General features: G+C 66.6%; 55 protein-coding genes, 1 tRNA gene and 1 pseudogene (2 of these 57 cut by a window edge). 40 read left to right on the top strand and 17 right to left on the bottom strand.

The window, feature by feature from the left end:
• The 4 genes in view from E0H50_RS14750 to glsA are tightly spaced (at most 9 nt apart) and all read left to right on the top strand, a layout consistent with a single transcriptional unit that may run on beyond the window.
• A protein-coding gene (locus E0H50_RS14750) for a leucyl aminopeptidase family protein (protein ID WP_202868137.1) crosses the window boundary here: on the top strand, positions 1–1175 show its 3' portion. Its footprint begins 334 nt before the window's first position; 1175 of the gene's 1509 nt are visible here — the last part of the coding sequence; the start codon falls outside the window, past its left edge; it ends in the stop codon at positions 1173–1175.
• Complete coding sequence (locus E0H50_RS14745) at positions 1172–2839, top strand: AbgT family transporter (protein WP_131288371.1); 1668 nt, start codon at positions 1172–1174, stop codon at positions 2837–2839. Before E0H50_RS14750 ends, E0H50_RS14745 begins: the two co-directional genes overlap by 4 nt.
• A gap of 9 nt (positions 2840–2848) precedes the next feature.
• Positions 2849–4645, top strand: coding sequence for an SLC13 family permease (locus E0H50_RS14740; RefSeq protein ID WP_131288368.1), 1797 nt, complete (start codon positions 2849–2851; stop codon positions 4643–4645).
• Between the two features lies 1 nt (position 4646).
• A complete protein-coding gene (gene glsA / locus E0H50_RS14735) occupies positions 4647–5663 on the top strand; it encodes a glutaminase A (protein WP_131288365.1) in 1017 nt (338 codons plus the stop codon).
• Here glsA and E0H50_RS14730 read toward each other — a convergent pair.
• Genes E0H50_RS14730 through E0H50_RS14720 form a run of 3 tightly spaced genes read right to left on the bottom strand, consistent with a single transcriptional unit; the run spans position 5628 to position 9721 of the window.
• The gene (locus E0H50_RS14730; protein WP_202868136.1) at positions 5628–6746 is read right to left on the bottom strand and encodes a S1C family serine protease; all 1119 of its coding nucleotides are present in this window, start codon (positions 6744–6746) and stop codon (positions 5628–5630) included. The genes glsA and E0H50_RS14730 overlap by 36 nt on opposite strands.
• Before the next feature lie 34 nt (positions 6747–6780).
• Positions 6781–8682 (bottom strand): hypothetical protein, encoded by a 1902-nt coding sequence (locus E0H50_RS14725; protein ID WP_131288363.1) that lies wholly within the window; start codon positions 8680–8682, stop codon positions 6781–6783.
• Between the two features lie 7 nt (positions 8683–8689).
• Complete coding sequence (locus E0H50_RS14720; RefSeq protein WP_165547136.1) at positions 8690–9721, bottom strand: lysylphosphatidylglycerol synthase domain-containing protein; 1032 nt, start codon at positions 9719–9721, stop codon at positions 8690–8692.
• Between the two features lie 100 nt (positions 9722–9821).
• Here E0H50_RS14720 and E0H50_RS14715 point away from each other — a divergent pair, with 100 nt between their 5' ends.
• Positions 9822–10037 (top strand): hypothetical protein, encoded by a 216-nt coding sequence (locus tag E0H50_RS14715; protein WP_131288358.1) that lies wholly within the window; start codon positions 9822–9824, stop codon positions 10035–10037.
• A gap of 3 nt (positions 10038–10040) precedes the next feature.
• Positions 10041–10718, top strand: a complete 678-nt coding sequence (locus E0H50_RS14710) for a GAP family protein (protein ID WP_131288355.1) — start codon at positions 10041–10043, stop codon at positions 10716–10718.
• On the opposite strand, the gene E0H50_RS14705 is transcribed toward E0H50_RS14710, so the two are convergent.
• From E0H50_RS14705 to E0H50_RS14695, 4 genes are all read right to left on the bottom strand, one after another.
• Positions 10719–11489 (bottom strand): hypothetical protein, encoded by a 771-nt coding sequence (locus E0H50_RS14705; RefSeq protein ID WP_131288352.1) that lies wholly within the window; start codon positions 11487–11489, stop codon positions 10719–10721.
• Positions 11486–12022, bottom strand: coding sequence for an RNA polymerase sigma factor (locus E0H50_RS14700; RefSeq protein WP_131288349.1), 537 nt, complete (start codon positions 12020–12022; stop codon positions 11486–11488). The genes E0H50_RS14705 and E0H50_RS14700 overlap by 4 nt, the downstream gene beginning before the upstream one ends.
• 65 nt (positions 12023–12087) lie before the next feature.
• Positions 12088–12174 (bottom strand) — tRNA-Arg (locus E0H50_RS42935).
• Between the two features lie 111 nt (positions 12175–12285).
• Entirely contained in the window at positions 12286–12816 is a 531-nt protein-coding gene (locus E0H50_RS14695) for a hypothetical protein (protein WP_131288346.1), read from the bottom strand.
• A gap of 854 nt (positions 12817–13670) precedes the next feature.
• Between E0H50_RS14695 and E0H50_RS42930 the strand changes: the two genes are divergently transcribed.
• From E0H50_RS42930 to E0H50_RS14685, 3 genes and pseudogenes are all read left to right on the top strand, one after another.
• On the top strand, positions 13671–13844 hold the full coding sequence (locus E0H50_RS42930) for a hypothetical protein (protein ID WP_165547135.1): 174 nt from the start codon (positions 13671–13673) through the stop codon (positions 13842–13844).
• A gap of 439 nt (positions 13845–14283) precedes the next feature.
• Entirely contained in the window at positions 14284–14577 is a 294-nt protein-coding gene (locus E0H50_RS14690; protein ID WP_131288343.1) for a hypothetical protein, read from the top strand.
• Positions 14577–15434 (top strand): annotated as a pseudogene (locus tag E0H50_RS14685) (protein kinase domain-containing protein); the annotation flags it as partial. The gene E0H50_RS14690 and the pseudogene E0H50_RS14685, both read left to right, overlap by 1 nt.
• A 1350-nt stretch (positions 15435–16784) precedes the next feature.
• Here the strand turns inward: E0H50_RS14685 and E0H50_RS14680 are convergent.
• Entirely contained in the window at positions 16785–20879 is a 4095-nt protein-coding gene (locus E0H50_RS14680; protein ID WP_131288337.1) for a hypothetical protein, read from the bottom strand.
• 290 nt (positions 20880–21169) lie between these two features.
• On the opposite strand from E0H50_RS14680, the gene E0H50_RS14675 reads away from it, so the two are divergent.
• The gene (locus E0H50_RS14675; protein ID WP_131288334.1) at positions 21170–21820 is read left to right on the top strand and encodes a hypothetical protein; all 651 of its coding nucleotides are present in this window, start codon (positions 21170–21172) and stop codon (positions 21818–21820) included.
• A gap of 324 nt (positions 21821–22144) precedes the next feature.
• Here the strand turns inward: E0H50_RS14675 and E0H50_RS14670 are convergent, their stop codons facing one another.
• The 5 genes from E0H50_RS14670 to E0H50_RS14650 form a co-directional block, all read right to left on the bottom strand.
• Positions 22145–22399 carry a hypothetical protein gene (locus tag E0H50_RS14670; protein ID WP_131288331.1) on the bottom strand — a complete coding sequence of 85 codons (255 nt, stop codon included), beginning with the start codon at positions 22397–22399 and terminating at the stop codon, positions 22145–22147.
• Between the two features lie 149 nt (positions 22400–22548).
• Positions 22549–23172 (bottom strand): hypothetical protein, encoded by a 624-nt coding sequence (locus E0H50_RS14665; RefSeq protein ID WP_131288328.1) that lies wholly within the window; start codon positions 23170–23172, stop codon positions 22549–22551.
• Between the two features lie 253 nt (positions 23173–23425).
• A complete protein-coding gene (locus tag E0H50_RS14660; RefSeq protein ID WP_131288324.1) occupies positions 23426–24247 on the bottom strand; it encodes an integrase in 822 nt (273 codons plus the stop codon).
• Positions 24248–25543 carry an NsdA family TPR-like regulatory protein gene (locus E0H50_RS14655; RefSeq protein WP_131288321.1) on the bottom strand — a complete coding sequence of 432 codons (1296 nt, stop codon included), beginning with the start codon at positions 25541–25543 and terminating at the stop codon, positions 24248–24250.
• 143 nt (positions 25544–25686) lie between these two features.
• The gene (locus E0H50_RS14650; RefSeq protein ID WP_131288318.1) at positions 25687–26031 is read right to left on the bottom strand and encodes a GntR family transcriptional regulator; all 345 of its coding nucleotides are present in this window, start codon (positions 26029–26031) and stop codon (positions 25687–25689) included.
• 116 nt (positions 26032–26147) lie between these two features.
• On the opposite strand from E0H50_RS14650, the gene E0H50_RS14645 reads away from it, so the two are divergent.
• From E0H50_RS14645 to E0H50_RS14575, 17 genes are all read left to right on the top strand, one after another.
• Positions 26148–26396, top strand: coding sequence for a helix-turn-helix domain-containing protein (locus tag E0H50_RS14645; RefSeq protein ID WP_202868135.1), 249 nt, complete (start codon positions 26148–26150; stop codon positions 26394–26396).
• A 155-nt stretch (positions 26397–26551) separates the two neighbouring features.
• Positions 26552–26950, top strand: coding sequence for a hypothetical protein (locus E0H50_RS14640; protein ID WP_131288315.1), 399 nt, complete (start codon positions 26552–26554; stop codon positions 26948–26950).
• The gene (locus E0H50_RS14635) at positions 26947–27465 is read left to right on the top strand and encodes a Pycsar system effector family protein (protein ID WP_131288312.1); all 519 of its coding nucleotides are present in this window, start codon (positions 26947–26949) and stop codon (positions 27463–27465) included. Before E0H50_RS14640 ends, E0H50_RS14635 begins: the two co-directional genes overlap by 4 nt.
• A complete protein-coding gene (locus tag E0H50_RS14630) occupies positions 27462–27704 on the top strand; it encodes a hypothetical protein (protein ID WP_131288309.1) in 243 nt (80 codons plus the stop codon). Before E0H50_RS14635 ends, E0H50_RS14630 begins: the two co-directional genes overlap by 4 nt.
• A complete protein-coding gene (locus tag E0H50_RS14625) occupies positions 27704–30094 on the top strand; it encodes a type IV secretory system conjugative DNA transfer family protein (protein WP_131288306.1) in 2391 nt (796 codons plus the stop codon). Before E0H50_RS14630 ends, E0H50_RS14625 begins: the two co-directional genes overlap by 1 nt.
• A complete protein-coding gene (locus E0H50_RS14620; protein ID WP_131288305.1) occupies positions 30094–30321 on the top strand; it encodes a hypothetical protein in 228 nt (75 codons plus the stop codon). The genes E0H50_RS14625 and E0H50_RS14620 overlap by 1 nt, the downstream gene beginning before the upstream one ends.
• On the top strand, positions 30318–31013 hold the full coding sequence (locus E0H50_RS43415; RefSeq protein ID WP_202868134.1) for an RRQRL motif-containing zinc-binding protein: 696 nt from the start codon (positions 30318–30320) through the stop codon (positions 31011–31013). The genes E0H50_RS14620 and E0H50_RS43415 overlap by 4 nt, the downstream gene beginning before the upstream one ends.
• Positions 31010–31225 carry a hypothetical protein gene (locus E0H50_RS14610; RefSeq protein WP_131288302.1) on the top strand — a complete coding sequence of 72 codons (216 nt, stop codon included), beginning with the start codon at positions 31010–31012 and terminating at the stop codon, positions 31223–31225. The genes E0H50_RS43415 and E0H50_RS14610 overlap by 4 nt, the downstream gene beginning before the upstream one ends.
• Entirely contained in the window at positions 31222–31941 is a 720-nt protein-coding gene (locus tag E0H50_RS14605) for a hypothetical protein (RefSeq protein ID WP_131288299.1), read from the top strand. The genes E0H50_RS14610 and E0H50_RS14605 overlap by 4 nt, the downstream gene beginning before the upstream one ends.
• Complete coding sequence (locus E0H50_RS14600; protein WP_131288296.1) at positions 31941–33707, top strand: DUF2637 domain-containing protein; 1767 nt, start codon at positions 31941–31943, stop codon at positions 33705–33707. The genes E0H50_RS14605 and E0H50_RS14600 overlap by 1 nt, the downstream gene beginning before the upstream one ends.
• Before the next feature lie 307 nt (positions 33708–34014).
• Positions 34015–38703, top strand: a complete 4689-nt coding sequence (gene mobF / locus E0H50_RS14595; protein ID WP_131288293.1) for a MobF family relaxase — start codon at positions 34015–34017, stop codon at positions 38701–38703.
• A gap of 25 nt (positions 38704–38728) precedes the next feature.
• Positions 38729–40195, top strand: a complete 1467-nt coding sequence (locus tag E0H50_RS14590) for a hypothetical protein (RefSeq protein WP_131288290.1) — start codon at positions 38729–38731, stop codon at positions 40193–40195.
• A gap of 481 nt (positions 40196–40676) precedes the next feature.
• Positions 40677–42404 (top strand): DNA cytosine methyltransferase, encoded by a 1728-nt coding sequence (locus E0H50_RS14585; protein WP_238150971.1) that lies wholly within the window; start codon positions 40677–40679, stop codon positions 42402–42404.
• Positions 42404–42571 carry a hypothetical protein gene (locus tag E0H50_RS42925; protein ID WP_165547134.1) on the top strand — a complete coding sequence of 56 codons (168 nt, stop codon included), beginning with the start codon at positions 42404–42406 and terminating at the stop codon, positions 42569–42571. Before E0H50_RS14585 ends, E0H50_RS42925 begins: the two co-directional genes overlap by 1 nt.
• 1 nt (position 42572) lies before the next feature.
• Positions 42573–43445 carry a hypothetical protein gene (locus E0H50_RS14580; protein ID WP_131288286.1) on the top strand — a complete coding sequence of 291 codons (873 nt, stop codon included), beginning with the start codon at positions 42573–42575 and terminating at the stop codon, positions 43443–43445.
• Positions 43442–43672: a DUF3970 family protein gene (locus tag E0H50_RS42920; protein WP_165547133.1), complete on the top strand. Its 231-nt coding sequence runs from the start codon at positions 43442–43444 to the stop codon at positions 43670–43672. The genes E0H50_RS14580 and E0H50_RS42920 overlap by 4 nt, the downstream gene beginning before the upstream one ends.
• Positions 43669–44589 (top strand): bifunctional DNA primase/polymerase, encoded by a 921-nt coding sequence (locus E0H50_RS14575; protein WP_165547132.1) that lies wholly within the window; start codon positions 43669–43671, stop codon positions 44587–44589. Before E0H50_RS42920 ends, E0H50_RS14575 begins: the two co-directional genes overlap by 4 nt.
• 37 nt (positions 44590–44626) lie before the next feature.
• Here the strand turns inward: E0H50_RS14575 and E0H50_RS14570 are convergent, their stop codons facing one another.
• Entirely contained in the window at positions 44627–44914 is a 288-nt protein-coding gene (locus E0H50_RS14570; RefSeq protein ID WP_131288280.1) for a helix-turn-helix transcriptional regulator, read from the bottom strand.
• A 250-nt stretch (positions 44915–45164) separates the two neighbouring features.
• Between E0H50_RS14570 and E0H50_RS44200 the strand changes: the two genes are divergently transcribed.
• A complete protein-coding gene (locus E0H50_RS44200; RefSeq protein ID WP_272948497.1) occupies positions 45165–45293 on the top strand; it encodes a hypothetical protein in 129 nt (42 codons plus the stop codon).
• Positions 45290–45616, top strand: a complete 327-nt coding sequence (locus tag E0H50_RS14565; RefSeq protein WP_131288277.1) for a hypothetical protein — start codon at positions 45290–45292, stop codon at positions 45614–45616. Before E0H50_RS44200 ends, E0H50_RS14565 begins: the two co-directional genes overlap by 4 nt.
• 11 nt (positions 45617–45627) lie before the next feature.
• Here the strand turns inward: E0H50_RS14565 and E0H50_RS14560 are convergent, their stop codons facing one another.
• The gene (locus tag E0H50_RS14560) at positions 45628–46062 is read right to left on the bottom strand and encodes a hypothetical protein (protein ID WP_131288274.1); all 435 of its coding nucleotides are present in this window, start codon (positions 46060–46062) and stop codon (positions 45628–45630) included.
• A gap of 77 nt (positions 46063–46139) precedes the next feature.
• On the opposite strand from E0H50_RS14560, the gene E0H50_RS14555 reads away from it, so the two are divergent.
• The 11 genes from E0H50_RS14555 to E0H50_RS14505 all read left to right on the top strand — a co-directional run bounded on the left by E0H50_RS14555 (position 46140) and on the right by E0H50_RS14505 (position 55760).
• Positions 46140–46394, top strand: coding sequence for a type II toxin-antitoxin system Phd/YefM family antitoxin (locus tag E0H50_RS14555; protein WP_131288271.1), 255 nt, complete (start codon positions 46140–46142; stop codon positions 46392–46394).
• On the top strand, positions 46391–46642 hold the full coding sequence (locus E0H50_RS14550; protein WP_131288269.1) for a type II toxin-antitoxin system RelE family toxin: 252 nt from the start codon (positions 46391–46393) through the stop codon (positions 46640–46642). The genes E0H50_RS14555 and E0H50_RS14550 overlap by 4 nt, the downstream gene beginning before the upstream one ends.
• Before the next feature lie 292 nt (positions 46643–46934).
• Positions 46935–47168, top strand: coding sequence for a hypothetical protein (locus tag E0H50_RS14545; RefSeq protein WP_131288267.1), 234 nt, complete (start codon positions 46935–46937; stop codon positions 47166–47168).
• Positions 47169–47200: 32 nt separating this feature from the next.
• Complete coding sequence (locus tag E0H50_RS14540) at positions 47201–47584, top strand: hypothetical protein (RefSeq protein WP_131288264.1); 384 nt, start codon at positions 47201–47203, stop codon at positions 47582–47584.
• A gap of 77 nt (positions 47585–47661) precedes the next feature.
• Entirely contained in the window at positions 47662–48585 is a 924-nt protein-coding gene (locus E0H50_RS14535; RefSeq protein ID WP_131288261.1) for a hypothetical protein, read from the top strand.
• Positions 48586–48779: 194 nt separating this feature from the next.
• On the top strand, positions 48780–50312 hold the full coding sequence (locus E0H50_RS14530) for a tetratricopeptide repeat protein (protein WP_131288259.1): 1533 nt from the start codon (positions 48780–48782) through the stop codon (positions 50310–50312).
• A gap of 2 nt (positions 50313–50314) precedes the next feature.
• Positions 50315–50935: a tetratricopeptide repeat protein gene (locus E0H50_RS14525; RefSeq protein WP_165547131.1), complete on the top strand. Its 621-nt coding sequence runs from the start codon at positions 50315–50317 to the stop codon at positions 50933–50935.
• A complete protein-coding gene (locus E0H50_RS14520) occupies positions 50932–51390 on the top strand; it encodes a hypothetical protein (RefSeq protein ID WP_131288254.1) in 459 nt (152 codons plus the stop codon). Before E0H50_RS14525 ends, E0H50_RS14520 begins: the two co-directional genes overlap by 4 nt.
• Positions 51387–52970 carry a tetratricopeptide repeat protein gene (locus E0H50_RS14515; protein ID WP_131288251.1) on the top strand — a complete coding sequence of 528 codons (1584 nt, stop codon included), beginning with the start codon at positions 51387–51389 and terminating at the stop codon, positions 52968–52970. Before E0H50_RS14520 ends, E0H50_RS14515 begins: the two co-directional genes overlap by 4 nt.
• Positions 52971–53578: 608 nt before the next feature.
• Positions 53579–54952: an AAA family ATPase gene (locus E0H50_RS14510; RefSeq protein WP_131288248.1), complete on the top strand. Its 1374-nt coding sequence runs from the start codon at positions 53579–53581 to the stop codon at positions 54950–54952.
• 133 nt (positions 54953–55085) lie between these two features.
• Positions 55086–55760, top strand: a complete 675-nt coding sequence (locus E0H50_RS14505; RefSeq protein ID WP_131288245.1) for a hypothetical protein — start codon at positions 55086–55088, stop codon at positions 55758–55760.
• A 193-nt stretch (positions 55761–55953) separates the two neighbouring features.
• Here E0H50_RS14505 and E0H50_RS14500 read toward each other — a convergent pair whose 3' ends face one another.
• Positions 55954–56514: a hypothetical protein gene (locus E0H50_RS14500; protein WP_131288242.1), complete on the bottom strand. Its 561-nt coding sequence runs from the start codon at positions 56512–56514 to the stop codon at positions 55954–55956.
• 11 nt (positions 56515–56525) lie between these two features.
• Positions 56526–57239 carry the 3' portion of an ATP-binding protein gene (locus tag E0H50_RS14495; protein ID WP_131288239.1) on the bottom strand. It continues 573 nt past the right edge of the window, so the window shows 714 of its 1287 coding nt (coding positions 574–1287); its start codon lies beyond the right edge, outside the window — the gene reads right to left on this strand; the stop codon is at positions 56526–56528.

Genomic DNA, 57239 nt, shown 5'->3' with positions numbered 1-57239 from the left:
TGGCCGTCGAGGTGCCGTCAGAGGCGTCGTCCGGGATCGCGGTCGCCGACTTCGCCCAGGCTGCCACCGAAGGTGTGCTGCTGGCGCGCTGGCGCTACTTCGTCGGCCGGGACGCGGATCAGCCCACGCTGGAATCGCTGCAGATCGTGGCCGCCGACGAGGACGCCGCGGCGGCGGAGACGGGCGTCGAGCGCGGCCGGATCGTCGCGGCGGCGTGCAGTCTCGGCCGTGACTTGGCGAACTGCCCGGCGACGACGCTGTCCGCGGTCCGGATGGCCGAGGTCGCGGTCGAGGTCGGTACGGCGGCGGGTCTGGAGGTGGAGGTCTTCGACAAGGACCAGCTGATCGAGCTGGGCTGTGGTGGCCTGCTCGGGGTCAATCGGGGCAGTGTGGAACCGCCCCGGATGATCCGCCTGAGGTATCAACCCGCGGAGCCGACCGGCCGGATTGCCCTGGTGGGTAAGGGAATCATGTACGACTCCGGCGGTATCAGCCTGAAGCCGAGCGACGAGTCGCACGCCCAGATGAAGAACGACATGACCGGCGCCGCCGCCGTACTCGCAGGCATGACGGCGCTGCGGGACCTGGGCTGTACGTCGGCCGTGACCGGCTACCTGATGTGTACCGACAACATGCCGTCGGGATCGGCGATGAAGCTCGGTGACGTCCTGACGATGCGCAACGGGACGACGGTCGAGGTGCTCAACACCGACGCCGAGGGGCGTCTGGTGATGGCCGACGCACTCGCTCTGGCGACCGAGGAGCCGGTCGACGCGATCGTCGACATCGCGACGCTGACCGGTGCGTGCCTGCGGACGTTCGGTGTCGAGGTCGCCGGTGTGATGGGCAACGACCCGGCCGTGGTCGAGCAGCTGCGGCGGGCGGGTGACGTGGTGGACGAGCCGGTGTGGGAGTTGCCGCTGCACAAGTCGTACCGCTCCCAGCTCGATTCGACGATCGCCGACCTGACGAACATGGGCGGGATCAACGCCGGGTCGATCACCGCCGGCCTGTTCCTGCAGGAGTTCGTCGACGGCAAGCCGTGGGGCCACGTCGACATCGCGGGTACGGCGCAACTGCCGGCGCCGCGGACGTGGCGGAACAAGGGCGCGACCGGCTTCGGGACCAAGCTGCTGATCGAGTTCGCCCTCCGGTTCGTCCCGCCGGGCTCATGAACGCGAAAACGGTCGGGGACAAGCCCGCCAAGAAGAGCGGGATGCAGCGCGTCCTGGACGGTATCGAGCGGGTCGGCAACAAGGTCCCGCATCCGGCGCTGATCTTCCTCGCGCTGATCGTGATCGTCATCGGCCTGTCCCAGATCCTTTCCTGGGCAGGGACGAGCGTGACCACCGAGGTCGCCGAACCGGCCACGGTCCAGGTCGCACCCGAGTATCCCCAGGGCAGCAGCGTGCCGGGGAACGACGCCCCGCCGGCACCGGTGATCCCGGACTACGAGCTCAAGCACGAGACGATCACCGCCGAGAGCCTGCTCACCGGCGACGGGATCCGCTTCATCTTCACCACCGCCGTGCAGAACTTCAACGACTTCGGTGTGGTCGCGGTGATCCTGGTCGCGATGATCGGGGTCGGGGTCGCCGAGGAGGCAGGGCTGATCGCGGCGCTGATCCGGAAGATGGTGAAGGTCGCCCCGAAAGCGGCGATCACGTTCATCATCGTGCTGCTCGGCGGCATCTCGAGCGTGGCCTCGGATGCCGGCTACCTGGTGCTGATCCCGCTCGGAGCGGCGGCGTTCGCGTCGCTCGGGCGGCACCCGCTGGCCGGTATCGCGGCGGCGTACGCCGGGGTCAGCGCGGCGTTCTTCGTGAACGTGCTGATCACGCCCGCCGACGGCATCATCACCGAGGTCACCAACGAGACGATCGGCCTGGTCGCTCCCGACGTCAGCCTGAACGTCACGCACAACTTCTACTTCAGCATCGCGGCGACGCTGTTCTGCGCCCTGGTGATGACGGTGATCACCGAGCGGCTGCTGGAGCCCCGGCTCGGCAGGTACGACCCGTCCGAGGCGCCGTCCGACGCACCGGTCGACCATCAGCCCACCGACGAGGAGATGCGGCTGGAGTCCCGCGGGCTGCGCTGGTCGGTGTACTACCTGCTGGTGGCGGTCGCGATCGTGTCCGCGCTGACGTTCATCCCCAAGGCGCCGCTGCGCAACCCGGACACCGGTGAGATCTTCGGGTCGTCGCCGTTCATGAGCAGTCTGCTCTTCATCATCTCGATGCTGTTCCTCGCCGCCGGCCTCGGCTACGGCCGCGGCGCGAAGTCCCTGACCGGCAGTACGAACGTGATCAACGCGATCGTGAAGACCTTCAACGGGCTCGGCGGCCTGATCTTCCTGATGCTGCTGATCGCGCAGTTCATCGCCTACTTCAACTACACGAACATGTCGACACTGGCCGCGACCGGCCTGGCCGACCTGCTCGAGCGGGCCGACATCGGAGCGCTGCCGTTGCTGATCGGCTTCATCCTGCTGGTCTTCGTCATCGACCTGATCATGCCGGGCGTGATCCCGAAGTGGGCGATCCTGGCGCCGATCTTCATCCCGCTGTTCTACCGGTTGGGCATCGCGCCGCAGACGGTCGTCGCGGCGTACCGCGTCGGCGACGGCCCGGCGAACGTGATCACGCCGCTGATGGTGTACCTGCCGTTCATCGTGCTCGTCAGCCAGCGGTACCGGAAGAAGGCGGGCATGGGCACCGTGGTGTCGATGATGCTGCCCTACACCGGCATCGTGCTGATCGCGTGGACGCTCTTCTACATCGCCTGGTACCTGATCGGCATCCCGTGGGGCCCGTCCGCCCCGGTCCATCTCGGCTAGGCAACCCTCATGGATGAAGGCACGCTGAGCCTGCTGATTCTCGGGCTGGCCGTGGTGCTGTTCGTCTGGAACCGGCTGCCCGTCGACGTCGTCGCGGTCCTTGTTGTGCTGGCGCTCTGGGCGACCGGTGTCCTGAGTTTCACCGAGGTACTCGCGGGCTTCGGCGATCCGGTGGTGATCTTCATCGCCGCGTTGTTCGTCGTCAGTGAGGGGATCGACTCCACCGGAGTGACCGCCTGGGCGGGGCAGGCGATCGTCAGGTACGCCGGAACCACCCGAAGCCGCCTGCTGATCGCCGTCACCGCTCTCTGTGCCGTGGTGTCGGCATTGATCACGCTGAACGGAGCCGTCGCGGCGCTGCTGCCCCTGGTGGTCATGCTAGCTGTGCGCATCGGGCAACCGCCCTCGCGGATGCTGATGCCGCTGTCGTTCGCGGGCAGTGCCGGGTCGTTGCTGATGCTCACCGGGACCCCGGTCAACATCATCGTCTCTGACGCGGCGAACGATGCCGGCGCGGGCGCGTTCCCGTTCTTCTCCTTCGCGATCGTCGGCCTGCCGCTCGTCGTCGGCACCATCGCCCTCTCGGTCCTCCTCGGCCCTCGGCTGCTCCCTGCCACCCGGCCGGCCCATCCCGCTGCCGACCTGGCCGTCCACGCCCGCACCCTCGACGTGCACTACGACGTGCGGGGTGGCTTCTACCGGCTGCGAGTGCTCGAGTTCTCGCCGTTGCTCGGGCAGAGCGTCCGCGATGTCGACCTCACGTCGTACCCCGATGTCACGCTCGTCGGCGTCGAGGACGGGCACGGCCGGGCCCGCAAGGACGCCGCTTTCGCCGTCGGCGACGTCCTGGTCGTGACGGGACCGTCCGACCAGATCGACAGCCTGACCGCGGACTCTCTGCTCGCGGTCAGCATGGCGCCGACGCCGGTCGTGGACCTGATGACCCGCGACACCGGGCTCGTCGAGGCCGTGATCCCGCCGCGATCGGCACTCGTCGGCGAGACCGTCTTCCCGGGGATGCATCGCGGGCGCGACCTGGTGATCGTGGCCGTCCAGCGGATGGGGAAGGACCGCGGTCACCGGCACACGCAGCTCGCCGAGGGCGATGCGATCCTCGTACACGGTCCGTGGGCGGTCCTCGACGAGCTCGGCGCGGACCGGGACGTCCTGCTCGTCGACTCTCCCGAACTCGTCCGCCGCCAGGCCGTTCCGTGGGGGCCGAAGGCATCGGTCGCCGTCGCCGTTCTCGTGGGGATGGTCGTGCTGCTCGCGACCGGCGCCGTACCGCCCGCGATGGCCGGTCTGCTGGCGGCGACGGCGATGGTGCTGACCAGGGTGGTCGGTCCGCGGCAGGCGTACCGCGCCGTGTCGTGGCAGATCATCGTCCTGATCGGCAGCCTGATCCCGTTGTCCGGGGCGATCCAGGCCAGTGGCGGCGCGGACCGGATCGCCGACCTGATCATCGACACGGTCGGAACCGGCCGGCCGTACTTGTTGCTGCTGGCACTCTTCCTGCTCACCGCCGCGCTGGGGCAGATGGTCAGCAACACCGCCACCGTGCTGATCGTCGCGCCGATCGCGGTGGCAGCGGCCGAGGGCACCGGTACGTCGGTCAAGCCGGTGCTGATGCTGATCGCGGTCGCCGGCGCGGCCTCGCTGCTGACGCCGATCTCGACCCCCGCGAACATGATGATCATGAGCCCGGCGGGCTACCGGTTCGGGGACTACTGGAAGCTCGGCCTCGTGGTGATGGCGTGGTGGTTGCTGACGGCACTCGTCATCGTCCCGCTGGTCTGGCCGTTCTGAGATGTCCGTAGCCAGGTACGTCTCGACCGGTGGCCTGCCCGACGGATCGACCGTCGCCGACCTGGTCCAGGAGACGTACGAGCGTTTTCGCGGCGTCGGTGACGGCGGCGTCTCGGAGGTGTATCCCGCCTTGGCCGGTGTCGATCCGGATGACTTCGGGGTCTGCGTCGCGACGACCGACGGCCGGTTGTACGAGGCGGGGGACGCGCACCGGCCGTTCACGATCATGAGCGTCGCCAAGCCGTTCGTCTTCGCCCTCATGTGCCAGGCGGTCGGCGTCGACGCCCTCCGCGAACTCGTCGGAGTCAACGCGACCGGCCTGCCCTTCAACTCCGTCCAGGCGGTCGAACAGTCGCCGGCCGGCCGAACCAATCCGATGGTGAACCCGGGCGCGATCGCGACGACCAGCCTCACGCCGGGCAGGTCTCTCGACGACCGCTGGCAGTTCATCGTCGACGGTCTGTCCCGTTTCGCGGGTCGTGAACTCGTTCTGGATCAGGACGTGCTGGCGTCGGCCTTGGCCACGAACCATCGCAACCGTGCGCTCGCGGCGCTCCTGAAGAGTGTCGGCGCTCTCGACGGGGATCCGTCCGAGGCGACCGAGCTCTACACCAGGCAGAGCTGCTTGAGCATCGCCGCCGCGGACCTGGCGGTGATGGGTGCGACGCTGGCCGACGGCGGCGTCTGTCCGGTGACTCAGGAACGGGTGATCGACGCCGATGTCGCTCGGGTGACGCTGGTGGTGATGGCGATCGCGGGCCTGTACGAGACGTCGGGTGACTGGCTGCTCGACGTCGGGGTGCCGGGAAAGAGCGGGATCGGCGGCGGCATCGTGACGGTCTCACCCGGCAAGGGCGGACTGGGAACCTTCGGTCCGCGGCTGGACCGGGCCGGGAACAGCGTGCAGGGCCAGTTGGCGGCACGGTTCCTGGCCCGGCGGCTCGGTCTGGATCTGCTCGCCTCGCAGCCGGTCGCGCCGGCCTCAGGGGGCGGCGAGCGTGAGCGAGGTGGTGGCTGAGGTTCCGGCGCGCACGTACGTCAGCTCGAGGGTGTCGCCGGCCTTGCGGGTCAGTGTCGCGACCACGATCTGTTCGCTGCTGACGGCCGGAGCGCCGTCGACCGCGGTGATCACGTCGCCGGCCTTCAAGCCGGCCTTCGCGCCTGGTCCGGTCGCGGCGAGAACGAAGAGCCCGCTCGGGGCGCCGGACGCCTTGGCGAGTGCCGGTGGGATCTCCTGCAGCTGCAGGCCGGTCGTCGGGTGCCCGGGCTTACCGGTCCGGATGAGCTCGTCGGCGATCGGGTTCGCGAGATCGATCGGGATCGCGAAGCCCAGACCGACGCTCCCGCCGCCGCCGACGCCGGCCTCGTTCGGGACGGTGGCGATCGCGGCGTTGACACCGACCAGTTTTCCGGCGCAGTCGACCAGGGCGCCGCCGCTGTTGCCGGGGTTGATCGCCGCATCGGTCTGGATGGCGCCGATCAGGTGATGGGTGACGCCGTCGCCGGGCACCGGCACGTAGCGGTCGAGCGCGCTGACGATCCCCGACGTGACCGTGCTCGCCAGCCCGAGCGGAGCGCCGAGGGCGACCACCGGCTGCCCGACCTGCAGCCCGGCCGAGGAGCCGAGACCGATCACGGGATACCCCTTCGCCTCGTCGGAGGCCTTCAGCACCGCGAGATCGGTGCTGGGATCGCGGCCGACGAGAACGGCGGCCGCGTTGTGTCCGTCGCTGTACTGGACCGATATCGTGCCGCCGACGCCCGGTGAGACGACGTGGTCGTTGGTCAGGATGTAGCCGCCGTCGCGGAACACCTGCCCCGAGCCGGTACCGCTCTGGACGCCACGGCTCGCCGAGATCGTGACGATCGACGGCAGGATCTGGTTCGCGACCGGGATCGCCGGGCACATCGCCGTACCGGCATCGGCCGGACCCGCGGCCGGCGAGGCGTCCGCCGTACCTCCGCCGCGCCGGACGCTGACCACGATCAGCGCGATCACGAGCGCCGCAACGATCACGCCCTCCGCGATCGCGACGATCAGCAGCCGGGCCGGTCCGGTCCTGGCTGCGGGTTGCGGCGGTCCGCCGTCGGCCTGGGACACATCCCGACAATAGGTACGGCGTCCGCCGGCCAGGTCACCCGATCTGGGCGACCTCGTCCGGCTGTTCTCGCACGGCGGCGGCGCGGTCGAAGTACAGGTAGCCGACGGCGGCCGCGACGAGCGGCATCACGAGGGCGAACAACAGCGACGACACCACGTTGATCAGCGTGGGCTGCAGATCTGTTGCGAGCAGGAGCACGATCCCGGCGATCGGCCCGACGGCGAGACCGAGCCCGACGACGATCGTGAGCCGGCCGGCGGTTCGCCACCAGCGGCCCTTCACCAGGAGCCGGCTGCGTTTCAGCGCCGTAGTCGCGGATACCTGCTCCGCGATCACGGCAGGTAGGGCGAAGGCCCTGCTCACCGCGTAGTACACGGCCAGCGGGATCGTCGCCACGACTACGGTCAGCACGGCGATGACCACGAAGTACCGGACGGCGACCGCGGCCAGTGGCCGAGCGCGCGATCGCACGTCGTGCCAGTTGAACGCGGTCGTCACTGGCACGTTGCGGTCCAGCCGGTCGAGCGTCGAGGTGACCGCGGCGAGCAGTGCGACGTACGTCGCGGCTGTGAGCGCGGTGACGGCGAGAGCGAGTAGTGACGCCCAGAAACCTGTCGCGTTCTCGGTCGGAGCGCCGAGGTCGGCGGGCGCGTCGTGCCGGGCGGCCTGGAGTTCGGCGAGGCCGAGCGTCGCGAGGCTCAGGACGACGAATGCGACGGCGAATCCGCCGAACAGGCCGGGTCTCTGCCGGAACAACTGGAACGCGGCTGCGACAGTCTGGCCCCACGCGCGCCGCGTCCTCGCCGGTAGTGGCGTGCTGGGACTCCAGCGGGTCCGGCTCGCTGCGAGCCAGATCAGGATGACGACCACGGTCAGCAGGAGGCCCAACAACCACGTGCGATCGAGGGTCTCGCGGAGCAGGTTCGATCCGGTGGCAACCGCCGTACAGAAGGCGCCGGTGCTGCTCGGGCCGAGGAGACGGCCGGCCGGTACGGTCGTGCTGTCGTCCCGCCAGGTCGCCTCGGCGTCCTGGACCGGTTGCACCCAGGAGGCCTTCTGATTGGGTCCGGTCGGTCCGTCGAAGAACGACCGCTGCCGCTCACCCCAGCGGCCCTCGAAGGCCAGCCACGGGTACTGCTTCAGATAGTCCGCTCGCGCCATCGGGACGTAGGCGACCTTGGGCCGGAGCTCGATCCCGGGCCGCGTCGTGTCGTCACAGCCGAGGCCCTCGGAGCCGCGGCCGAGATACAGCCGGCGGCCGAACTTGTTGGCGTGCGAGCCGGCCGCCGGGTACACGACCGGATGCGTGCCGTCGACGATCTCGAGCTTCGCGTCACCCCACCGCGCCCGCTCGGCGCCCCCGTGCTGGCTGAACCCGACGGCCGTCGGATCGGTACGCAACGCGGCCGTCGGCGTCGTCGCATCGAAGATCAGCTGCACGGACTCCCAGTCGCCTTCATGCGTGTTGTTGTAGTCGTTGAAGACGTAGAAGAACCAGTACTCCAAGGAGAGCAGGCCCGAGTCCGCGACCACGTGGGCGTACACGGTCGCCGGATGCACGCGGTTGATGCGCGCCGACCATTCGGCGTAGTCGCAGCCGGGGCGCAACGGGTCGCCCGGGAAGTCCAGGAAATGGCCCGGATACGCACGGCCGAGGTCGGTGCCTTCCGGCTGGGTCTTGACCAGGTCGGGCGGTCGCCAGGGCCCGCGGAGGGCGACCTGCTGATCACCGAGGACCGCCTCGACATCGGTCGGCTGGAACTGTTCGCCGTACTCGCAGTTCGCGCCGCCGTCCTGAAGCCTGACGATCGGCGCGTAGCGATCCGCGAGTACGTGAGCAGCCGTGTCTTCCGGCGACTCCGCGGCTGCGACCGGTTCGTGCAGTACGACGAACAGCAACACCGTCAGAGCGAACACCAGCGGTCTCGCGCCCATGTGGAGATCACCTGTTCCAGGTGAGCCGCCGCCACACCAGCACCGTCGCCAGTCCGACGATGACGGGTACGAGCTGGACGGCGACGCGCCAGACGAGCAGTCCCGCCACCAGGTCGGTGGCCTCGATCGCACTGTGGTCGGACACGAAGGCGGCGTACGTCGCGTCCAGGACCCCGGCCCCCATGAGCGGCAGCCCGGTCAGTGGATAGACGACCATGAAGCTGCAGATCATCAGGATCACGGCGGTACTGTCCAGCTGTACGCCGACGAAGCCCACGCACAGCACGAGAACGCCGGCTTCGACGAGGATCAGGATCAGCTGGCTGAGTACGGTGAGCGACCCGCGCTGGCTCATCCGGCCCGCGCTGTGCGACTGGAACGAGACGAGCCGCTCTTCCCAGGCATCCGGTCCGGCGCTGGACGGCCGCGCTCGCTGGAAGAGTCGTCCGAGCAGCCTCCCGATCGTCGCCGCCGTACGTTCCGCGCGGAGCGCGTAGAGCAGACCACCGAGCAGTACGGCGGAACCCGCGCCGAAGATCAGCGCCGACCAGGCGAACGGGCCGTAGAAGTCGCGCGCAGCCCAGAAGATCAGGAAACCGAAAACCGGAGCGGCGAGGCGCGCGACGTAGAACAAGGTCGTGGCGAGGGTCAGGCCCGACGCCGCGTCGGTGGCGTTGATGCCCCACGAGCGCAGCATGGCGAGCCGCAGGACGACATCGCCGGGGGAGGGCGCGATCGTGGCGACAGCCGCCGCCGCGACGTCGCTCACCATCGCCCGCAGGTAGCTGAGGCCCGCGATCAGGAGCGCCAGCGGAGCCGCGAGGACGGACCGCCGGATCACCATGGCGACCAGCAGCACCGCGATCTGCCACCAGCTGAGATGGGTGAGCGCGTAGCCCACTTCGCCCCAGTCCACACCGCGCAGCAATCGCAGGAGCAACCACGCCGTGACGGCGACGAGGACGAGCCGGAGCAGCCGCACCAGGGGCTTCGGGATCTTCCGCCGAGCAGCTCGGTGTGTTGGCAACGACTCGGCCACGGTCCCAGCCTGCTGGTCGCCGCTACGACTCGGCTCCCCCGATCCGGGGGAGCCGGGCCGGCTACCGCGGCAGCAGAGTCGTGCGTGAAAGGGGCCTCCCATGCGTCACTACGTCATCCGGGTCCAGGGAACGTTGTCGCGAGACCTGACCGACGCGTTCCCGTCACTGACGGCGGACTCGGAGCCCGCGCAAACCGTTCTCCACGGCTACCTCGCCGACCAGGCGGCGCTGGCCGGCATCCTGAACCACCTGGACATGCTCGGGATCAGCATCCTCGAAGTCCTGCAGGTCCCGCCGCCGCCGAACGGTCACTGAGTCGTGTGGCCTGTCGCCGGCGCCGTCCTTCCGCAGGCGATGGCGATCGCCCTGAGCCCGGTGCCGATGGTCTGCATCGTGCTGGTCCTGCTGTCCGCACGTCCGGTCCGGGCCGGGCTGTACTTCACCGCCGGATGGATCGGGGCGCTGACGGCCGCCGTCGGCCTCGTCGCCTGGCTCACGGACACGGTCGCCGAGGGCCACGAGGAGAGCACTCGTGACGGCGTCGACGTACTGCAGCTGGCGGTCGGCGTACTGTTCGCTGTCCTCGCCGTCCGCTACTGGCGCAAACGCCCCGACCCCGGAACACCTCCACCGCGCCCCGCCATCGTCGACCGCATCGCCCTGCTGTCCGCGGGCGGTCTGCTTTTGGCTGGGGCCGCTGCAGCGCTGGCAAACCTCAAGAACCTCCCACTAGTCCTGAGCGCCGGCACCTACCTAGGCGGAGCCGCCCTCCCCACCTCTCAACTGATAGCCGCAACGGCCGTCTTCATCGCCACAGCGTCCTTAACGGTCGTAGGCCCATTGCTAGCCGTCGTACTAACCGGCCCAACGCGATCCGCCCGCACCCTCCGAGCCCTGGAGACCTGGCTACTCACCAACCTGAACACCATCACCGTCATCCTCCTGCTGGTGCTGGCCACAGTCCTCATCGGCCAAGGCCTCGACCTCTTCCGCTGATCAGAGGCGCAGGGTGACCGTGCTAGTTGTGCCGTCGCGGTGGGTGACCTGAACCGGCGTTCCGGTGCGGTTGGCGTTCATCAGTTCGCCGCCGGGGAGCCAGAGCGCGAACTGGCCGCCGTTGACGGTTGCGTTGACTTTGCCCCGGGTCGGGCTGGTGTAGGTCACGGCGGTGACGTCTGCGCCAGCAAGGCCTGCAGCGACCGAAACGTCGTGGTCGGAGATCGAACCGGTGCCGAGGCTGGTCGCGGTCAAGGCCCGCGGACCGGGGCGATCCGCGGCCGGTGTCGTTCCGACCGAGCCGATGAAGCTGCGGAACAGGTGCCGCGAATCGTCGGTGATGCAGAGTGCGCTGAACCCGTTCTGGTCGGCGAGTACGACGAGCGTCCACGTGCCACGGCGTTCCGCGATCGCGGTGGTGGCTTTGGCGAGTTGATCGCGGTACTCGCGGCCCGCCGACCGCTGATGATCGCGGCAGGAGTCGGCGGCGTCGGCGCCTTGACTGGTGGACATGCCGGTCGGGGTCGCGGTCCACGTCGCGAAGGCGCGATCGCCTCCCAGCGCTGACGGCAGTACGAGTACGCCGACAGCCGCTGCGGCGACCAGGCCTGTGGTCACGGCGACTCGCGGTGCCCACCGCCTTCGCGCACGCACCGGCGCGGTCTCGCTCATGAGGATCCGCCGCAGGTCCTTCTGAGCGCGCGGGCTGTGCGCGTCGGCGTCGCTGGTCGCAGGGTCGAGGGTCTTGATGAGTTCGTCGATGCTTGTCATGAGAGGTGCCTTTCGGGAACTTGGGCCGGGCTGTGGTCGAGGAACGCACGCAACGTTCGACGAGCCCGGCTGAGCCGCAAGCGGAACGCAACAGGGGAGATGCCGAGGACAGCCGCGGCTTGTGGCGCGGTGAGGCCGTCGAGCACAGCCAGCGCCAGCGCCTCCTGGTGAACGGCGGACAACCTGTCCCACGCACGAGCGAGATCGATCTGCCTGACCACGAGATCCGTGTCGTCGAGCGGAACAGCCGTCGTCTCCGCAAGCCGAACGGCAAGAGCGGTCCGCCGCCGTACCCCGCGATGAACGTTCAGAATCACATTCCGCGCGATCCCGAACAACCAGGCCCGCGCATCCGTCAGCTCCGCCGGCACATCATCAGTCCGCCGCCACGCAACCAGAAACGCCTCAGCAACAACATCCTCAGCCTGCGCCCCCACCACCCGACGCTGCGCGAACCGAACCAGGTCGCGGTACGTCGCCTCGAACAACGCGACGAACCGCGCCTCCCGCCCCGGCGGTGAATGCTCACTCATGCCCCGAACCTGTCCACCACACCCAACACTGTGTCGCGGCCAACCCCGAACAGATCAGAACTAGGTGCCCCCGGCAGGATTCGAACCTGCGACGCACGGTTTAGGAAACCGAGCGACTCCGTAGACACCACCCTCAGCGAGCCTCAAGAGGCATCACCAGTTTGGGCGCCGTCGACTCCAACCAACTGGGTTCGACACCTCTTCGTTCCCCAGCTGTTCCCCGCTGAGCTGGTCGATCGATCCGGCCTGCCGGCGGCAGCTAACTATGCCGCCGCGCCCGGCGGGAACCCGAGAGCGCGCAGCAGTTGCCGTGCGCAGGCGTTCTCAAGAGCCGGGTGCTTGGAACTGTCCGGGCAGAACATCACAGCCACGACACGTACCTTCATCGACAACACTGCCACCGGCGCGAGCGACGGGGTCAACGTCAACCGGGCGAGGTGCCCGACCGCGAGGCCGGCCGCCTTACTCCGCAAAGCGCCCCATCCAGCCGTCCTGCACTCAGCGCGGACATCGTCCCCGATGGTGCCAGGGATGTCCGCCAACTGATCCAGCATCTCGGCTGCCTCCGCGAGCATCTGACACAACCAATGCTTGCGCCCCACACGTCTGTTGCGGGGCTTCTTGTCGAACAGCAGGCCCCAAGCGTTCTCGCTCACCACCTGCTGCACGGCTTCGTAAAGCTGATCAGCGTCACGAGGAGACCGTTGAATGACCTCAGCTAGTACGTCGACAGCAGTGTCGGCGTACTTGCCCGTTGGAACGAATCGCGTGCTCGACCGATAGCTCGCGGCCATGGACCGATACAACGGCGCACCGACCGTTCCGTGACCTCGCGTGTCGCATGAGCATCGGCACCGCGTAGACGTCGATTCCTCGCAAGGCCGACCGTGGGACATGACGCCTCCTGTGTTGGCGTGGCGGACCTTCCATTACGCACAGGGGGGTTGTAACTACGGTAAGTCATTTGCCGCTGCGCCGACGGTCTTGGCGATTCGCCGACACAATCCGCTGTAGGCGGGCTCGGACGTTGACCGGTCGGTGTTAGCATCCGATCTGCAAGGCCAAATGCACGTGCATATGCCAAGGACGTACGGAAGGTTTGGACATGTCCGGTATTTGGCTCATCTTGTTGCTGTTCGCCAGCACAGTCCGGCCGGTCTGTGGCCTCATCGCCTGGCGATGGTGGTTGAACTTCACCCGAGACCTGTTGGACCAGGAGGTGGACGCAGCAGACTTCGCCCGCACAGCGAAGGTGGCCGAATCTTTCCTCCGTCCGTTGGGCGAGACGCTTGGCATGCGTCTAACGGCTCGATGGACCCCGATGCGCAAGGAGGTTGAATCCCCGGAACCGCTTGAATAGCGAGTCCGGACGCCGCACCATCCACAGGGCGACACAGAAGCGGGGCCGTTGGGGCCAGGCGAGTGACTCCAGCGGCCTTTCCTCATGTTTTGGAGGGCGGCAGCCTCTCCCAAACCCGTCGTACCGCCTGCCGGCTAGGTCGCTTGCCAAGCAGTTACCGTGGGTGTACGTCCCGGATTCCGCCGACGCGAGGTGGCCGCGGCTGACATCCTCTTCAACGATCGAGCTGGCCGGGCTTGGTGTCGAAACGAATATGGGAAACTCCGTCGCCGCCGGAAGTATGACGAGATGACCGAATACCTGAAGGTGATTGGTGAAGCGCTGGAGTACGACCCAGCGAATGAGTGGACCCGGGACCACGAGCGCTGCAAGGCGGATGTCGTCGGCATGCCTGCCGCGTTCCCAGCATGCTCCACATTGCCCGATTGGCACCTGCCCGCTCAGTCGGCATCCGACGCATGAGGAGTTCACAGTCAGCATGGCGACTCTGGTGCGTCGGCTTCTGGCGCCGAGTCGAGCACCTGATCATCGGTTTAGGATACCGACGCATTCAGCCGACCTGCTCCCCCCTTCAGGCGTAACCAGTCCTCACTAGTTCGACTGGTTTCCACTCTAGTTGGCTCGCACCAACATCCCCTCGGTCCATAGCGTTCCCACGCAGAACTCATCGGAGAGGGCAACGGGCGTCTTCCGCCGGAAAGCTCGTGTGTCGCGCTGCGCGCCCTTGTCACCGACGAGGGCGAGCGCCGCGCCAGCATGCGGCCGCAGCGATCCCGCACCACGCTCCGGCAGCAGAACTCGTTCTGTTCCCCATAGCGCTGCAACGAGGGAGCATCCGACACTCTGCTGTAGGACGGACCGATCAACGGCGTCCGTGGCTTGCGGGGTCAAGGAGCTGGGCATGAGCATCGCTGCTGAAGGCATCTCGTGGACCGAGATCGTCGGCGAGCTGGGAAGGGTCCATGGTTCGCCATGGGCTGTTCTGGCACTCGCAGCCGCATGGATGGTTTACCGATTGGCGCTGGAGAAGATCCGGGCGACCCTCGCGCTCGAACTGGCTCGTCTCGAGGGTGCCGCGTTTGTGAGCGTCGTCTTCACAGGCGTCGCGGGTTGCGAGATGGAGGAGAGGCCATCAGATGAGCGTACGGATCGGCCGCCGGCTGAGCCGGCCGCGTTGGGAAAGGAGCCTGCGTAATGCCGCGGCGCATCCTCGCCGGTCGGTATGAAGAGGGGGGAATACTCGGGCGGGGTGGCATGGCCGAAGTGCGAGAGGGCATCGACAACCGGCTTCGTCGCACCGTCGCGATCAAGCGGCTGCGGGTCGACCTGGCTAATGATCCGACCCTTCAAGCCAGGTTCCGCCGCGAGGCACAGTCAGCCGCCTCTCTGAACCACCCGTCCATCGTCGCCGTCTACGACACCGGCGAGGAAGCGGACCGGAACGGCATCGGCATCTCAGTTCCGTACATCGTGATGGAGTACGTCGACGGCAGGACTCTTCGGGATGTTCTGCGGGACGGCCCCAAGCTCACGGCCGAGCGAACCCTGGGGATCGTCAGCAGCGTGCTGGAGGCGCTCGACTACAGCCACCGTGCGGGCATCGTGCATCGCGACATCAAGCCCGGCAACGTCATGCTGAACCAGTCCGGGCAGGTCAAGGTGGTGGATTTCGGCATCGCCCGAGCGGCCGCGGACACGTCGACGACGTTGACGCAGACCGCCGCGATCATTGGCACGGCGGCCTACATGTCACCTGAACAGGCCCGCGGTGAGACAGTTGACGCTAGGTCAGACCTCTACTCCACTGGTTGCCTGCTCTACGAAATGCTCACAGGGCGTCCACCGTTCATCGGCGACTCTCTTGCATCTGTGGTGTATCAACACATCAAGGAGGAGCCGCCACCACCCTCCACTCTGGCGTTGGATCTCAACCAAGCTCACGATGCCGTCCTTGCCAGAGCAATGGCCAAGAACGCAGACCGCCGATACCAAACCGCCCGCGCAATGAAATCAGAGGTTGACCTGGTCCGTGCGGGTGCGAGCGTTGTGGCGAGTATGCACAGAGGCCTAGATGGGCCGAGAATTCCTACCGCAGACGAGGTCGAGTCGTGGGATCCGGGTGAACCATGAGCATTCGGCAGCAGAGTGTCAGCAATGCAGCCGACTCGCCGGCCGTGCTCGACTGGGTCGTCACCAGGCACAACCTCCGTGGACAAGCGACCCTTGAGGTTGGCGACATCTGGCTATTCGGCAGACATCCACTATGTACAGTCAGCCTAAGAAGCGAACGCCAGCTCAGCTCACGAGCGTTGATATTGAAACGGACAGAGGGGGTCGTCCGGGTCATCTCGGGGCAGCGAGGTTTGGGCATACTTACGATCGAGAACGAACGCCGCTCGGCTGTCCATTCGCTAGGCCGTAACGCGCCGACGCTTCAGATCGGTCCCGGGGAGTACTCAATCAAGCTGGGTATTCCGGGGGTGCTACTGACCGCAAGTCTTGTCGTCCCCGGCAACGACCCTGTCATGCAGCGGACCGGTCCTCGAAGCGCCCGCGACAGCACGTCGACTTGGACGGTCAGTGCCGTCGCGGCCGGCAGTGAACCGACCTGGATCGACGTGATGGCGTTGACCAATGCCTTCTGGCGTTTCCCTGAACTGACTCCCCGAGATCGCAGGACAGGGAAGGTCGTCAATAGAACCGAGGCCCTGCGACGCGGATGCGCCGTCTGGTGTGGCCGGTCGAGTCTGGCCTGGATTAACGCTCGACTACGAGAGGCCGCGGATGCCGCCGGAATGGCGTTCGCACCCGGGGAGAGCCGGGTCGACGCTCTCACTCGTCATTACGCTCGGCACTTCCCAGTCGAGAAGCTGACTAGACTGCGAGACCAGTTGATGCCATTGATCCATGAGCTCGAGGAGTGACGGCTGGGGTTCTCGGTGTGACCACCCGCCACCGGGACATGACTGCCGTACAGTGCTGTCGCCGACATGGGCGATCACTGACTCGGCTTGTGGCCCAAAGGATTATGAGTGCCACGCCACTCGCCACACCCGCCAACTTCTGTCTGCAGGAGTCCGGCATTCGCCACCTCTGACCAGCTCTGGCAACTCCATTTGACGGCAGTTCATGGCACGAACCATGGCACGAGCACGGCTCCGCACGGCTAGGCCTTGCAGAAGCCCGAGAGCTCGAGCCGATCTGGACCAGCCGTGGGCTAGCTGCCCTCCGGTACTCGCCTCTGCCACTATCAGGGGGTGCTCGGGAGTCCTGCTAGGACGATCCGCCTTTGGGGTAATAACCGGTCCCTGACCTGGCCGCCAGGTCAGACGGGCCGGAGGGCTCGTGCCACTCGTGAGCTGCGGGGCACGACCGCCGGACGAGGCGCACTATTCGTCACGCCTATCCCAATTGAGCTAACAATTCAGCGGCGGTTGGTGGGTCGAGATCCCATTGAAGGCTGACTATGGTGAGACTCTCAAGCGCGGTCCCGGCTTCGGTCGTGACGCCTGCAACCAGGGCTGCTATCTGGGCGGCGAGGGTGTCTTGCTCCTGGCCGTTTGGAGGCCCCTCCTCTAGTTCCGTCTGCACGCGCGTCGCCAAGGAAGCGAGATAGTCGATGATTTCGGCGACGACGATGTCCGGGGCCTCGAGCGTAGTGATCTCGGCGTGCGCGGCTTGGTACCGTGCGGCCTCGTCGTCGGCAAGTTGCTGGTGTACTGGCTGAATGTCCCTCAATCGACCAAGGGCAGCGAGGCCAGATAGGCCTTGCAAGGCTTGATGCGCTTGAATCACGGCATCAGTCAGTGGGGTGAGACACTCGCTGGGAAGGCTAACGGCCCAGGAGTCGAACAATTCGGCCGCTGGCCAGATGCTGGTTATGACTTGGCGGGCCAGGTGGCGAATCGGACGACCACGGAACATGGGCACAAGCAACACGGGGACAGTGTCGGCTGGTCGAGTGCCGGGCGTCATCAGGAGGTCGCTCGCGGCGGCTATCGCTTCCAAGGCCTCGGGCACGCTTGCGGCATGTAGCCCCACCGCGACTTGTATAGGGGGCCACTCGACGGCCTCTGGGTCGAGTAGAGGTTGGGTGAAGACCTGCACTGACAGACCAGCCGCGTGTGCGGAAGCTTGGAATGCGTCGAGTAGATCGGCGGCTCTTGTCTCAGCTGCTGATCGCGCCCGCTGCGCGACTCGCGTCAGCGCCTCGTCATATGGTCCGGACCGGGCTGTCGACACGATCTGTGCCGGCGTCAAGGCCCCCCATGCCAGTTCGGCAAGGATCGCGTGCAGGTCATTCAAGATCCGGTCGAGGTCGGCGAGCTCCGCGGGAGCCGTTCTATCCATCAGCTCCCAACGCTCGCCGCCGAGGACATCCTGAACGCTGCTGCGGAGGGTATCTCCGGTGTATGCGGCTATTGAGGCCCACTCGCGCTCGGCGGAGTGAATCCGTGACGTGAGCTTGTCGCCGACCCCTTGAACGAGACTGTGAAGGTGATCGTTTGAGATCCCATTGATGGCCTGGTCTGCGGGAGTTGCGAACAGATCACTGCGATCCAAAGGGAGGGTTAAGGCGTCGGCCTGCTCGCGGAGATGAGTACGCTGCGCTTCTAACTGGATGGCGTCACGTGGACGTCCTTGAGACACACTCCAGGCGCGGGTCAGGTCTCTCAGGTACTGATGAACCTCGCCGACAAGAGTGTGGGCAACGCTGACCCGCGTCGTCGGGTCGATCGAACCCATGGCCGCGGCTGCGACTTGTGATCGAAGGGTGTTCCAGGCCACCTCTGTCGGCGGATGATCGTTTCGCCGTTGCAGCTTGGACACTGCGCTGGTGTGGTCACCGAATTGCAATGGCACATTTCCAGCCAAGACGGCCTGGACATCGACGCTGCCGCATTGCGGGACGCAGCGCAGCAGGATTCGGCCGAAATCGCGGGTGGACTTGTCGATGTCGGCCTCAGCTCGGTCGGACACATGCATCAGGCGGGCGTAAGCGATCGGCGGATCTACGTGGTCCTTGACAGCGACCTCGACAAGCCACGGTGAATGCGCTCGCAACTTCGCAAACACTGCGTCCTGGCCGCCGGCGTGGTCTACAAATCGATGTGCCAGTGACGCGTGCACAGCCCCGGCAGCGCTGACGAGGTCGCCAAAGATCTGGGCAGGTGCTTGTATCAGCAACTGGCCCAGTGGCGAAGCGTTACCGGTAGGAGAAGCTATGGCGATGCGGTCGAGGCCAGTGCCCGCGAGAACAGCCAGAAATCGGGACGCGGTCGATGCGTCGGGGCTGGACTCGAGCACAGCTGAAATCTCCGCCGACCCAATCTCAGATAGTAACGCGTCACGAAGCGGCGACGAGCCATCAGCGGAAGATCGGATCTCCTCGACAGCTGCGATGATCTCTGTCTTGAAAATCGGCAGCACGTCTGAATCCAGCATCGCCAACTGAAGGGTGATCGGTCGGTCGGCGGGCACCACGCCGTGACGGTCGAGGATTGTCGCCCAGACAACCGCCTGCCTCTGAAAGTCCACCACACGCAGCGCCTGGAGAACGGCCGTCCAAGCGACGGGATTCCGCCTGCGGCCCAGTTCCGCGGCCACGCGGTCGAGGACGATGTCATCCAAGTCGCGCTGCGCGCCGAGTGCACCGCTCACGAAGAGCTGGAGCTGATCGTCGTCGAGTAGGTCGATGACGGCGGACACGCTCTCGGCAAGAGGCGGAGGGGGAGCCGCATGCACGGATCTTGCAAGCGCTGTGGAGCGGAGTTGGTGGAGTCCGGTGAGGCGAGTGCCGCGCACCTGCACCAAGTGCTCCGCGTCAAGACGGCTCAGGGCGACTCGGAACGACGCGTCGTCTGCACCAAGTTGATCTTGGACGGACCGTAGTGGTAGATCCGCTCCCCACTGGTGAGCTACGGACGTTAGAGCTAGGACTTGTAGTTCGAGATCGCGATGCTCGACAACGCGCCGATTGACTTGCTCGCGTATCACGTCACCAAGCCGCCGGCCTCGCGTGAGCAGGTACGTGTACTCAAGCGTTAGGCCTGCGGCGACGTCATAGGACTCGCGCCAATGCGGCGCTGATGTCTGACCAGATGTGAGCAGCGCGGCGTGGATTCGTTCTGCCACGGCCTCATCGAGTGCGACCGTGATCGTTGTGCAACTCGCCAAGGTCCTCAGCGTGAGCAGGTCCTCGGTCCGCGCGGAACCGAGCAGCACCGCGCCCGGGACTACTGCTAGTTCGCGCACCAGCGCGTCCCAGGCCTGGAATGCGCCAACGCCGACGCCATCGACTACGAACCCGATAGGTGTCCGAAGTGAGGGGTTCATAGCCTTCGCGAGACGCACGACCGCCGCGACGTCGCCTTCGTGCAGCCGCCGAATTCGGTACCAGAGGATGTGTCGTGTCGAGTACGCACCCGCCCACATCACTGCCGACTTTCCGACACCAGAAGGCCCGGTGAGCAGGACAGTGGCCCCGCTATCGAGAGCCCTGACCACCTGTCCAGTTAGATCCGGGCGGGGCGAGGGAAGGCCGGCCGCAAGGTGGCCCGGTTGAACCTCCACCCCTTCGTAGAAGCTTGCATCCGATAGAGGCTGGTCAAAGTTGACAGGCTCACACACGCCGTTCGCCAACGCCTCCTCCATGGACGCGCGATCTATGAGGGAAGCCGAAGTCTCGGCAACCCGCTGTATGCGAGTCCGATCCGGGCCCTCGCGAGTCGCCCAGCCTTCGGCCGCGTTGCGGTCAGCGCATCTCGCAATCTCATCTCGCAACGCGAGCACAACGGACTCGGAGGCAGCGGGCAACAACCCAAACTGGTTAGCCACAGCGTCGCGTGTCCGTTCTGCCGCGGCCCGCCATGGCAAGACGAAAAGACTCACGCCGCGGCGAATCGAGAGAATCTGATCTTCAGTTAGCCCCCGCCGGCGCCCCGCCACTTGCACAGCCAGCAAGATCGGATGATCGGACGGCAGGGCATCATCAACCGCCGTCCCCCAATCGTCGAACGATTCTCCATTCACAGGTCGCTCAAGCACCAGAACGGACTGACCGTCTAGGCCAGCCTCTTCCCTCCGTGAGTGCTTCTCACCCATGTCGAGTAGGTGTGTCGCGACCTCCGAAGGCCGAAAATCGCCTATACGCTCCTGTCGCGATTTCACCTGAACGTGCCATGGCGCATTGCCTTCGCAGGACAGATCCTCCCAGCCCTCGGGAATAATGCGGACTATCGCCAGCGCGCCGGCGAGCACCTGGCCGCATAGCCATGCGCCAACTGCGTCCTGGTAGTGAAAGCCGCGACCAGCACGAGCCCCCGCTCGTGTATCGCTCCACAGTGCGGACACATCTGTATGGTCGGCCGCGGGCGAGGGAGGAGGTATGATCCCTGATGCGTCGGAATCCCGGTCGATGGGCAGAATCCGCTGCGCGGCCTTGGCCTCATTCGCCCGCCGAGGCGCTCGCCGCTGAGATGACTTCTTGCGTGCCACCTGATCATCATGCAGTCTACGCGCCTTACGTGGCGCGTCAGCGAGGGTCGCGGGCTTCGAGGCGTCCCCGCGATACCGCGAGCGGCGCCTGCTTGAACCGTAGCGGCAGAGCCGACGAACTCCACACCCCGCGGGACTTGTTCGACCCCGCGCTGGACGGGTCCATGGTTCTCATGTCCCCCTTCGTAGCGACGAGATGAGATTGCTGCCTCCAAATATTCGGCGTAACACCATGCCCGGCTGGCGCGATAGCCAAGTGATGCCGGATTGTGTCGGCCCAGGGGGGATCCATGAGCAATTCCGCTCCGACGGCGCCAGACCCGCAAGAGGTCGAGGCGCTCGCGGCTCTTTATTCCGCAGATCGGGCCGAACTCGTTGGCTTTGAGTCGACCACAACGAATATTCTGGCGATGTCAGTCGCCTACATCGCGGCCACGATCGCGCTCTTGCCTGGAGATTCAGCACATGTCGACGGTTGGGTTCTGTCCTTAGTGCCGCTGCCCGTCGTCCTCTTGAGCAATTACTGGATGACGATCCTGGCCATGCTCGCTTCCAAGGTCATCTCTGCGCGCCGACTCGAGAGACGGCTACACGGTGCACGGACCCACAGTCAGGCAACTCGCACCGGCCTCTCGACCGCCGAGCAAGCTCTGGTCGGCATGGAGGCAGTAGAACCACTCGCCAACCTGAGCCAGAGCAACGGCTTCGCCAAGTCAGTCTTGACTATCCAGTATGTGGGGGCGGGCTTCATTGTCGGCGGCCACATTGTGGTCATGTTGAGCCGCGCATGGACGATCCCGCATGGGCACGCTGCGGTCCTGACTGTCGGCAGTGCATACCTCTTTGTGGGGATCTGTTCTGTTGGTGCGCTCCGGTCCTACGCCAAACACCTCGCCCTACTGCGCGAAGGTCTCGAAGGCCCATCGGCCGTCGCTCGCTGACGACGAGTTGCCCAAGTGGATCTCCATGGGAACGCCGGGTGGCGGCCCGAGGAGCCCGGTGCGATTCCGTTCGACTGCGCCAGGTTGACCGAGCCAACGTCTGACGGCAGCGCTGCCGACTCTGGCATCAGCTGCGGGACTCAACTGCGGCAGTGCGTTCTCTGCGTCCCAGGTAACACCATCGGCGCGTGACCGATAGACAACTTGAGTAGGCGGGCCCAGCCACCTCAACGGAGATCGTGCTGATGGCGTCTGCCATGACGTGCAGCCTAGCGGCCGGGGCTGCCGACGCCACGGTCGGCCGACAGGCTCAGCGCGCCAACCCTATTTCGGAGGATTCTCGATCGCGTAAAGCACGCTTTCGGTCATCGCCAAGTACTCAGCCGCACGATCCAAACTCGTCTCGGTGTCGGTGTGAGCTGCAAGATTCCTAAGGACAGCAAGACCCTCGATCAGCCGCCTCATCGCAGGCGAAAGCAACTGCAAGATCTTGGACCGGAACAGCAGCGCGATACCGAGAGCAGCTAGTGGCCATGCAAGTGCCCGGATCACTGCCGACGCGAATTCCAAGGCTGACACTCTGTCTCCTCCACCCTACGGGCCACAAAGGCAGTCGCGGAACGGGAGCTAAGTTCTGACCCCAGTCTGACCCAACGCCCCTCCTCAACCTGCCTCTCCTGGGTACTGGGGAGCAGGTCACCGCAGGGGGCAGGTGTGGCGTCTGGTCCCTACCTCGGAGGGCGCAAGCTGACGCCATCGGGGTTCAGGAGGTCGAAGCGCCCCTCCAACATCGCGGTCCACATTGGCAACTGCGTTTCGTCCCAGTCGAACTCGTCGTAGATGGGCAAGACAGTCTGCAGGAACCACGCAAGAGCGTCGAGTCTCTTGGTGACTCGTCGAAGGTGATCCCACACGCCTCTGGCGTAGACCAGGTCTTTCGGACCCTGCTCGACCAAGTCGACCTCGCCCCTGACCAGCCGCTTCGTGAGCCACTCAACAGACCGCGGCTCGGTGGCACTGGGCATAGGAATCCACATGTCGTGGACCACGCGATTTCGATCGGCGTTCACTACCTTCGCCGTGTCGAGGATCTCGATCGCTGCGTTAGCAACAGCTGGATCTTCAAAGGGAGCGCTCATGACGATCATGAGCCGAATGTCGTTGATGACCTGATAGGTGCTCGTGATGTTCGCTGTCAAGAGCACCGCGGGACTCGGGGCTACCAGCTGGCGGTAGATGTGCCGTAGGCCGACGTCCATACGAACGTGCTCGCGCGCGACCCGCCCAATTTCCAGTGTGATGCGTTCATACGGGTTCAGCGCGCGTACCCGTTCGCTGTCTTCTGGAAGCACAGGATCCACAGTTCCCCCAAAGGTTGTCCGGGGCCAGCCTGGCTCGGCCCAAGCGCATGTGGCAACCAGCGGCAGTGGGCCGCTCCTACTGACCCCAGTCCGACCCCAACGAGCACACGTCAGCCAGTTGCCCTCAGGAGAGCGCAGCTACGTGAAGCCAAACCTGCGCGTGTGCAGGCTCCTACGGATCCGAGGGTCTACCGGTGGCGAACTCGCGTCCTCAACTCACTAGCTGGCCCCGCCGCGACGACTGTCAGTCCGAGCTGACGAATCGCTCGCACCAGTTGGCCAGCGTGGCGTCGTCATGCCGCTTCGTCCGCGGGTATCGAGCACCGTCTGGGTCAGCTTCCTCGATCTCGCGTACGTGGGCGATCAGGCTTGCAGGCCCGACTTTGTCGAGCAAGTCCAAGTACTCGGGCCAGGCGTAGACGCCCATCTGATCGACTGGTCGAGTCGCTCCGTCCGAGAAGATCGCGAGGCGACGGACCGCGGCGCGCGAGTAGGTGTCGACGATTGCGTGGCAGGCGGCTTCGGGCTCAGCCGCAGCCACCCACCAACCGTCATTCCGGTTGCGGGTCTCCGTCTGCGTACGAACGAGCGAGGCTAGCGCGGACCTATGCTCGGGAGTGTCGAACGTGAGGCCCGAAACGGCGTCAGGCTCGGTGCCGGCGATCTCCTCGATACGGAGATCGCAAGTGACCTGCGGCCCTTCCTTGGTCTCGACCACGACCGTCACGTCCGACAAAGCGAGCGTCTCAACTGTGTGGTCGCCGACTCGCAAGATCCCGACGGCAGCGCACGGCGTACCAGGATCGGTCAGATCGCAGGTGTCGGCGTGAGACTCAGCAACCGCAGCGAGTGCCTCGTGGAGACCGTCGCGTAGCGGAACGTCTGGGCGGCCGGCCAACGCGATGAGCGTTCGGGCTCCGAGTTGCTGGGCATACCAAGCCACCCCGTGCTGGCAACCCCCCATCGGAACGCCGGCACCGTCGACAACGATGGCGAGGTCGGGCGTCGCGACAACGAAGTCCTCGTTCGGGCGACCAGGGGCTGCATCTGTGGCTAGTGAGAACACTCAGTGACCGCCAATCTCTGGTTGAACCGCAGCGAGCATGGCACAGAAACGCTCCACCTCGGGTATGTGAGACCACCGAGCCAGACCGCCCGGCATGCTGCCGCGCAGATCTGACAGAGTACGGGTTGAGCCCGTTGCTATGGCGATGCTGTATGCCTCCTCCGCGGCCACGGTCGCGGCCTCAGGCTGTTCCGCGAGGATGTGCGCGCGGGCAAGCGACCCAAGGTATTGCCCGCGGTCTCGGTGGTAGTCCGGCGGAAGATTCGCGAGGACATCAGTGAAGGCTTCCACCGCATCGCCGGCGCGGCCGAGTTCGAGCGCGCATTTGGCGCGCGCGATCTTCACGTAGAGCGCTGGCTCGCAGTACCGATCAGCTGTGGGGTCTCCGTCGGTGATCTCATCGCCGTACCGCTCCAGGAGCGCATCGGCGGCATCGAAAACGCGGTCGACCTCACTTCCGTCGCCCGAGATCGCGTGGCCGTGCGCCTCGGTGACAGCGGCGATGATGCGTACCCGACCTGTTTCTGGGGACTCGAAGCGCTGTGCCGCCTGGGCGAACCGAGCGGCGTACGCGCCGTTCCGTGCTGTGAGTGCGGCGGCTGCTCGTCGCATCAGCACGAACGAGGTCATCCGTTCATCCTGGCCGCCCTGCGCCCACTCGAGCGCACGAGTCGCCCAGGCCGCCGCGCCGCGGAGGTCTCCTGCGTCATGGTGCAGCCAACCGGTGAACTCGGCGTAGCCGGCGCCGACGCGCAAGAGTCGGTCCAGGACCGTTCCAGACGCCTTCTCCTGCATTTGCTCGATCGTCTCAACGTAGGACCGCATCAACGGCATGAGCGCGCGAGGGCCAAGCAGATTGTCGGCGGTGTATTGGTTGCGGAGGTTCTGCTCAAACCAGGTCAACGTTTCGCTGCTCGGCGCGGTCAAGGACCGTCTGTTGCCGTTCAGCGGCACGATGAGGCCCGACGCGCGACTGATCTCAGAGTCGGGAAGGCTGCGGTTGCGCGGTGTTGATTCGGCCTCCCCCGATGAGGTGCCGGGCATCGGCACATCGCGCTCTTGGTCTTCGATCAGTAACGCGAAGCGGGCACGTTCGTCGGGAGTGGCGGTGGTGAGGATGTGGTCGAGGTCGCGCTGGCTCGCCATGCTCGGAACAAGGTTCGGCTCATGTTCCCATTTGGCGACACCACGCGGAGAGCCACCGATGCGACCCGCGAGTTCTTCAACGGTCAGCCGGAGTGCGACTCGGAGCGCGCTCGCCTTCGCGCCGTTCCAGCTGGCGACCACCGTGACCATCGGCCTCCCCAGTTGCTCAGCGCCGTGCAGTCGAGTGCGGTTCAGTGCGGTCTAGTGCAGGTTACGTTCATGGTCTCACCAGTCACCAACAGTATTCACTGGTTCGCATGAACACAGGAGCAACGGGGAGCGCGGGACGTCAGCTAATCGGGCCGGCTGCCCTCAATGCCCAGACGCTGCTCGACGGCTTCAAGCCGACGGCTCAGGTCGTCAACGATTTCTTGAAGGGCCAGAACGTTGAGTTGACGTGGCTTATCCGTTGCGGCGACAAACACCCCGCGGCCCTGCTGGCTGTACACGAGGCCCTCCGAACGCAGTTGGTCCACTGCCTTCTGGAGAGTCATCAGGGCTACGCCCCACTGCTGGGCCAGCTCTCGACCCGACGGCAGCTTGGTGCCGGCAGGCAGCTCGCCGGTCTCGATCGCTCGCCGTAGGCCGTCGGCCACCTGCGCGTACGGCGGTCGCGGGTCGTCGTTGTCCACCTGCATACCTCAACCCTAGTCGACCTAGGTAGCTAGGTCAGTTCTTCAGCAAACTCTTGTATAACCAAGTGACCTAGGTTAACCTAGGTCAACCTAGGAAACTCTAGTTAAGGAGAGAGCTAGTGAGTGAAGAGATCACGTCGAGTCCGGTGCCGCGGAAGTTCCTCAGCGTCGCCGATGCGGCAGAGGTCCTTGGGCTGTCCGAGATGACTCTCTACCGGGTCATCCAGGCGAAGTCGTTCCCCGCTGTACGCGTCGGTCGTCGGTTGTTCATTCCGAGCCAGGCGCTGGACGACATGGCGGCCGCGGCGATCGCCAGCGGGGGAGTCGTTGACGCGGCCGAGTGGCGGCCTGCGCAGGCCGCGGGATGAGGCCGCAGGTCACGGACCCACACAGCGACGAAGCAGACCGGCCCCGTCAGGGCGCCAACCGATCCGGGGCCGGTTCTCCCATCACTCACCAACGAGTTCGAGAGGTCTACAGCATGACTGACGCAGTACAGGGCAGCACGGAGTGGGTGCCCTCGATGGGCATGTTGGAGGAGTTGCCGTCAGATCACGCGGCGGCTATTCGGGGGTTGTTCGAGTTGGCCGCGTTTGTGGCCGATCACCCGGAACTGCCAGCGCCGGATGTCCGAGCCGTGTTCTTCCCTGCCCACGACCCGTACGCGGACGCGGCTGCCAAGTACACCGTCCGGCGAAACTTGGTGGATCAGGTCGCCGCTGCGGTGGGCGTTGAGACGTGCACGACTGCGAGCGGCACGCAGTACACCGCGACCAAGATGATGGGGCCTGTCGAGGTCACGGCCCACGCGATCACGCCGGACAGCATGGCCGCCTACCGCGCCGCCCTCTCCTACGAGGGCAACGTTCAGACCGAACAGCGCCGGATCGTGGATGCCGCCGCGGCGGGTGGTGCTCGATGAACGAGCGCAGCGCGGTTGATCTGGCGTGGCGGATGCACGATTCGGTCGCGGCGGCGGTTGATCGGGCGGACACGAAGGCGGGTTTCGCGGCAACGGTCGAGACCGCGGTGGCCGCGGTGGTGTTGACGCTGTTGTCGCAGGCACATGGTTCGCCGCTGCTGGCCCGGGTGCTGTTCGGGCTGTCGCTGGTTGCGCTGGCGAGCGCGTTGGTGGCCGCGATGCTCGTGGTGACGCCTCGGATGCACACACCGGGTGAGGAGCTGGAGCCAGGGGAGTTCTTGCACTTCGGCGCGGTGCGGCTGCGGTCAGTTGAGCAGCTGCTCGACCACGTTGTCCCCACCGACTGGGACACCTACATGGTCGCGAAGCCGTGGGTGGCGATCGCGCATCAGTCGAAGCGTCTGGCGGAGATCGCGTCGACCAAGCACCGGTTGGTGCGGGCGTCGTTCAGAGCAGCCAGCGCCGGCGCTGTGCTCGCGGTAGGAGCGGTTCTGGCTGGGGGTGCTCTGCGATGAGCTCCCTGCAGCAGAAGCGTCGGAACGCCGAGAAGAACGCCCGGCGGGCGGCTCGCATGTTCGCGGCACGGGACGGGATCGCGTACGTGGCGGCCCGACGGCAGATGCATGAGGCCGGTGTCTGGGGTCGTGGGACCTCGTTCTACGAGGACCTGCTGGCGGTCTTGGACCGCAAGGAGATGTCGCTGAAGGACCTCGTCGACGAGGTCCGCGCGCCGCGCAGCCAGGAGGTGGAGTGATGCACAGGCGTCCGAGTGCGCGTGAGGGTGTGGTGCTTCCTAAGTTCGGTGCCGCCTCGGCGGTGTTGACCGCTGGCGGGATCGGCCTGGCGATGTGGGCGCCGTCCCCGTTGGCCGTGACGGCCGGGACGTGGACGGCGGCTGTTGGCGGGGTTGGTGTCGTGACGACGATGCTGCTGTTCTGGCGGGTCGGCACGGGCGTGGTGCTGTCGTTCCCGTTGTGGATCGTGCTGGCCGGCGCGGTCGCTCTCGCGCGGGGCGAGGACACGTTGGGCGCGTGGCTGGTCGCCGGTGGTGCGCTGGTTGTGTTGTCGATCGGGCTGGTCGCGGTGAATCGGGCGATCGGTGCAGGGCTGACGTTCGTCTCGGTGCTGCTGTTCGGCGGCTTCCTGCTGCGCGACCTTCCCACGGACGTCGGCGCGCAACGGTACTGGTGGACGCTGATTGCGGGCGGGGTTCTGGTGCTGGCCGCGACGGCGGGCCGGCTGGTGATGGCGCGGTCGAGTTCGCGCGGTTTGCTGCGCAGACTGGGCCGCGCGGGGCGTGACACCGATGGTCTGGCGTCGATGTGGGACGTGTGGTGCGCGGCGTCGGCTCGGGTGCTGCGGAAGAAGGCCGCGCAGGTTCGGCCGTCGCTGGCTGAGGTGTCGTGGTGGCGGCGGCGCACGATCGCGCTGAAGGAACTGGGTGTGCGGATCGCCCGGGTCGGGCTGGTCGGTGTGTGGAGTTCGGCCGAGGACCACACGATCACCTTCGGCGGCCCGCGGAAGGGCAAGACCCAGTTGATGATCAACTGGATCCTGGACGCTCCGGGCGCGTTGATCACCACGTCGACCAAGCTCGACGTACTCGCCCTGACCTACCGACGCCGGGCACGGCGCGGTCCGGTGTGGATGCCGTACCGGGTCCGTCTGGCGCGGGGTCCGGTGTGGGTGTTCGACCCGTCCGGGGTCATCCAGCCCGGCTCGAAGCTCGCCGCTGACCTGGAGGCCGACGAGGTCACCTATGTGCGGTTCAACCCGCTGGTCGGCTGCGAGAACGCCGCGGTCGCGATGGACCGCGCTGCGGATCTGATCGACGGTATCGGCCGGTCGAAGAACGACGGCCAGGGTGAGCGGTGGGACGGGTTCGCCAAGCAGACCCTCCAGTCGCTCCTGCATGCTGCCGCGCTCGGCAGCTACTCGATGAACGACGTTCAGCAGTGGGTCGCGCACCCGTCCAAGGACGCGATGCGGGAGGTGCTGTACGAGCTGAGGGCGGCGGGTCCGGCGGCGGCGGGGTTCGTGCAAGAGGCGACACAGTTCTTCGAGAACAACCCGAACACGCAGTCGAGTATCTCGACGTCGATCATGCCCGCGCTGAGCTGGCTGTCCGTGCCCAGTGCCGCGAAGGCGGCAGCGGCCGGGGGGCAGCAGTTCGACGTTCGGCAGCTGCTCGACGAAACCGGCACGGTGTACCTGATCGGTGGCGAGGACGCGAAGACCGCTCCGCTGGTCACCGCGCTCACCGCGGACCTGGCCCGTCAGGCCAAGGCCCTCGCCGCCGGGATGCCGGGCGGTCGGCTCGACCCGTTCCTGTCGATGGTGCTCGACGAGGCCGCGCTGATCTGCCTGATCCCGCTGGACCGGTGGTCGGGTGACTTCGGGTCCCGCGGGATATGCATGCACATCGCCGCGCAGTCCCGCGCCCAGATGCGGGAACGGTTCGGCGATGCCGCGACCGGTGCGCTGCTGACGAACACGGCCACGAAGATCGTGTTCGGCGGCACCGGCGACGCCGACGACCTGCAGTACTGGTCGACGCTGGCCGCGGAGCGCGAAGAGCCCGCGATCACCCGGGACCGGGCGACCGGTTCCCGCTCGGAGACCACCCGCCGGATCCAGGTCCTCAACCCGGGCCAGGTGTCGCAGCTGCGGGCGCGGCAGATGCTTGTCATCAGCAACGGTATGCCGCCCGCGATCGTCAAGGCCCGGATGCACTACCGCCGCTGGGACGTGCGCCTCGAACGGCGCACCGAGCAGGTCGACCGAGTAGTCGGGCAGCTCGTCGCCGCCGCGCACTGGTGCGCGGAGCGGCCCGCCGTACGAGCCACCACCGCGGGCGTGACCGCCGCGGTTGATCGGTTCGGGGCGTGGATGCTCGACCGGTTCGGATGGATGCTCGCGCCACTCACCGGCGACGCCCAGGTCGCCGCCGGCGGAACGATCATCGACTCCGAGCCGGTACGCCGGAACAGGTCGCGTCGTCTCAGCGCCGCGCTGACGTGGCTCGAAACCGCGGACCCGGTCCGCGAACTGGTCGCCCGCCGACGGCTCAACACCTCAACCCGTAAGGCCCGCGCGGCTCTGGCCGCCCGCGCCGAGCGGCCGGTCGACCAGGAGGTGCAGTGATGGACACGGTCACCGACACCGTGCAGCTCGCACCCGTCGTGATCCCGCACGACTTCCCGTTCCCGATCTGCATTGTGTGCCAGTTCCCGATCCCGGCCAATGACCTCGGCGGCACCGAGTTCGAGCCGGTGCACGCCAGCACCTGCACGCCGAACGGCGACCAGGACGGGTATAGCCCCTACGGCTGCCGGTGGGATCAGGCCGTCCGGCCCGATGGTGCGGCATGACCGCCGTCGAATGGGTCGAGTTGTGGGACGGGCGGCAGTGGCCGGGTCGAGTCCGCAACGGCCTGCCGGAGTTCGGTTTCGGCCTCGCTCCGGCGGGCCTGTCCACGCGGCGGCAGTTGCGCGAACGTGGCCTGTGCCGGGGCGGTCAGGAGCCGTTTGCGCGACTGGTGTGGCAACGCGAACGCCGTTTCGCGTGGCTGTACGTCGACGATCGTGCCAAGCCGAAGCGGACTCCGAGCGACGCCCAACGGGACGCGGTCGAGAAGGCGCTCGCGGCGCGCAAGGTGTGCGCCGAGTGCGGACCGGTCGACCACTGCGTGCGCACGACCGACCAGCTGTGCGGCGACTGCCACGCAGCCGGTGTCACACCCCACACCGACCGCGCCGCGACGTGGCGGGTCCTGCACGAGTGGCAAGCCGAGACCGCCCGCGCCGCCGCAACGGATGACCTGGGTGACCAGGGCGACGAGTTGGCCCCGGCGTTGTCTCGCGCTGCCGAGGCCGCCGGCCACGCGCGGGCGCAGGCGGACCGGGCGAACGCCGAGCCGCACAGCGCTGAGGCCAGCAGGGACGAGCAGAACGCCCGCTGGCACAGCGACGACAAACACGGGATCGAGGTGGCTGAGGCCACCGGACGAGACGACTACTACGCCGCTGGCAGCGGCGACGTGATGGAAGCAGGTGCCGCATGACGAACCCGAATCTCACCACAGCGGCGGACCCGATCCGGGCTGCGGGCAACGAGTTGTACGCGCGGCAGAGCTGCCACGCATTGGCCGAGAACTTCGGCGTCGACGCCGTACCGGCTTACGACGAGCACGGGTTCCCGACCGGACAGGTCGCGGTCGACCCGACCGACCTTGAGTCCGCGATCCGCCACTACGCCCAGGAGGGCGGCGAATGAAGCACACCGATCACGACGACCCTAACGCCGCGGTACAGAAGGCCGTGTCGGCGCTGGCCCGCACGGTCGAGAAGCTCGCCCGCGACCTGGACGCGCTGCGGGGCGGAATGCGGCAGGCCGCGTCGAAGGGCACGGTCAAGGAGCTCGCCGACGTGGTGACCCACCTCAGCGAGACGGTCCAGCAGGTCGCGGCCGCCGCGGCCAAGAAGCCCGGCAGCGAAGACGAGGCCGTGCGTTCGTGGCTCCGGTTGGCCGAGGACGAGGCCGCCGTGCAGGGCGTCCTGTCCGAGCTGGTGCCGTGGATGCAGACGGTCTATCTGCGCTACGGCGACGCCCGGGTCACCTTGCCGCCGTGCTGGCTGTGGCACCCCGAGGTCGTCGAGGAGTTGCTGTGGCTGATGGACGCCTGGACGGCTGCGTTCTACGGGCCGGACGCGTCGCTGCGGCTGGTGGGGGATTGGCACGACCGGCAGCGGCCGGGTGTGATGCGCCGCGTCGGTCTATACGCGGACGCGTGCGACCTGACGAACCACCTCGAGCACGCCGAGCGGCTCGCGGCCGAGGTGCCGCTGCTCGACGATCTCGACCCCTTCGTCACCTGGTGGGCGAGTGACCGCGACAACACCGGTCCCGCGCCCAGCCGGGACCAGATCAAGGCCGGGCGACGCGGCGGTCAGACCACCCTGAGCGCTGTGCCGCAGGACGGGGGCTACTGATGAACGGCTTCACCGACCTCCTCAATGGCATCACCGACGGAGTCACGGGCGGCGATCCGCTGCCGATCACGAACGGGATCATCCTGCTCGTCACCGGCCTCCTTGCGGTGGCCGCGGTCGCAGCGGTCGGGTGGATGCTCCACCGCGCCTCCCGCTCGGTTGCCCGTGGCAACTGGTCGGGGCGGCGGGTGCTGATCGTGACCGCGGTCGTCGTCGCGTTCGCGGTCGCCGGTATCGGCGGGGTGCAGTCGTTCAGGGCGGTGTCGGTCAAGTTCGACTCGCCGCTGGTGCCGCTGGTTGCCGACGGCATGGTCATCGCGTGCACCGCGTTGCGGCTCGCCGCGCTCACCCGGGGATGGCGGATCCCGGGCGCGCTGTTCACGACGTACCTGTTCATCGGTGGCACGGTCGCGCTGAACATCGACGCCGCGAACGGCAAGCCGGATGTGGCGATCGCGCACGCGCTCGCGCCGCTCGCGTACGCGGTGCTGGTCGAGATGCTCGCGCACATGCTGCGCCTGCACCTCAAGCTCTCCCAGCCCGCGCGACCGAAGTTGTCGGCGCTGACCTGGATCACGTCCCCGGTTATCACGACGCGGGTCTGGTTGCACCTGGCCCGTACCGGCGCCGAGGACCCGATCGAGGCGCGGGCGCTGGTGCAGCAGGTCGTGCGGATGTCGTCGCGGCTGAACACGGTCTGCCCGTCACGCCGGGGCCTGCCGCTGGACTCTGCCCGCGCCGCGCGTTCGGCGGCGTTGCAGACGATCCGCGACGGCCTGCTGACCGCCGGCGAGCTCGCTGCCCTGCTGCCGACCACGCGCCGTATCGCCGCGGGCGAACTGCTCGCGCTCGTCGACTCCGCCGCGCTCGGCCTCCCGGTCACCGACGACCCGGACGCCGAGCGGCCCGCCGTGCAGCAGGTCCCGGCTTGGCTCGTGCTGTACCTGCTCGCTGCCGCTCGGCGTGACCAGATCCGTCCGGCCGACCTCGACGCGGACGACGCGGCCGACTCGGAGGTCTCCGACGAAGTTGTCGAGGAATCGGCGGACGCCGGCGAGTTGGCGTGGCCGCTGATGGTCGGCTACGTGTTCGGTGCCCTGCTCCAGCAGAGCAACCCGCGCTCGGAGCACCTCGTGCCGGAGCAGAGCACCTGGAACGGCGCACCGCTCCACAACGACAACGGAGCAGATGCACTGCTCCGCGCCACCCACACCGGTGCACCGAGTCCGGAGCGCACCGGCAATGACCAGAGCAGCCGCATGGGTGCAGGCGAACCGGTGCACCTGCCGGGCCTTGCTCCGCAGACCGCTCCGGTCACTGCACCGGTTGCCGCTCCGGCGGCGCGGGACGGCGGTGCATCACTGATCAGTGCACCTGTTGCCGAGACTGACCGGCCTGCGCAGAGCAGTCCCGTCAGCCGTTTCGGCAGCGGTGCGGGTGGGGGTGCGGGGAAGTGCACGGCGGGTCGCGGGAAGCGGTCGGACGACAGCTACGTGGCCGAGCTGGTCGAGGTGTCTCGACGCGACCACGGCGGCGAGCCGCTCGGGCTGCGCGAGATCACCCGCGTCGCGGGTGTCGGGTTCCCGAAGGCCGCGCGGCTCGCGGCGCTGGCCGGGTGGCGCGACGCCGAAGACGGCGGCGGTTCCCAGTCCGTGGCCAACGGCCACGACGGGCAGGCACAAGCCGATGCCGAGAGCAACGAACCGAGCCCCGAACCGCACCAGCCCACGAACGAAGCTCACGAACTCGAAATGAGCAAGCAGTGATGAAGTCCAGCGATCAGCGCGACGCGATCCTCAGATCAGCGTCAGCGAAAAGCAGCATCCAGCAGCAGTCCGAGGACGGCTACAGGATGAAGAACGGTGATACACACCATTGCATCACGATCAAGTGGAGCCCTCACTCCGCTTGTCGTGTTGGGCTGACGGCCGCTCGCGCGGCCTCCGGCGCCGCCCCTGGCGGTGCTGCGGTGCCCCTGCGTCGCAGGGGCTTGGACGCCCTCGGGGCGCCCGTAGCGAGGGTCATGCGTCGCCGCGGCGAGGTCGTGCGGGGGACCGCAGGTGGTCGCTCGTGATGAGCGTGCACGCCGGTCACAGCGCCGACTACCTGACCGGCGCGGTCGCGGCCGGCCGGGAGAACTACTACACCGGCGCGACCGCGGCCGGTGAGCCGCCGGGTCGCTGGTACGGCCGCGGCGCCGCTGCGCTCGGCCTGCTTGGCGAGGTGGACGCGCAGGACATGAACGCGCTGTACGAGCGGTACCTGGATCCGCGCGACGAGCGGTTCAAGGACCCGGCGTTGTGGGACGAGGTCGACACGCTCGGGCACACCGGACGGGCCTACCGGACCGAGGCCGAGTGGTACGCGGCTGCTCTGGCCGCCGAGCCCGGAGCGACTCCGGAGCGGTGCGAGCAGCTCCGCACCGAAGCGGGCAAGAAGGCACAGAAGAACGTCAGCTTCCATGACGCGACGTTTTCGGTGCAGAAGTCGGTCACGGTGCTCCACACCGCGTTCGAGGCCCAGGAGGTCAAGGCGCTCGGTGCACTGGAACAGGCCCGCAGTGCACTGGTCCGCGCCAAGTGGAGCGGCACCCGGAGCGGTGCAGGGGTGCGGTCGTTGGTGCTCCGGTTCGGTGCGGGGTCGCGGAGGCTGCACCGTTTGGAGCAGGCGGTGCAGGCCGCGCAGACCGAGGTCGCGACCTGGCGGCAGCACCGCGAAGCGGTCGAGGCCGCGATCTGGGCGGGCAACAATGCGGCCCTGGACTACCTGTCGGACAAGGCCGGATACGTCCGGGTCGGGCATCACGGCGGCGCCGCCGGCCGGTGGGCCGACGCGCACGACCTGACCGTGGCGTCGTTCTTCCAGCACGACTCCCGCGATCACGACCCGCAGCTTCACATCCACAACGCGATCCTGAACCGGGTTCAGGGATCGGACGGGAAGTGGCGCACGCTCGACGGCCAGGGCTTGTACAAGTACAAGGCCGCGGCCGGTGCCGTCGGCGAACAGGTGATGGAACAGCACCTGACGAAGTCGCTCGGTGTCCAGTTCAAGCTCCGCCCGGACGGCGAGGCCCGCGAGATCGTCGGGATCGACCAGGGTGTCATGGATCTGTTCTCCTCGCGGCGGGTCGCGATCACCAAGAAGACCGCGAAGATCGTCGCCGAGTTCCGGCAGCGGTTCGATCGCGAGCCGAACGCGCTGGAACTCGAGCGCATGCAGGAACGCGCCACCAAGGCGACCCGGCGCGCGAAGTCCCATGACGGAGAGACAGCCGCGGCGCGGCTGGACCGGTGGGACCGCGAGCTACGAGCCGAGGTCGCCGGCGGACTCGCCACGGTCGCCGACAAGGTGCTCTCGAACCGGCAACACCAGGTCACCCCCGCCAAGCTGGACGAGGACGCCGTGCTGCAGACGGCACTGGCCGCGGTGCAGGAGAAGCAGGCCGAGTGGCGCGAAGGGGACCTGACCCGCGCGATCAGTCTCGCGCTGCCCGACGCCCTCGGCGTCGACGCCGAGCAGGTGACCGAACTGCTCGAACGGCTCACCCGCAAGGGCCTGGCCCGGGCCGTGAACCTCGGCACCGCCAAGCCCGGCGGCCAGGAGCTGCCCAGCGAGCTGCGACTCGCGAATGGGCAGTCGTCGTACGAGGCGCCCGGCCGCGCCACCTACGCGACCCCGGGGCATCTGAACGCCGAACGCAAGCTCGCCCGCGCCACCTACCCGGCTGGCGCGCCGGCCACCACGACGCAGCAGGCGAGCGCGTTCGTAAAGGAGCTCGCCAAGGCAGGCCTCGAGCTCGGCGACGACCAGGCCGCCGCCGTGCGCGGCATCCTCACCTCCGGCGCGAGGACCGAAGTGCTGGTCGGACCCGCCGGCACCGGCAAGTCCCGAGTCGTCGGCGCCCTCGCGAAGGCGTGGGCCGACCCGTCCCTATGGCACGGCGAACAGCGCCGAGTGATTGGGCTGGCCTCGTCGCAGATCGCGACCGAAGTGCTGGCTGCCGACGGCGTACCTGCGGTCAATGTCGCCCGCTGGCTCAAGGCACAGCGCGAGCTCGTAGCCACGCACTTCGTCGACGGCGACTGGCTGGTACGGGAAGGCGATCTTGTCGTGCTCGACGAGTCGGGTATGACCAGCACCCAGGATCTCGCCGAGATCCAGGCACTGTGCGACGAGTTCAAGGCCAAGCTCGTCCTCGTCGGCGATCAGCGCCAGCTCGCCGCGGTCGGCGCCGGGGGCGGCATGGACCTGGTTGCGGGCCGGGCGCTCACCCACGAACTGACCGAGACGCGACGGTTCGCCGAACCGTGGGAAGGCCCGGCGTCACTGCGGCTGCGGACCGGGGACGAGTCCGTGCTGGGCGAGTACCACCGCCGCGGCCGGATCGTCGACGGCGGCAACGTCGAACGCGCCGAGACTCTCGCCGGTGACGCGTGGCTGGCCGATCAGCTCAACGGCCGGCACTCGCTGCTGCTGGTCGACACCAACGACCAGGCCGCCCGCGTCGCGGCCCAGTTACGCGCCCGGCTGGTCGGCCTCGGGAGGGTCGACGACACGTCCACCGTCAAGCTCGGGCTGCAAGGAACTCGCGCCGGTGCCGGCGACATCATCCAGGCCCGCCGCAACGACTGGGCGATCGCCGGCCACCTCGGCAACAAGCGCGCGGCCATCAACCGCACCCAGTACCGCGTCACAGAAGTGCTGCCGGACGGCAGCGTGCGTGTCGAGCCACTCGGACACGGCGACACAGAGGCTGCGCGACCGGGCGACACCATGGTTCTGCCCGCCCGGTACGTGGCTGAGCACGTCGCGCTCGGCTACGCGTCCACTGTCCACGCTGCCCAGGGCCTCACCGTCGACAGCTGCTACGGCGTCGTCACTCCTTCCACCTCGTTGAACTCGCTGTACGTACAGGCCAGCCGTGGACGACTGACCAACATGTTGTACGTCGTTACCCGCTCTGCCCCGTCCGACGCCGAGACCGGGGACACCGCGAGGTCGCTGCACCGCTCCCCGCGCGCGGTGGTCTCGGCGATCCTGGAGGCCGCCGACGAGCGCCGGCAGCGGTCGGCGACCGAAGCCCGCGACGAGGCCGCCGCTGAAGCCGTCCGGCACCGCACGCCCGCCGAACTGCTCGCCGATGCGATCAGCCTCGCAACCGCCAGCCGCGCCGCGGCCTGGCTGGACAAGGCCGCGGCGAACGGACTACTCACCCTGAAGCAGCGCAGCAAACTCGCCGCCGAAGCAGGAGCCGCGACGCTGACCGCCCTGCTGCGTCGGGTCGAGCTCGCCGGACACGATCCCGAGGCCGTGCTGACCGAGGCCATCGCCCGCCGCGACCTCGGGAACGCCCGCGAGCTGTCCAACGTGATCCACGACCGGATCACGAAGACCACCCAGCTCGACCCCAAGGGCGCCACCTATAGCGAACGCCTCCCTGCGGTCGACGACCCGGAATGGGTCGAGTACCTGCAACGCCTCGCCCTCGACGCCGACAACGCGGCCCGCGACCTGGCGTTCGACCTCGCCGAAAAGCAGCCCGACTGGATCGTCGAGCAGCTCGGCGAATGCCCCACCGAGGACGCCGATGCACGCGAGGCGTGGATCGCCCGGGCCTCGGCGATCGCCGGATACCGCGATCTGGCCGGGCACGACTCCGACGCCGACGCGATCGGTGCCGCACCGAACGCCGGCCAGACCGAGGCTTACGCCGCCTGGCGCGCCGCCTGGGACGCCGCCGGCCGCCCCGCCGACCAGCGCGCCGAAGCCGAGATGACCGTCGGACAACTCCGCGTCCGCGTCGCCGCCTACCAGCGCGAACAGAACTGGGCACCGCCGTACGTCGGCGAAGAACTGGCCGCCACCCGCCAGGCCGCCGACAAAGCACGCCAGCAGGCCGCTCTCCGCGATGCGGAGGCAGATGCTACGGCGGATCCGGACGCTCGCGAACGTCTACGAACCGAGGCCGACGACGCACGCGCCCTGGCCAAGGCTCACGACGCGCTCGTCGCCGAACTCTCCGAGGTCGACGAGGCCCGTGCTCAATGGCGCGCACACACTGCCGCCACCGAAGACGCAGCCGACCGCGCGAAGGAGGAGCTGAGGAACCGTGGAATCGACCTGAGCCAAGAGGCCCAGGATGAGGGGACCACGGCCGCCGAGTGGCTCGCGGCGGAACGCGAGCACGACGACTGGACAGTGCTCGACGAGCACGACCTGGCAGAGGTCGCCGAGGCTCGCGAACGCGATCTCGCGACCGCCCGGCCCGGCGTCGAGTTCATCGAGGCCGAACTGGTCGACGACCAGCTCCCCAGCGCGCAAGAGCAGGACGCGACTGCCGAGGCCGAGACCATTCCCGACGCAGACATTGTCGAGGCTGAGGTCGTGGCCAAGGCCATCGAGGACACGACTGAGCCGTCGTTTGCTGAGGGCAACGACCACGCCAAGCAGCCCGACCCCAATCAGGTCAGTGCCGAACCTCGTATCGACCTGCGCGAGGCGACAGCCACCGAGGAGCGGGTGCTGGAGGCCGAAGACCTGCGCGTGCCGTCCGCAGAGGAAACCGCCGAGGCCGTCCGCCGCGCCCAGCGCGCCCTGATCGAGGTCCGCCAGCGCGACCGCCTCGACGCCGAGCGTGCGGCCCTCGAGAACGTCGCGTCGTACGAGGACGAACTCGCCCGCTGGCACGAGCGGGACCACGAAGACATCTACACCCAGCAGTCGCAGCAGGACGATGCCGACGGTGTCGGCCTCGTCTGACAGCCACCCCCAGGAAGGACATCGGATGACCGACAAGCACACCGCAGTCACCAGCGCGCCGGAGCGCGAGGACCGGATCGAGCGAGCGATCCGACGCGCCTACGACATGCTCACGGCGCTCAACGCCGACACCCGCGAGGACAAACGATGGATCAGCCTCGCCGAGCTGCGCGCCGAGATCGACCTAGAAACCAAAGAACTCGGCGTCGAACACTACAGACGAGACGAGATCGACGCTGCGCTCCGGCGACTCACCCACACGACCGACGGGCCCACCGTGCACGTCATCGCCCAGGACGCCGCCGACCAACTGACAGCCGCCGACCACGAAGCCGCCGTGACCTTCGGCGGAGCCGCCCGCCACCAGATCCACATCGAACACGACCCAGCACGACCCAGCGGGCACGTCCAAGGCGGCCAGCCGGCCAGCTACTGGTTCAGCAGTCCTGACGATGGCGACTGGCCGGGAGTTGACCAGGAACTTGTTGCCCGGATCAGCGACATGATGAGCGCCGCAGAGTTCGCCGAGTACGAGGCCGAGCGGCTGGAAGACGCCGACAACTCGGCCGGCGCGCGGCGGGTGCGGCTGGAGGCCAAGGCGTCGCTGCGGGAAGCCGACCGGATGTCTCGCGAGGCCGGGCTGGGCAGCATCTTCAACGACGACAGCGAGGTGGACCTCGATGCCGATGAAGCCCCCGAGCTACTGGGCGAGAGCGACGAGCAAGATCCCTACGGTCTCGCGCCCGTCAGACAACACCTCGCACAGCTGCGTACCGAGTGCGACGACGCACGCGACTCGGTCGGCGTCGCGGGGATCGACATCACGCTGCGCGAGATCGACACCATCACCGACAAGTACCAGCAAGAAGACGCACAGCACGGGCACCAGGACGCCGGCGATGCGCAGGAACTGCTCGCCGAACGGCGAGCGAACCTGAATGAAACCCTCTACGGCTTCGACCTCAACTTCGAACTCGACCTCGCCAGCAGAGCGACGCGCGAACCCGCCGCCGCGGACACGACCGAGGACGGGGATCTCAACGACGCCGCCGACGACGAAGCGGATGAGCTGACCGACGACGAGATGCGCGCATTGACTGCCGAACTGGCGGTCGATCCGCAGGACGACGTGGTCGTGGCCGGCGTGGTGATGAGCCCCGCCGAAGCAACCGAAATCAGCGAGCCGTGGTTCGCCGGTGACCCCGACGAACTCGGCGACGACCAGGCCAGCGACCTGGCCGAGAACAACTCCGCTGGCGCGACGGACGATGCCACTGCAGCCGTTGACAAGTCCGCCTGCACCACGGCGGTCAGCCGGGCCACGGTCAGCGCTGACACCGCTAGGCGCAACGTCTCCGAAGCGACAGCAGCAACAGCCGACAACGATCGCGACGCCGAGCTGGCCGCATGGAGCCAGGCCGATCGGGCCGTGCAAGACCATGCCATCGAGAAGAACGACGCCCCGGTCAGCGACATTTCGCTTTCGTGGTGACGGACCCTTCTGCTGGATCACCTGCCCGCCCTTCGGGGCGGGCGCCCCGGCCTCCGGCCGGGCAAGAACGGCTGTGGCTGGCTCTGGCGGGCGGCTAGCGGACCAGGCCCCCTCCAACCAAGTCGGCTTCGGAAGTTCTCACCTGGAGGACAAAGAGCGTCCACCAGCTGACAACGACCGAACCCAACTTGGTCGGAGCCTCTGGCCCGGCCCGCTAGGCGGCAGTAGCCGGCAGGCCCCAAAGGACGGGGCTGCCGCTACACAAGCCCACCAGCGGGAGGCGACAGATCCCATGAGGACCCGGAAGACGAAACCGCTCAAGAACGTATCCAAGAGCGCGTGCCAGCCCTGGTGCACGCCGTCACATAAGTGCTGCTCGCCGTACTGCTGCCCAGAGGTCTACGCCGTCCCCGCACAGCCCAAGCGCAAGGGAGCCAAACGATGACCAAGCGCAGCGGCAAGAAGCCCGGCGGTGACGCGCGTGAGTAATTCCCGGTCGAGCCGCCGGCGGATGGGCAGGTCGCGGACAGCGACCCACCGCCCCGCGGTCGTGCGCCGCCGCTACGGCCACGACGTCTACACCGCGGTTGACCTGTTCTCCGGGTTCGGCGGGCTGAGTGAGGGCATCCGGCGGGCCGGGTTCGACCTGATCACCGCGGCCAATCACGACCAGTACAAGGTCGAGGTCCACGAGGCGAACCACCCCGAGGTCGAGCACTGGATCGCCGACCTGGTCGACAAGGAGTCTGCCGACTACCACTCCGCGCGGGACCTCCCGCCGGCCGTTCTGCTCTGCGCTGGTGTCTCATGCGTGAACCACTCGCTGGCCAACACTCAGAGGGCCTACGAGCAGGGCCTCACGTTGTTCGACATGGACGAAGACCCCGAGTACGAAGCGCGGGTCACCAAGTCCGAACGCGACCGGGCGACGGCCAACTGCGTCCTGCACTACGCCGAGCGGCATCACCCCAAGCTGATCCTGGTCGAGTGCACGACCCAACTGCAGTCCTGGGGGCCTCTGCTGCCCGGTAGCAAGAAGATCGGTGACGGCTCGACGTACCGGTGGTGGCTCAAGCAGTTCGAGAACCTGGGCTACGAGCGCAAGGTGCTGTTCCTGAACTCGATGTTCTTCGATGTGGGACAGTCCCGCGACCGCGGATTCTGGGTGTTCTGGGACAAGGCTCTTCCAGCACCCGACCTGGAGCACCGGCCGCCGGCCTGGTGCGGCAACTGCGACACCGTCGTGGAGTCGTTCCAGATGTGGAAGACGGGCATCCCGCTGTCCGGGACGGTCTGCTACGGGAAGCAGTACGAGTACGGCTGCCCGTCCTGCCTGCGACCGGTTGTGCCGAAGTTCACCCCGTCGTTGACCGCTCTCGACCTGTCCGACCTCGGCACCCGGATCGGTGACAAGCCGATCAAGAAGTTCAAGGACGGCTCGACCGGACCGATGGCCGTATCCACGCTGGCCCGCGCCGAGCGGTGCCGGCAGCGGTTCGCGGAGTTCCCCGCGGTGCTCATGCCAGTCAAGGCCACGCGCGGCGTGGAGCGGCACACGTGGCAGCCGATGTCTACCCAGACGAGCCAGCAAGAGACCGGGATCCTGTCGGCCACCCAGCACCTCGATCTACCAATGGACCTGGTCAACGCACCGGAGCAGGCAGTCATGCTTGCCGTGGACAACTACCAGGGCGCTCCGCGGAGCGCCGGCGAGCCGCTGCCGACGCAGGTCGGCTCGGAGACGGTAGGCCTGCTGTCCGGCGGGGTCCTTCCGTTCCGCAAGAACACGGTGCCAGCGACGCACGCCGAGGCGATGCCCACCGTCACCGCGGAACAGGTTCCGGGGATGCTGTTCTCGGGCTGGTATAAGCAGAACGGATCGACAGCCACCGAGACCGCGCCGCATCCCGTAACGGACCCGTTCGGCACACTCACCTCCCGAGACACCACCGCACTGCTGATGGCCGAATGGCGCGAAGCGCTGCGGGACCTGCGGCTCGAGGACTGCTACTTCCGCATGATGCAGCCCCACGAGATCGGCCGCGGCTGCGGATTCGACGTCGACTTCGGCACCTACAAGGGCAAGTTCGTGGTCTGGGGATCGGCCCGCGACCAGGTCGACGGGTACGGCAACGCCGTCACGCCAGCGGTCGGCGAGTGGATCGGCGTTCGGCTCCGCGCCGTCCTCCACCGCGAGGAAGCCGCCTGATGCCCGAAACGAAGCGCGGCGGCGTGACCGAGTGCCAGGACAACTACCAAGGGCCGCGGTGCGGCACCCCGACCCGCGCCGACATGTTCCAGGGCATCTACTGCGCCTGCGAACGCCCACAGCAAGAACAACCACAACCAACAACCACTCCGAAAGGTGATGACTGACATGCCCCGTAACGACCAGCCGGGCGACTTCCAGATCGCCGTCCAGGCCGCGACTCGCGCGATCCGGGCGATCAACGCCGGCGAACGCGCCGGTGATGGTGCCGAGTTCATCGCGCACCTGACCGCCGCCGTCGCGGCGAACCTCGGATCCTCCTACACGCTGACCCAGGCACGGTCCGGGTCGTGGGAGGCCGCCAAGGTCCTCGACCTGGTGCACAGCACCGCCGGGTACGACGACGAGTACCTGCTGACGTACCGCACCGAACCGGTCGAGATCGTGGTCAACGCCGAGTTCGAACTCAACGAACTCGGACTGTGGAAGACCTACCCCGCCAGCATCGAACACATCGGACAACAGCTGTTCGGCGACCGCTACAAGCTGACCCGCACCGAGACCCACCCGGCGTGGGGGACAAGGGAAATCCAGCGCGGACACCTGACCGCCGACGAGCTGGAGCGGATGGAACAGACCGACGAACTGCTGTGGAACCTCGAAGAGACCGACCAGACCGACTACCAGGCCCGATTCACCGAAACCGTGGCCGCCGAGTACCAGCGGCTGCGCAGCGAAGAACCGAACGTGTACCCGGCATCCGTGACCGTGACTGTCCGGTTCACCGACGACTTCGACGACCTCACCGACCCCTGGGACGGTCTCGCCGGACACCTCTACGCACACGCCCGGGCCAACACCCCGATGCCCGGCAGCAACACCCCGCCCGACCACACCGCCGGCGACCGGCACGCCGACCAGCTGCTCGCAGCCGGCCACTGGCCGCACCTGCGCATCCCCGAACTCTCCCACCACGGCGTACCCATCACCCATGACACGACCAACGACCCGAGCGCGGCAACACCCGAGGAGGACCAGTGACCATCAAGGTCCGGCTGTCCGGAGAACCCGAAGAGATCCACTCCATGATCCAGCACCTGCGCGACGAGTTCGACGTCGCCGGCGGCGACCGCAGCTACCCCAACCGCGGATCGTTCGGCGTCCGGATGTACCTCGAAGTCCGGCCCCGCACGGACGAAGGCCCCCGCCACGTGACGAGCGAACGCGTACCGCCCCGCCGTCAGCTGCGGGGAGAGATCCAGCCATGAACACCTCGCCGGGTACGCCGAATCGGTCGCTGCGGGCGGGGATGAAGCGACCTGGACGACTGGCGCGGGCGGCACACTGGCACGCCGCCCGCGGCCTGGCCGTGTTCCCCCTCGGACCGGGATCGAAGAAGCCCGCGATCGAGGACTGGCCGCACGCCGCCACCACCGACCCCGACCAGATCACCCAGTGGTGGACTGAGGCGCCGTACAACATCGGTGTCGCCACCGGCCCATCGAACCTGCTCGTTATCGACCTGGACCAGCCCAAGGACACCAGCGAACGCGTACCGGAGCCGTGGAACGGCCGCGGCGCGACCTGTGGCCGCGACGTACTCGACCTGCTCGCCGACGACGCCGGCGAGCGGCTGCCACGTACCTGGACCGTCACCACACCCAGCGGAGGCCAGCACCTCTACTACCGGCAACCTGACGCTGCCCAGCTCGGCAACACTGCCGGGAAGCTCGGATGGAGAATCGACACTCGCGGCCATGGCGGCTACGTCGTCGGGGCAGGCTCGGTCACCCGCGGCCAGTTGTATCGCGCCGACCTGATCCGCCGGCCACAACGTCTCCCGGACTGGATCGTCGACGCGCTCACAGCCCATCCCGCGCCACCCGAGCAGGGCGGGAGCGTCCGGCGAGGCCCGCGACGGTTCGGTCCGGTGTACGGGCTCAAGGCGCTCACGGGACAGCTCGACAGGCTGCTCGCAGCCACACCTGGCCAGCGCAACGACGACCTCAACGCCTCGGCGTACGCTCTCGGGCGCGTCGCTGCGACCGGCGCGCTCGACCCGCAGGTCATCCGAAACGAGCTCCTGTCCGCCGCGATGCAAATCGGGCTCGGCCGACGGGAAGCTGAACGCACCATCGAATCAGGCCTCAGTGCCGGACTGCTCCGTCCGCGGGGCGTGCGATAGACCAAGCTCCTGGCGCGACGGCGAGCAGGCGCGTGGATCAGGCTTCGCTGGTAGACCGGGGAGCTGGCGGAGGTTCTGCCAGGCCCAGTGCTTGGAAGACCTCGTCGGGTGCGCCGTGCAGCAGTTCGCGCAATGAGATGTTCAGCGCGGCGCACAGCGCGACCGCGTCCGCGAGGGAGATGCGCCGAGTGCCTGCTTCCACGTTGGTGACCGTCGCCCGGTTCCAGCCAATCTCGTCGGCCAGGTCCTCCTGGCGCATCCGGGCGCGTGCCCGGGACGCGCGGACGTTGCCCGCGATCAAGGCGTCCAGCTCCGGTGACCTCACGGCCCCGATCCTGCCTGCTTGCGTAATGCAACGTCATGGCAAGAAACACGACGTGACGTACCTCAAAACACCCTCTGGAATGTAATCTGATCCTAGAGTTAGAAAACATCGCTCAGTGTTCGAAAAATCAACATAGAGTGATTGATGAGCGCCATGGACCGGAGGACAGGGGATGCACGTGTGCGGCGACTGTGATTCCTGCGCGATCCGACGCCAGGTTCGCCAGATCCTGGCCTCGAACCAGGCGCCAGTGGAGAAGCTGCGCGCCGTGCAGCTCGCGCTCAACCCGGGCGGGCCTCAGCGGCCGGTTGCGGTCGACGAGCGCGGGTGGCCGCTCCTCACCGCTGCCGGCGACCACCCCGCCCGGGAGCCGCAATGAGCAACCTCGAGCACCTAGCCGAAATAGCCCACGACTGGCAGTACGCCACAGTCCACTGGCTCGCGCTCGCCGACGAACCGCCCCTGCGCGACCAACAGCCGCCCTACGCAGGCTGGATGCTCAACACCGACATCGCCAAGCGCGGACGAGAGATCCTCATCCCCGCCTGGTCCGACGGCTCGATCGTCCAGCACCGCACCTACTGGCGACGGCACGTACCAGGAGTCAGGCACTGGCAACTCAAGGCCCACATCTCAGTCAACCGCCGACCATGGTGGACGGGCAGCAACATCCCCGACCGCATCCTCAACAAAGCCCGCTGAGCGGCCCGAGGTTAGCCCGCGAGCAGGCCTGACACCTCGATCGGGGGCCGGTGGGACCGCCGCCACGTCCACGCGAACGTCGCAGTGACACCTGCGACGTACCCGGGCATGCCGGGCGGGTCCCAGCCGCGGGCACTCAGTCGCTCGGCTTCAGACGCCTCACTCTCGATGAGCTCCTCGATTGCCGAGCTGCTCCGACAGCCGATCGGTGAGCGTGCCGACTCGCCGTGCCGTCCGTCGATCGGCTCGTCGAACGTGACGCCGGCATTGGCGATCCATCGGCACGTTGATACGACACCGGCCAGGTAGCTGTCTTCGCGGCGCCGCGCCTTCAGTGCGTCGGCACGCTGTTCCGCAGCTAGCCACAGCAGCGCGAAGTCGTGACGCCGCACGCCGCGAAGATGCTCGCGACGAATGCGGTCGAAGTCGCTGCCTGTCAGCTCCATATCACAGACGATCCCATGACCCGCCGACAGTCTCCAGGTGTCGTGCGATGAAGATCTATCTTGTGTACAGTTCATGCATGAGCCATACGCTGCCGATCACCGAGGCACGCGGACAGCTCGGCGACCTGGTCCGCCGAGCCTCGACCCGCCACGAGCGCACCACGATCACCGATCACGGCCAGCCTTCAGCTGTCATCATCTCCGCACAGGAACTGGCCGACCTCGAGGACAAGCTTGCGGTGGCCTTGTACCAGGCCGAGAAGGCCACCGGGCAGCTCCGCACCGTCCCGCACAGCGAAGTTAGGCGCCGCCTCGGCATGAGCCCGGCGTGACCTACGAGGTCACCTGGAGCGAGCGGGCGCTGAATCAGGCCGCCGGCTTCCTCGCCGACGACCCCGAGGGCCTTGCCCAGCTGCTCGACGCCGTCGACCTGCTCGAAGACGATCCTCGCCCCGAGGGCACCGCCGAGTACGGCTCACCGGACGTACGGCGCATGAGCATCGGCAGGTACCGCGTGCTCTACGACGTGAACGACACAACCGTCACCGTCGTCGTCATCCACGCCGGCCGCCTAGGTTGACAACGAGTACTACGACAACGAGTACTACAGAGAGCCTCCCGGGTGGCCTTCGTGCGTGCCTGCCCCGGACCCAGTGTGTGGTGACGTGACGGGTGCTGCGCAGGTGGCCGCGCCCGGGAGGTCTCACACCAGCATGCGCTGATCGCTGTCCGCGCCGCGGGAGTTATCCACAAGTAGCCATGTGCGCGCGAACGGGTGCGCCTCGGCTGCCCGGCCAACCCGAGGTGTGCATGCTCTCCGAGCGGAGCCCTGTGCGCTTCGCGTCGCTCGGCTCGGGGTGGAGACTGGAGCCGTGGGCAACGATCCGATCCCCGCGATCCGCGTGAAGCCAGGTGAGTTCTTCCTGGCCGCGGAGACAGTGCGGCGCGGGCTGCGGTTCGATGCCGAGGGTGACGTGTACGAGGTTGTCGGCGCACCAGCGCGGGTAGGACCGGACTGGCTGGCGAAGGTCCGTAAGGTCGCGGGACCTGGGCCAGGGGGCGAACACAACGCGTTGCTCCACACTGGCAAACGGGTGAACCCGTAAATCACGTATCGAACGTGTGTTCTAATATAAGTGTGACAAGTAAGGGAATCGGCGACGTACGACGGGTCCTACGGCAGCCACAGAGCTGGATCGACCAGAACTTCACCCAGCCCACTCCGCGTCTGCCCAGAGCCAACGGCGACCGGCTCCTGGAGTTCCTCAACCACCACGTCATGCGGTGGGAGAGCGAGGTGGCCACCGAAGCGCGCGAGTACAGCAAGGGACCAGGCGGTGCTGCGTTCCTCCGCTGGGCGCACAACATCCGCCGACAATGCGCCGCGCTACGACTCGTCCTCGCCCGATACGGAGAAGCCCGAGACGCGGATGCTCCCGAGGCGCCCTGGCTGCGCGAGCAGCTCGTCAACCTCGCGACGGCCTTCAACAACGATCCAGACTGGCGCGCCGACTGGGACTGAAGAGGCGGGCAGAAGACAGACCTGGCCGGGCAAGCGGTAGCTTGCCCGGGTGCTGGCCGCGAAGGCATTGTGGTGAGATGGAGCTGGACCCGGTGCTGGAGCTGTACGGGCTGCCGCCTGAAGAGTTCACCGCGGCCCGCAACGAGCTGGCAAGAGTGCTCCAGGTCGCCGGCGACGTGCGCAGCAGCGCTTCCGTGAAGGCCCTACGCAAGCCAACGATTGCGGCCTGGTTGGCCAACCGTCTGGTCCGGATTGCGCCGGACATGATCGCGGAGCTCACCGAGTTCGGAAGCGATCTTCGCGACGCACACCAATCCGGGGACCGCGTTACGCTCCAGAGGCTCACGCCGCGCCGGCACGAGATTGTCGACCGCTTGGTGGAAGTCGCGAAGGCGGACGTTGCCGACGGGCGAGTCGTCACTGCCACCACGGCCGAACGACTTGCGGCGACACTCGACGCCGCATTGGTCGATCCAGGCGCCGCGCAACTGTTGCGTACTGGACGCCTCACCACGGGCTTGCGACACGTCGGATTTGGCGTTGTCGACGAGGCCGGCGTGCCGCTCCCTGTCGTAGGAGCCGTGCCTAAGCGGCCGCTCGCGCAGGCAGCGCGATCCGCGGCGACTGCGCGGAAGGCCGCCGTAACCAGGAAACCCACCGCGGACCGAACCAGGAAGAGCGCGGCGGAGGAGCTGCGGCGACGGCAACGCGCGGAGGTCCAGGAGCGCCTGCAACACATCGAAGCCGACTACGAAGTGGCTGAAAAGGAACGACTCGACGCCGAGTCCGAACTCGACGCCAATGAGCATCACATCGCCGACATGCGAACCGCAATCGAGAGGCTCAGCGACGAACTCGAGCGGGCCCGTCGCGAGCTACGCCAGGCGCAGAGCCGCACCCGGCAGCTCGAACGAGCACTCACCCGCGCCGGCCGCAACGCCGCGGCAGCCCGTCGTCGCCTGGATGCACAGCAGCAACGACTCGAAGCGCTCAGTGATTGAGGCTAGCGGGCCGATCGGGCGCCAACTGGGTGCGGCGCGCGGCCGCGCGACAGGCCGCCGCAGATGGAGAGGGGGGCCACCTCCGGCGCGTCCGATGGCGTTTGCTGGGCGGCCTGTCAGCTTTCTTGTGGAGGCCCGGCCGCAAGCGCCGATGTTCTCTAGACCATGACGCGGGAACGTGAGATCTTGCTCCAATGGTGGGGGCGGATTGGGATTTCTTTGTTTCTTACACCCAATCGGATCGAGGGTGGGCCGAATGGATTGCGTGGACGCTCGAGGAGGAGGGGTACCGCGTCCTGGTTCAGGCGTGGGATTTTGTTCCAGGTAGCAACTGGACCCAGTCGATGCAAGTCGGTGTGACGCGATCTGCGCGGACCATCGCTGTGCTGTCTGCGGACTATCACGAGTCGGTCTTTGGCCAGGCCGAGTGGTTGGCCGCCTGGGCGCAGGATCCAGACGGTTCTCAACGGAAGTTGCTGCCGGTGCGGGTAGAAGGGTGCGAGCGGCCTGGCCTCCTGGCATCGATCGTCGGCATCGACGTCTTCGACGTCGATGAGTCAAAGGCCAAGTCAAGATTGCTGAACGCGACGTCTAGCTCTAATCAGGCACGATGCAAGCCTGCCGAGGCGCCAGCCTTTCCGGGCGACGGTCGAGCGGTGACATGGCGAGCAAAGTTCCCAGACGACCTACCCGCGGTTCAGCGCATTCCCGCGAGGAACCCGAACTTCACCGGACGAGCGAACGATCTGCAAGAGCTCGAGAGAGGTCTCGTCGACAGCAATCGCGTGGTCGTCGTCAAGTCGCTCCACGGCTTGGGTGGCGTCGGCAAGACACAGCTGGCGACCGAATTCGCTCACGTGAACGCGGCACGCTACAGCGTGGTCTGGTGGGTGGACGCCGAGGAGGCTAGCGCGATTCCAGATCAGTTCGCCGCCCTCGCCGAGGCGCTCAGCCTCAAGATCCCGAGCGACCCAGAGGTGCTGCAGGCCGAGGTACGACGCGCACTCCGGGAATCTGACGGATGGCTTCTGGTCTTCGACAACGCCGACACGACCCGGGACATTCGCCCGTGGCTTCCGACGGATCCCATGCCGGCCGGCCGGCATGGCCACGTCATCGTGACAACCCGCCGCGGCGGGTTCCGGGAGCTCGGACAAGTAGTTGAGGTCGACATCCTCGAACCCGAGGCAGCAGTCGAGTTGATGCTGGCACGTGCACCAGCTGCAGACCCGAAAGTATTGGCAGACATCGCAACAACACTCGGCTACCTGCCGCTGGGTCTCGAGCAAGCTGCTGCGTACATCGACCACACCGGCATTCCGGCCGGAGAGTACCTGCAACTTCTCCAGTCCCGGACTGGAGAGATGCTCGCCCGAGGACAGTTAGGAACGAACAAGAACACGGTCGCCACCGTTTGGACGCTGAGCCTCGATCGATTGCGCGATGAGAAGCTCGCCGCCCGGCAGATGCTCGACATCTGCGCGTACCTGGCACCCGAGTCGATTCCACTTGATCTGTTCTCGAATCACCCCGATCGCCTCCTGTCACCACTGTCCGAGGCCGCAACAGATCCCCTCGCCTTCAACGATGTCGTCGGAGAGTTGGTCGACTACTCGCTGGCCAAGCGCACCGAGTCTGGGTTGCAAATTCACCGTCTTGTCCAGGCGGCCTTGCGCGCAATTCACTTCGAACGAGCGCTTCCAGACCCGACGACTCCAGACGAATGAGGATGATCTTGACAGCGCCAGAGGCACCCGCCCGCGAGTTCAGATCCGCCTTACGCCTGCTGCGTGCTGATGCGCCGGCTGAGATCATCATGACTCCGTTGAGTTGGCCGCGGTGGTCGGTGTTGTTGCCTCATGTGCTGGCGGTGACGGGTCTTCCTGAGGTTGATGATGTGCCATTGCCTCGGAGCGGTGCTGAGGAGATGTCGTGGCTGCTGGATCGTGCCGCGACCTACTTGGCAGAGCATGGTCGTGCGGAGGAAGCCAAGCCTCTGCTCGAGCGCGCATTACTTATTGACGAGGCGACGTACGGCTCCGACCATCCAACGGTCGGTGTCGGTTTGAGCAATTTGGCCCGGGTGCTGAAGATTTTGGGGGATGCGGACGGCGCGCGGGTTTTATTGGAGCGGGCGCTGGCCATTCACGAGGCGACGTACGGGTCCGACCACCCGGCTGTCGCCATCGACCTGGGCAATCTGGCCGAGGTGGTGTGGGAGTTGGGGGATGTGACAGGGGCGCGACGGCTCTTGGAGCGGGCGCTGGCCATTCACGAGGCGACGTACGGCTCTGACCATCGCCAGAGCCTGGCGCTGCGGCAGCTGCTGGCGGAATGGGTGGATCAATGAGCGACTCGACTGTTATTGAACTGGCTTATTGGGTCGAGCATCGGCAGCAATTGCGGCAGTCCGAAAGCCAGCGCGCCGCGATGACGAACTACATTCTTGTACTCGTCTCAGCGATCAGCGGTCTCGTCGTCCAGCAGAATCTGAAGCTCGCCACAGCATCGCTGTCCGGCTTGATCGTCCTGATCGGATTGTACGGCGCGACAGCGGTCGCAAAGCTCCACGAACGCGCCGATTACCACCTGATCCAAGCACGGGCCCTGACGCGGATTCTGGTCGACAACGGCGTGCTCGGCGACCACTCGGCATTGCTAGCGGAGGCAAGGACTCTCCACCGGTTGAAGTACCCGCGGCTCCACAAGCTGCGCCTGCACAGGCTGTGGACTGGTCTGCATGTTGCGGTCGCGCTCTATGGTGTCGTGTTGACTCTTGTCATACTGATCAAGGCCGCCACGTGAAGGAAGAATCAAGGGCCGCAAGCGACACGTCGCCCTCGCCGCTCGTGATCGCTTTGACGGTTCTGCGTGCTGATGCGCCGGCTGACATCATTAAGGCCCCGACGAGCTGGCCGCGGTGGTCGATGTTGTTACCCCATATGCTGGCGGCGACCAGTCTCCCCGAGGTTGGTGATGTACCGGCGGACGACGTTGCCGATGACACGTCCTGGCTTCTAGATCGTGCCGCGACCTACCTGGCGGAGCACGGTCAGGCCGAAAAGGCCAAGCCTCTACTCGAGCGCGTACTACGCATCGGCGAGGCGGCCTATGGCCCCGACCGCCCTGAGGTCGCTACCAGCCTGAACAACTTGGCAACGGTGCTGCGGGAGTTGGGTGATGCGGCGGCGGCGCGAGACTTGCTGGAGCGTGCTCTGGCCATCGGTGAGGCGGCCTACGGCCCCGACCACCCCACTCTCGCAGGCAATTCGAGCAACCTGGCCCTGGTGCTGCTGGACCTTGGGGATGCGGCAGGTGCACGGCTGCTGATGGAGCGGGCGCTGGCCATCGTCGAGGCGACTTATGGCCCCGACCACCCGGCCGTCGCAACCAGCCTGAACAACCTGGCATTGATGCTGATCGATTTGGGCGATGCGGCGGGGGCGCGGGTGCTGTTGGAGCGGGCGCTGGCGATCGACGAGGCGACCTACGGTCCTGACCATCCCACTGTCGCCTCGCGACTCCACAACCTGGCAGCGGTGCTGACGGATTTGGGCAATGCGGCGGGTGCGCGGGTGCTGTTGGAGCGGGCGCTGGCGATCGACGAGGCGACCTACGGCTCTGACCATCCGACGGTGGCCAACCGCCTTGGCAGCCTATCTTTGGTGCTGCAGGATCTGGGTGATGCGGCGGGTGCGCGGCCGCTGTTGGAGCGGGCGCTGGCCATCGACGAGTCGACCTACGGCCCCGAACACCCTGCCGTCACGAACCGCCTGGCAAACTTAGCTGTGGTGCTGAAGGATCTAGGGGACGCGCCAGCGGCACGGGTATTGCTGGAGCGTGCGTTGGGTATCGATGAGGCGATCTATGGTCCGGACCATCCCACTGTCGCCAACTGTTTGAGCAACCTAGCTTCGGTCCTGTTGGACTTGGGGGACGCGCCGGCGGCGCAGGTGTTGCTGGAGCGTGCGTTGGGTATCGATGAGGCGATCTATGGTCCGGACCATCCCACTGTCGCCAATCGTTTGAGCAACCTAGCGATGGTGCTCCGGGAACTGGGAGATGCAGCGGCGGTGCCGGTGCTGCTAGCTCGGGCGCTGGCTATCCAAGAAGCCGCCTTCGGACCCGATCACCCCACCGTCGCTAGCATCTTGGGCAATCTGGGCTTGGTGACGTGGGAGTTTGGGGATGCGGCCGCGGCGCGAGGTTTGCTGGAGCGGGCGCTGGCCATCGATGAGGCGACGTACGGTCCGAACCACCCCGCCGCTGCAGTTCACTTACACAACCTGGCCACTCTGCTCATGACCCTGGGGGAGAGGTCGAAGGCGAAGCTGTTGTTAAATCGAGCCAGACGTATCCGCAACGGGATACGAGACCAGCGTTGACGGCACGGCTTTGCCCGCGAACGGGCTTGCGGTTAGGCCGAGTGACCGTTCCGCCCGCATCGCCTCCCTTCCGCGCGGGTGTCAATGGTTCTGTCAATGAAACTGAGCCTGACGAGGACAGAGCAGACCGCGATGACAGCCGCTCCAGGGTGAGGGGACGGGTCGTCTCGTCATCACCCCGGCTGCTGACTCCGCCGTGAGGAAGAGTGCGATGGAGTCGAAGTAGCGCCCCACCTGCTCGGCCTCGGCGACGTGCCTGACAAACGGCGTACTCGCTCCGTCGTCCCATTGGCTGGCGGGGCCCGGTGGCGCGGACATAGCGTCCGGAAAACGGGATTAAGCGGACTTGCGCGGCCCTCCGGAGCTGATCGCCTGGGCGCTACCTCTAACTCCTGTGCCGGGCTGGACGTCGCAGTGCCCGACTGGCGGCATCGGAGCTGGCTTGGCGCATCGAGTGAGCTCGAGGCCGCGAGATTTAGCTCTTAGAGTTGTAACAATTTGTGAGCTGTGACCGATACCCAGAAGTCGGCGACGTTCGGAGTGGTCGTCATACTCGAGGCGGTGCCGCCTGAAGGGCGCACCCTCGTTGTTCAACGATTGGAGTTCCGGTGCGTCGAGTCACCAGCGTTCGTGTCGAGGGCCTCTTCGGCCACCTCAGTCACGAGATATCTGTCCGCGCATCTACTCCTACCATATTGACGGGACCGAACGGTACCGGTAAGACGCATGTGCTGACGCTCCTCCGGGCCGCGCTGGCTCCCGATCTCAAGACGCTCGCCAAGCTTCCATATCGGGAAGTGGAGATCGGGTTTTCGGATGGGCGTCAGTTGCTGATAGTTCGTGCGGTCAACAAAGACGAAACTGAGTTGACATTAACTGCCTTAAAAAACAAGAAGGCAGAAGGAAGATCGGCGAAGATCAGAGACGTCGAATTGGAAGATCCCGAACTCCCGGATCATATTATCGCCCTGGCGGATGGTCGGTTTCTTGATGTCCGCGGAGATCGCGTCATAAGTTCCGATTTTGTTCGAAGGCGTTACAATCCGAAGCTGTCGGTGTCGCTAGGCGATCGGTTTCGAGGCAGTCCAGCGGTTCTTAAGATGTTTTCCGAACATGCGCCGATCCTCATCGATACGAAGCGCTTGGATATGACGCTTCCAAGACATCCTAGTGGCGCCGACCCTGACGCCTATCGTGGCTCTCCCAGGAATGTTGCGACCTCCAGCATTGGCCGGTACATCGATCAAATCCGAGTGCAGGTTAACGATGCTCGAAGGGATTCGGTCCTAGCCACGCAGAGTGCAGATTTGAGCTTCGCGGCACGAGCTCTGGCGGCGGCGAGCGACACAGTAAAAGAGGGTCCATTGCATCAGCGGTACGACGAAATCGTTGATCGGTATGAGGACTTGGCTCGGAATGGACTAGCTATCGGCGAAGCCCCGCTCAGTTTCCCGGAGAAGACGACGCCGACTGTGCGGCGGATCCTGAACGTCTTCCTTGATGACTGGGAACGACGCCTGAAACCCCTGTTGCCGGTTAACGAGAAGATCAAAGCTCTTCGTGAGATCCTAGACACTAAGCTCGCGCAGTCGGGGAAGCGGACGGTGATGGCCACAAAGGGACAGCTCACGTTTCAGTCGTTTGCAACTGGGCAGCGAGTGCGCGTATCTAGTCTGTCCTCGGGCGAGCAGCATCTTGTCGCTTTGTTCACTTTGCTGCTGTTCACCGCTGAACGTGATTCCTTGGTATTGATTGACGAGCCTGAGATTTCCATGCACGCCGCATGGAAACATGCATTTCTGGACGACATCAGTCGTGTGGCGCTACTCGCCGATCTGCAAGTGGTTTTAGCGACGCATTCGACGGCTATCATAAACGGGCAATGGGATCTCACCGAAGAGCTCGCGTTCTCGGACAGCCCGTACGTGTTCCATGGCGATGGCACGGCAGACGACAGCAGTTTGGACCCCGATGAGATCTAGGGCCCCTTCCTCGCTGCAAGCGTACGATCATCTTGCGGACCGCATTCGGCAACATCGGCAAGCGAACGATGATCCAGTACTTATCGTTGAAGGCCCTGATGATCAGCTTGTCTTGAGAGACCATCTTCCGAGTGTGGCGATTTTTCCAGCCAACGGTCGGGTCAACGCAGTTTCAGCGGCGCGAAGCCTGCTCGGCTGGGGAATCGAAAGGTTTGTGTGCGTAACTGATCGCGATTTCGAAGATCCAGAGGGACGCGGCGAGATCGCGCAGGTGCTCTATCCGTACGATCGGCGAGACCTGGAGTCAATGCTTGTCGCCTTGGGGGTTCTCGCGCTAGTTCTGGATCACCAGGGGTCCCGCGATAAGATCGCTGCGGAGGGCGGCTCGGGGATGCTCGTTCAGAGAATTGAGAAAGTAGTCGAGCCAATCACGCGACTGCGAGCGTGGAATGCAGAAGACGGACTCGCACTCGCTTTCGATGAAGTTGATCTAGCAAGCAAAGTCGACCAGAGGCTTCTTGCTCTGGCTGTGCAAAGCTACTGCGCGGCGCTGGTGGGGGTGTCTGCGACCTCCGCAACGATCCCAGAGGCGGTGAATGTTGCTGAGAGTTCGGACGAGCAGGTGCCCGATCCTTCTGGAAAGGACGTAATTACTGTGGCTGGCGTTGCTTTGCGGAAAGTTGCCGGAACCCTCAGCAAGGCCGCAGCCGCGGAGCCGCAGCTGTCTGCGCAAGTTCGAAGTAGCGCTGGCCTGGCGCTCTCAAGGTCGGACTGGATGCGGGGATTGATCTCACGCCTTTCTGCATAGCCGAGCGCTTGGGTGATCTCGTGACACGGGCCATGACGCGAATTGCGGTCAACTCATGCTGGAGGAGGCGTCCAGCGGGGAGCGCCGACACTCCTGACGTCTGCAGATCGCAGTGTTGACGCCATCGAGCGGCCTTTTAATCCGCAGGACGAGAGTTCGTGCCACCCGCGGGGACGCGAGAGTGGCAGTGCGGCTAGTCGGCGGTCGGCGGATGACCGAGGATCTGGCTGACGAGACCGGCGACTTGGGCCCGTTCGGCCGGAGTGAGGATCTCCCGGGTGCCGCTGTTCCCGTGCAGGTCGTCGAGGTATTCGTGCAGCGCGAGCAGGAGGGTCAGAGACTCGCGCGCGTATTCGGGAAGCGCCGAGTCGTTGTGGTGCGCTTTGGCGATCTCGCGGCAACCGGCAAGGTCCCCGGCGTACCAGCCGGATGAGGGGATGCGTTGTTCGTAGCCGAGCTCGGAGGAGCTGGAGAAGAATTCGTCGGCGCGGGCGGGGTTATCGCCCAGCGAGGCGATGAGTTGGGCGACTTGTGCGCGTTCGGCCGTAGTAAGGAACTGGTCGAGCCGGCGGTTCCCGTGGAGTTCCTCGAGGTAGGTGACGAGGGCTTCGGTGCAGTGGACCGTGCTGGAGATCTCGCGCGGCAGGGTGTCGGAGGCGATCTTGTCGACCATGGCAGGGGTGTCGATCGCGTCGTCGAGTTCCATGTCGAGGCCCGGGACCAGCCGCGGACGTTCGGTGGGTGGGGTCTGCATCAGGTGTCCACCTATCGCTCGTTGGTCGGGTTGGTCGAGTGCTGACTTCGGCCAAGGGTCGCCGGGCGAGTCGGCTGCGCTGACGCCGCCGACTGAGCAGAGCCTATCTGTTTGGCGGGTGGCGAAGCCTGAAGTACATGGTTGGCTGAGCCGGCGGGTGGTCTGTTGCGGAGCACCCATTCGGCGGTGCCTGGGTCGGTGAACGCGATGCGACCGTCAGGGATCTCCTTGACCACGTTCTTACGGATCAGCGCAGCGACTGCGGACTCGACATTGGCAACGCGGGGACCTGCGGACAAGCGCGCTTCGATCGATGTCCTCGATTGCGTCGGATGACCGTCGGCCAGCGTCTGCATAACGACCTGCTCGGACCGCGGCAGGGAGTTCCAGATCGCGCCGTGGATTTGCCGGTCAAGTTTGGCACGGGCGCGCTCAACTCCAACCTGCGCGGCCTGCCCAGTGATATGGAGTGCGCCGTGTGGGGCGGCCCGCCACGCTTCGTGCGCGGCGAGCTGGAGCCGGAGGGGGTGGCCTTGAGAGAAGTTGACCACCGTGTCGTGCGCCCGCTGGTCAAAGCTGCCCCCGACCGTGGCCGCGGTGTCTCGAAGGACTGCGCTGGCCTCCGATGGGTTTAACACGTCGAGACGTGCTACGTCGAAGACCTGCCCGCGATCGGCTTTCGCCAGGTCAGCGTCGGCGGCTGCAGATCCAGCGGCGATGACGCC

The sequence above is a fragment of the Kribbella sindirgiensis genome, from assembly GCF_004331435.1.
GTDB lineage: Bacteria > Actinomycetota > Actinomycetes > Propionibacteriales > Kribbellaceae > Kribbella > Kribbella sindirgiensis.
The sequence above is the reverse complement of the archived record's forward strand: the minus strand, read 5'-3'. Positions and strand labels throughout refer to the sequence as shown.

Bases quoted from the DNA above. Each gene is read 5' to 3' on its own strand.
- E0H50_RS14580 (WP_131288286.1), top strand. From the start codon at position 42,573: ATGCCCCGTAACGACCAGCCGGGCGACTTCCAGATCGCCGTCCAGGCC.
- E0H50_RS14575 (WP_165547132.1), top strand. From the start codon at position 43,669: ATGAACACCTCGCCGGGTACGCCGAATCGGTCGCTGCGGGCGGGGATG.
- E0H50_RS14535 (WP_131288261.1), top strand. From the start codon at position 47,662: ATGGAGCTGGACCCGGTGCTGGAGCTGTACGGGCTGCCGCCTGAAGAG.
- E0H50_RS14555 (WP_131288271.1), top strand. From the start codon at position 46,140: ATGAGCCATACGCTGCCGATCACCGAGGCACGCGGACAGCTCGGCGAC.
- E0H50_RS14520 (WP_131288254.1), top strand. From the start codon at position 50,932: ATGAGCGACTCGACTGTTATTGAACTGGCTTATTGGGTCGAGCATCGG.
- E0H50_RS14525 (WP_165547131.1), top strand. From the start codon at position 50,315: ATGATCTTGACAGCGCCAGAGGCACCCGCCCGCGAGTTCAGATCCGCC.
- E0H50_RS14700 (WP_131288349.1), bottom strand. From the start codon at position 12,022: ATGAGTGAGCATTCACCGCCGGGGCGGGAGGCGCGGTTCGTCGCGTTG.
- E0H50_RS42930 (WP_165547135.1), top strand. From the start codon at position 13,671: ATGACCGAATACCTGAAGGTGATTGGTGAAGCGCTGGAGTACGACCCA.
- E0H50_RS14695 (WP_131288346.1), bottom strand. From the start codon at position 12,816: ATGGCCGCGAGCTATCGGTCGAGCACGCGATTCGTTCCAACGGGCAAG.
- E0H50_RS42925 (WP_165547134.1), top strand. From the start codon at position 42,404: ATGCCCGAAACGAAGCGCGGCGGCGTGACCGAGTGCCAGGACAACTAC.
- E0H50_RS14640 (WP_131288315.1), top strand. From the start codon at position 26,552: ATGGGCATGTTGGAGGAGTTGCCGTCAGATCACGCGGCGGCTATTCGG.
- E0H50_RS14725 (WP_131288363.1), bottom strand. From the start codon at position 8,682: ATGGGCGCGAGACCGCTGGTGTTCGCTCTGACGGTGTTGCTGTTCGTC.
- E0H50_RS14600 (WP_131288296.1), top strand. From the start codon at position 31,941: ATGAACGGCTTCACCGACCTCCTCAATGGCATCACCGACGGAGTCACG.
- E0H50_RS14565 (WP_131288277.1), top strand. From the start codon at position 45,290: ATGAGCAACCTCGAGCACCTAGCCGAAATAGCCCACGACTGGCAGTAC.
- E0H50_RS14745 (WP_131288371.1), top strand. From the start codon at position 1,172: ATGAACGCGAAAACGGTCGGGGACAAGCCCGCCAAGAAGAGCGGGATG.
- E0H50_RS43415 (WP_202868134.1), top strand. From the start codon at position 30,318: ATGACCGCCGTCGAATGGGTCGAGTTGTGGGACGGGCGGCAGTGGCCG.
- E0H50_RS14625 (WP_131288306.1), top strand. From the start codon at position 27,704: ATGCACAGGCGTCCGAGTGCGCGTGAGGGTGTGGTGCTTCCTAAGTTC.
- mobF (WP_131288293.1), top strand. From the start codon at position 34,015: ATGAGCGTGCACGCCGGTCACAGCGCCGACTACCTGACCGGCGCGGTC.
- E0H50_RS14630 (WP_131288309.1), top strand. From the start codon at position 27,462: ATGAGCTCCCTGCAGCAGAAGCGTCGGAACGCCGAGAAGAACGCCCGG.
- E0H50_RS14690 (WP_131288343.1), top strand. From the start codon at position 14,284: ATGAGCATCGCTGCTGAAGGCATCTCGTGGACCGAGATCGTCGGCGAG.
- E0H50_RS14605 (WP_131288299.1), top strand. From the start codon at position 31,222: ATGAAGCACACCGATCACGACGACCCTAACGCCGCGGTACAGAAGGCC.
- E0H50_RS14675 (WP_131288334.1), top strand. From the start codon at position 21,170: ATGAGCAATTCCGCTCCGACGGCGCCAGACCCGCAAGAGGTCGAGGCG.
- E0H50_RS14560 (WP_131288274.1), bottom strand. From the start codon at position 46,062: ATGGAGCTGACAGGCAGCGACTTCGACCGCATTCGTCGCGAGCATCTT.
- E0H50_RS14655 (WP_131288321.1), bottom strand. From the start codon at position 25,543: ATGGTCACGGTGGTCGCCAGCTGGAACGGCGCGAAGGCGAGCGCGCTC.
- E0H50_RS14610 (WP_131288302.1), top strand. From the start codon at position 31,010: ATGACGAACCCGAATCTCACCACAGCGGCGGACCCGATCCGGGCTGCG.
- E0H50_RS14705 (WP_131288352.1), bottom strand. From the start codon at position 11,489: ATGACAAGCATCGACGAACTCATCAAGACCCTCGACCCTGCGACCAGC.
- E0H50_RS14635 (WP_131288312.1), top strand. From the start codon at position 26,947: ATGAACGAGCGCAGCGCGGTTGATCTGGCGTGGCGGATGCACGATTCG.
- E0H50_RS14590 (WP_131288290.1), top strand. From the start codon at position 38,729: ATGACCGACAAGCACACCGCAGTCACCAGCGCGCCGGAGCGCGAGGAC.
- E0H50_RS14500 (WP_131288242.1), bottom strand. From the start codon at position 56,514: ATGCAGACCCCACCCACCGAACGTCCGCGGCTGGTCCCGGGCCTCGAC.
- E0H50_RS14650 (WP_131288318.1), bottom strand. From the start codon at position 26,031: ATGCAGGTGGACAACGACGACCCGCGACCGCCGTACGCGCAGGTGGCC.
- E0H50_RS14715 (WP_131288358.1), top strand. From the start codon at position 9,822: ATGCGTCACTACGTCATCCGGGTCCAGGGAACGTTGTCGCGAGACCTG.
- glsA (WP_131288365.1), top strand. From the start codon at position 4,647: ATGTCCGTAGCCAGGTACGTCTCGACCGGTGGCCTGCCCGACGGATCG.
- E0H50_RS14620 (WP_131288305.1), top strand. From the start codon at position 30,094: ATGGACACGGTCACCGACACCGTGCAGCTCGCACCCGTCGTGATCCCG.
- E0H50_RS14530 (WP_131288259.1), top strand. From the start codon at position 48,780: ATGGTGGGGGCGGATTGGGATTTCTTTGTTTCTTACACCCAATCGGAT.
- E0H50_RS14740 (WP_131288368.1), top strand. From the start codon at position 2,849: ATGGATGAAGGCACGCTGAGCCTGCTGATTCTCGGGCTGGCCGTGGTG.